Annotated in this window: 60 protein-coding genes and 1 tRNA gene (1 of these 61 only partly in view); 28 read left to right on the top strand and 33 right to left on the bottom strand. The window is 63.6% G+C overall.

Annotated elements, in window-relative coordinates; all coding sequences use genetic code 11:
• The 4 genes from LB568_RS24440 to LB568_RS24425 all read left to right on the top strand — a co-directional run.
• Positions 1-48 carry the 3' portion of a hypothetical protein gene (locus LB568_RS24440; protein ID WP_140576252.1) on the top strand. 243 nt of this gene lie to the left of the window's left edge, so 48 of the gene's 291 nt are visible here — the last part of the coding sequence; its start codon lies beyond the left edge, outside the window; the stop codon is at positions 46-48.
• Between the two features lie 36 nt (positions 49-84).
• Positions 85-158 (top strand) — tRNA-Gln (locus LB568_RS24435).
• A gap of 99 nt (positions 159-257) precedes the next feature.
• Complete coding sequence (locus LB568_RS24430) at positions 258-464, top strand: hypothetical protein (RefSeq protein WP_224731478.1); 207 nt, start codon at positions 258-260, stop codon at positions 462-464.
• 119 nt (positions 465-583) lie between these two features.
• Positions 584-829, top strand: coding sequence for a DUF982 domain-containing protein (locus LB568_RS24425; RefSeq protein WP_224731477.1), 246 nt, complete (start codon positions 584-586; stop codon positions 827-829).
• 19 nt (positions 830-848) lie between these two features.
• Here the strand turns inward: LB568_RS24425 and LB568_RS24420 are convergent, their stop codons facing one another.
• The 5 genes from LB568_RS24420 to LB568_RS24400 form a co-directional block, all read right to left on the bottom strand.
• Complete coding sequence (locus tag LB568_RS24420; RefSeq protein WP_224731476.1) at positions 849-1,922, bottom strand: sensor histidine kinase; 1,074 nt, start codon at positions 1,920-1,922, stop codon at positions 849-851.
• Positions 1,923-2,008: 86 nt separating this feature from the next.
• A complete protein-coding gene (locus LB568_RS24415) occupies positions 2,009-2,251 on the bottom strand; it encodes a hypothetical protein (RefSeq protein WP_013894480.1) in 243 nt (80 codons plus the stop codon).
• A gap of 314 nt (positions 2,252-2,565) precedes the next feature.
• Positions 2,566-2,802 (bottom strand): hypothetical protein, encoded by a 237-nt coding sequence (locus LB568_RS24410; RefSeq protein WP_224731475.1) that lies wholly within the window; start codon positions 2,800-2,802, stop codon positions 2,566-2,568.
• 58 nt (positions 2,803-2,860) lie between these two features.
• A complete protein-coding gene (locus LB568_RS24405) occupies positions 2,861-3,139 on the bottom strand; it encodes a GNAT family N-acetyltransferase (protein ID WP_224731474.1) in 279 nt (92 codons plus the stop codon).
• A complete protein-coding gene (locus LB568_RS24400; protein WP_224731473.1) occupies positions 3,136-3,360 on the bottom strand; it encodes a hypothetical protein in 225 nt (74 codons plus the stop codon). The genes LB568_RS24405 and LB568_RS24400 overlap by 4 nt, the downstream gene beginning before the upstream one ends.
• 263 nt (positions 3,361-3,623) lie before the next feature.
• Here LB568_RS24400 and LB568_RS24395 point away from each other — a divergent pair, with 263 nt between their 5' ends.
• The gene (locus tag LB568_RS24395; RefSeq protein WP_224731472.1) at positions 3,624-5,723 is read left to right on the top strand and encodes a hypothetical protein; all 2,100 of its coding nucleotides are present in this window, start codon (positions 3,624-3,626) and stop codon (positions 5,721-5,723) included.
• Positions 5,724-5,985: 262 nt separating this feature from the next.
• Here the strand turns inward: LB568_RS24395 and LB568_RS24390 are convergent, their stop codons facing one another.
• The 6 genes from LB568_RS24390 to LB568_RS24365 form a co-directional block, all read right to left on the bottom strand.
• A complete protein-coding gene (locus LB568_RS24390; protein ID WP_224731471.1) occupies positions 5,986-7,092 on the bottom strand; it encodes a D-alanine--D-alanine ligase family protein in 1,107 nt (368 codons plus the stop codon).
• A gap of 17 nt (positions 7,093-7,109) precedes the next feature.
• Positions 7,110-7,730 carry a C39 family peptidase gene (locus LB568_RS24385; RefSeq protein WP_224731470.1) on the bottom strand — a complete coding sequence of 207 codons (621 nt, stop codon included), beginning with the start codon at positions 7,728-7,730 and terminating at the stop codon, positions 7,110-7,112.
• Positions 7,731-7,831: 101 nt separating this feature from the next.
• A complete protein-coding gene (locus LB568_RS24380) occupies positions 7,832-8,347 on the bottom strand; it encodes a hypothetical protein (protein WP_224731519.1) in 516 nt (171 codons plus the stop codon).
• A gap of 213 nt (positions 8,348-8,560) precedes the next feature.
• On the bottom strand, positions 8,561-8,989 hold the full coding sequence (locus LB568_RS24375) for a VOC family protein (protein ID WP_224731469.1): 429 nt from the start codon (positions 8,987-8,989) through the stop codon (positions 8,561-8,563).
• 71 nt (positions 8,990-9,060) lie between these two features.
• Positions 9,061-10,260: a PLP-dependent aminotransferase family protein gene (locus LB568_RS24370; RefSeq protein WP_224731518.1), complete on the bottom strand. Its 1,200-nt coding sequence runs from the start codon at positions 10,258-10,260 to the stop codon at positions 9,061-9,063.
• Between the two features lie 131 nt (positions 10,261-10,391).
• The gene (locus LB568_RS24365) at positions 10,392-10,886 is read right to left on the bottom strand and encodes a hypothetical protein (protein WP_224731468.1); all 495 of its coding nucleotides are present in this window, start codon (positions 10,884-10,886) and stop codon (positions 10,392-10,394) included.
• A 146-nt stretch (positions 10,887-11,032) separates the two neighbouring features.
• On the opposite strand from LB568_RS24365, the gene LB568_RS24360 reads away from it, so the two are divergent.
• Positions 11,033-11,599 (top strand): DUF922 domain-containing Zn-dependent protease, encoded by a 567-nt coding sequence (locus tag LB568_RS24360; protein ID WP_224731467.1) that lies wholly within the window; start codon positions 11,033-11,035, stop codon positions 11,597-11,599.
• Between the two features lie 12 nt (positions 11,600-11,611).
• Here the strand turns inward: LB568_RS24360 and LB568_RS24355 are convergent, their stop codons facing one another.
• Complete coding sequence (locus LB568_RS24355; protein ID WP_224731466.1) at positions 11,612-12,145, bottom strand: RBBP9/YdeN family alpha/beta hydrolase; 534 nt, start codon at positions 12,143-12,145, stop codon at positions 11,612-11,614.
• 108 nt (positions 12,146-12,253) lie between these two features.
• On the opposite strand from LB568_RS24355, the gene LB568_RS24350 reads away from it, so the two are divergent.
• A complete protein-coding gene (locus LB568_RS24350) occupies positions 12,254-12,754 on the top strand; it encodes an Lrp/AsnC family transcriptional regulator (RefSeq protein WP_224731465.1) in 501 nt (166 codons plus the stop codon).
• Positions 12,755-12,885: 131 nt separating this feature from the next.
• Here LB568_RS24350 and LB568_RS24345 read toward each other — a convergent pair whose 3' ends face one another.
• Together LB568_RS24345 and LB568_RS24340 are read right to left on the bottom strand one after the other, a co-directional pair.
• Positions 12,886-13,944 carry a Gfo/Idh/MocA family protein gene (locus tag LB568_RS24345; protein WP_224731464.1) on the bottom strand — a complete coding sequence of 353 codons (1,059 nt, stop codon included), beginning with the start codon at positions 13,942-13,944 and terminating at the stop codon, positions 12,886-12,888.
• A gap of 150 nt (positions 13,945-14,094) precedes the next feature.
• On the bottom strand, positions 14,095-14,712 hold the full coding sequence (locus tag LB568_RS24340) for a helix-turn-helix domain-containing protein (protein WP_224731463.1): 618 nt from the start codon (positions 14,710-14,712) through the stop codon (positions 14,095-14,097).
• Positions 14,713-14,848: 136 nt separating this feature from the next.
• Here LB568_RS24340 and LB568_RS24335 point away from each other — a divergent pair, with 136 nt between their 5' ends.
• The 3 genes from LB568_RS24335 (at position 14,849) to LB568_RS24325 (ending at position 18,921) form a co-directional block, all read left to right on the top strand.
• On the top strand, positions 14,849-15,982 hold the full coding sequence (locus tag LB568_RS24335) for an NAD(P)/FAD-dependent oxidoreductase (RefSeq protein WP_224731462.1): 1,134 nt from the start codon (positions 14,849-14,851) through the stop codon (positions 15,980-15,982).
• A gap of 42 nt (positions 15,983-16,024) precedes the next feature.
• Entirely contained in the window at positions 16,025-17,641 is a 1,617-nt protein-coding gene (locus tag LB568_RS24330) for an ABC transporter substrate-binding protein (protein WP_224731461.1), read from the top strand.
• A gap of 179 nt (positions 17,642-17,820) precedes the next feature.
• On the top strand, positions 17,821-18,921 hold the full coding sequence (locus LB568_RS24325; RefSeq protein ID WP_224731460.1) for a serine hydrolase domain-containing protein: 1,101 nt from the start codon (positions 17,821-17,823) through the stop codon (positions 18,919-18,921).
• 2 nt (positions 18,922-18,923) lie between these two features.
• Here the strand turns inward: LB568_RS24325 and LB568_RS24320 are convergent, their stop codons facing one another.
• On the bottom strand, positions 18,924-19,652 hold the full coding sequence (locus LB568_RS24320) for a 3-keto-5-aminohexanoate cleavage protein (protein ID WP_224731459.1): 729 nt from the start codon (positions 19,650-19,652) through the stop codon (positions 18,924-18,926).
• 202 nt (positions 19,653-19,854) lie between these two features.
• Here LB568_RS24320 and LB568_RS24315 point away from each other — a divergent pair, with 202 nt between their 5' ends.
• A complete protein-coding gene (locus tag LB568_RS24315) occupies positions 19,855-20,049 on the top strand; it encodes a hypothetical protein (protein WP_181176884.1) in 195 nt (64 codons plus the stop codon).
• 130 nt (positions 20,050-20,179) lie between these two features.
• On the opposite strand, the gene LB568_RS24310 is transcribed toward LB568_RS24315, so the two are convergent.
• From LB568_RS24310 to LB568_RS24285, 6 genes are all read right to left on the bottom strand, one after another.
• Positions 20,180-22,273 (bottom strand): EAL domain-containing protein, encoded by a 2,094-nt coding sequence (locus LB568_RS24310; protein WP_224731458.1) that lies wholly within the window; start codon positions 22,271-22,273, stop codon positions 20,180-20,182.
• A gap of 121 nt (positions 22,274-22,394) precedes the next feature.
• A complete protein-coding gene (locus LB568_RS24305; protein WP_224731457.1) occupies positions 22,395-23,519 on the bottom strand; it encodes a S8 family serine peptidase in 1,125 nt (374 codons plus the stop codon).
• 150 nt (positions 23,520-23,669) lie between these two features.
• The gene (locus tag LB568_RS24300) at positions 23,670-24,719 is read right to left on the bottom strand and encodes a trypsin-like serine protease (RefSeq protein WP_224731456.1); all 1,050 of its coding nucleotides are present in this window, start codon (positions 24,717-24,719) and stop codon (positions 23,670-23,672) included.
• Positions 24,720-24,750: 31 nt separating this feature from the next.
• Positions 24,751-26,034 carry a hypothetical protein gene (locus LB568_RS24295; protein WP_224731455.1) on the bottom strand — a complete coding sequence of 428 codons (1,284 nt, stop codon included), beginning with the start codon at positions 26,032-26,034 and terminating at the stop codon, positions 24,751-24,753.
• Positions 26,035-26,054: 20 nt separating this feature from the next.
• Entirely contained in the window at positions 26,055-27,455 is a 1,401-nt protein-coding gene (locus LB568_RS24290; protein WP_224731454.1) for a hypothetical protein, read from the bottom strand.
• Positions 27,455-28,498, bottom strand: coding sequence for a hypothetical protein (locus tag LB568_RS24285; protein WP_224731453.1), 1,044 nt, complete (start codon positions 28,496-28,498; stop codon positions 27,455-27,457). The genes LB568_RS24290 and LB568_RS24285 overlap by 1 nt, the downstream gene beginning before the upstream one ends.
• Here LB568_RS24285 and LB568_RS24280 point away from each other — a divergent pair.
• Positions 28,454-28,828 carry a hypothetical protein gene (locus LB568_RS24280; protein ID WP_224731452.1) on the top strand — a complete coding sequence of 125 codons (375 nt, stop codon included), beginning with the start codon at positions 28,454-28,456 and terminating at the stop codon, positions 28,826-28,828. The genes LB568_RS24285 and LB568_RS24280 overlap by 45 nt on opposite strands.
• Positions 28,829-29,238: 410 nt before the next feature.
• Positions 29,239-29,688, top strand: a complete 450-nt coding sequence (locus LB568_RS24275; RefSeq protein ID WP_224731451.1) for an ester cyclase — start codon at positions 29,239-29,241, stop codon at positions 29,686-29,688.
• Between the two features lie 109 nt (positions 29,689-29,797).
• Here the strand turns inward: LB568_RS24275 and LB568_RS24270 are convergent, their stop codons facing one another.
• Together LB568_RS24270 and LB568_RS24265 are read right to left on the bottom strand one after the other, a co-directional pair.
• The gene (locus LB568_RS24270; RefSeq protein ID WP_412033928.1) at positions 29,798-30,298 is read right to left on the bottom strand and encodes a hypothetical protein; all 501 of its coding nucleotides are present in this window, start codon (positions 30,296-30,298) and stop codon (positions 29,798-29,800) included.
• A 151-nt stretch (positions 30,299-30,449) separates the two neighbouring features.
• Positions 30,450-30,776 carry a DUF1330 domain-containing protein gene (locus tag LB568_RS24265; RefSeq protein ID WP_013894455.1) on the bottom strand — a complete coding sequence of 109 codons (327 nt, stop codon included), beginning with the start codon at positions 30,774-30,776 and terminating at the stop codon, positions 30,450-30,452.
• Positions 30,777-30,954: 178 nt separating this feature from the next.
• On the opposite strand from LB568_RS24265, the gene LB568_RS24260 reads away from it, so the two are divergent.
• Positions 30,955-31,647 carry a winged helix-turn-helix transcriptional regulator gene (locus LB568_RS24260; RefSeq protein WP_140576283.1) on the top strand — a complete coding sequence of 231 codons (693 nt, stop codon included), beginning with the start codon at positions 30,955-30,957 and terminating at the stop codon, positions 31,645-31,647.
• Positions 31,648-31,704: 57 nt separating this feature from the next.
• On the opposite strand, the gene LB568_RS24255 is transcribed toward LB568_RS24260, so the two are convergent.
• Complete coding sequence (locus tag LB568_RS24255) at positions 31,705-31,926, bottom strand: helix-turn-helix domain-containing protein (RefSeq protein ID WP_140576285.1); 222 nt, start codon at positions 31,924-31,926, stop codon at positions 31,705-31,707.
• Between the two features lie 146 nt (positions 31,927-32,072).
• Here LB568_RS24255 and ada point away from each other — a divergent pair, with 146 nt between their 5' ends.
• From ada to LB568_RS24235, 4 genes are all read left to right on the top strand, one after another.
• Positions 32,073-33,197: a bifunctional DNA-binding transcriptional regulator/O6-methylguanine-DNA methyltransferase Ada gene (gene ada / locus LB568_RS24250; RefSeq protein WP_224731449.1), complete on the top strand. Its 1,125-nt coding sequence runs from the start codon at positions 32,073-32,075 to the stop codon at positions 33,195-33,197.
• Positions 33,198-33,208: 11 nt separating this feature from the next.
• Positions 33,209-33,433: a hypothetical protein gene (locus tag LB568_RS24245; RefSeq protein WP_224731448.1), complete on the top strand. Its 225-nt coding sequence runs from the start codon at positions 33,209-33,211 to the stop codon at positions 33,431-33,433.
• Positions 33,434-33,761: 328 nt separating this feature from the next.
• Positions 33,762-34,292 (top strand): methylated-DNA--[protein]-cysteine S-methyltransferase, encoded by a 531-nt coding sequence (locus tag LB568_RS24240; RefSeq protein WP_224731447.1) that lies wholly within the window; start codon positions 33,762-33,764, stop codon positions 34,290-34,292.
• Complete coding sequence (locus LB568_RS24235) at positions 34,289-35,032, top strand: 2OG-Fe(II) oxygenase (protein ID WP_224731446.1); 744 nt, start codon at positions 34,289-34,291, stop codon at positions 35,030-35,032. The genes LB568_RS24240 and LB568_RS24235 overlap by 4 nt, the downstream gene beginning before the upstream one ends.
• Here LB568_RS24235 and LB568_RS24230 read toward each other — a convergent pair.
• The 6 genes from LB568_RS24230 to LB568_RS24205 form a co-directional block, all read right to left on the bottom strand.
• The gene (locus tag LB568_RS24230) at positions 35,017-35,973 is read right to left on the bottom strand and encodes a sigma-70 family RNA polymerase sigma factor (protein ID WP_224731445.1); all 957 of its coding nucleotides are present in this window, start codon (positions 35,971-35,973) and stop codon (positions 35,017-35,019) included. The two genes, LB568_RS24235 and LB568_RS24230, sit on opposite strands and share 16 nt — an antisense overlap.
• Positions 35,970-36,500, bottom strand: a complete 531-nt coding sequence (locus tag LB568_RS24225) for a dihydrofolate reductase family protein (protein WP_224731444.1) — start codon at positions 36,498-36,500, stop codon at positions 35,970-35,972. The genes LB568_RS24230 and LB568_RS24225 overlap by 4 nt, the downstream gene beginning before the upstream one ends.
• 2 nt (positions 36,501-36,502) lie before the next feature.
• Positions 36,503-37,444: an alpha/beta hydrolase gene (locus LB568_RS24220; protein WP_224731443.1), complete on the bottom strand. Its 942-nt coding sequence runs from the start codon at positions 37,442-37,444 to the stop codon at positions 36,503-36,505.
• Positions 37,445-37,551: 107 nt separating this feature from the next.
• On the bottom strand, positions 37,552-38,433 hold the full coding sequence (locus LB568_RS24215; protein ID WP_224731442.1) for an SDR family oxidoreductase: 882 nt from the start codon (positions 38,431-38,433) through the stop codon (positions 37,552-37,554).
• Positions 38,434-38,543: 110 nt separating this feature from the next.
• Positions 38,544-39,131 (bottom strand): dihydrofolate reductase family protein, encoded by a 588-nt coding sequence (locus LB568_RS24210; RefSeq protein ID WP_224731441.1) that lies wholly within the window; start codon positions 39,129-39,131, stop codon positions 38,544-38,546.
• Between the two features lie 37 nt (positions 39,132-39,168).
• On the bottom strand, positions 39,169-40,044 hold the full coding sequence (locus LB568_RS24205; protein WP_224731440.1) for an NmrA family NAD(P)-binding protein: 876 nt from the start codon (positions 40,042-40,044) through the stop codon (positions 39,169-39,171).
• Positions 40,045-40,161: 117 nt separating this feature from the next.
• On the opposite strand from LB568_RS24205, the gene LB568_RS24200 reads away from it, so the two are divergent.
• Positions 40,162-40,578, top strand: coding sequence for a winged helix-turn-helix transcriptional regulator (locus tag LB568_RS24200; protein ID WP_224731439.1), 417 nt, complete (start codon positions 40,162-40,164; stop codon positions 40,576-40,578).
• A gap of 136 nt (positions 40,579-40,714) precedes the next feature.
• Positions 40,715-41,962, top strand: a complete 1,248-nt coding sequence (gene dinB / locus LB568_RS24195) for a DNA polymerase IV (protein ID WP_224731438.1) — start codon at positions 40,715-40,717, stop codon at positions 41,960-41,962.
• On the opposite strand, the gene LB568_RS24190 is transcribed toward dinB, so the two are convergent.
• Positions 41,934-42,296: an excalibur calcium-binding domain-containing protein gene (locus LB568_RS24190; RefSeq protein WP_013894440.1), complete on the bottom strand. Its 363-nt coding sequence runs from the start codon at positions 42,294-42,296 to the stop codon at positions 41,934-41,936. The two genes, dinB and LB568_RS24190, sit on opposite strands and share 29 nt — an antisense overlap.
• 117 nt (positions 42,297-42,413) lie before the next feature.
• A complete protein-coding gene (locus LB568_RS24185; protein WP_013894439.1) occupies positions 42,414-42,947 on the bottom strand; it encodes a sterol desaturase family protein in 534 nt (177 codons plus the stop codon).
• A 182-nt stretch (positions 42,948-43,129) separates the two neighbouring features.
• Here LB568_RS24185 and LB568_RS24180 point away from each other — a divergent pair, with 182 nt between their 5' ends.
• The gene (locus tag LB568_RS24180; protein ID WP_041164736.1) at positions 43,130-43,600 is read left to right on the top strand and encodes an NUDIX domain-containing protein; all 471 of its coding nucleotides are present in this window, start codon (positions 43,130-43,132) and stop codon (positions 43,598-43,600) included.
• 183 nt (positions 43,601-43,783) lie between these two features.
• Here the strand turns inward: LB568_RS24180 and LB568_RS24175 are convergent, their stop codons facing one another.
• A complete protein-coding gene (locus tag LB568_RS24175) occupies positions 43,784-44,971 on the bottom strand; it encodes a Gfo/Idh/MocA family protein (protein WP_013894437.1) in 1,188 nt (395 codons plus the stop codon).
• A 348-nt stretch (positions 44,972-45,319) separates the two neighbouring features.
• Here LB568_RS24175 and LB568_RS24170 point away from each other — a divergent pair, with 348 nt between their 5' ends.
• From LB568_RS24170 to LB568_RS24140, 7 genes are all read left to right on the top strand, one after another.
• Entirely contained in the window at positions 45,320-46,207 is an 888-nt protein-coding gene (locus LB568_RS24170) for a MurR/RpiR family transcriptional regulator (RefSeq protein ID WP_224731437.1), read from the top strand.
• A gap of 78 nt (positions 46,208-46,285) precedes the next feature.
• A complete protein-coding gene (locus tag LB568_RS24165) occupies positions 46,286-47,068 on the top strand; it encodes an SDR family oxidoreductase (protein ID WP_224731436.1) in 783 nt (260 codons plus the stop codon).
• Entirely contained in the window at positions 47,065-48,600 is a 1,536-nt protein-coding gene (locus LB568_RS24160; protein WP_224731435.1) for a mannitol dehydrogenase family protein, read from the top strand. Before LB568_RS24165 ends, LB568_RS24160 begins: the two co-directional genes overlap by 4 nt.
• A 15-nt stretch (positions 48,601-48,615) precedes the next feature.
• A complete protein-coding gene (locus tag LB568_RS24155) occupies positions 48,616-49,530 on the top strand; it encodes a sugar phosphate isomerase/epimerase family protein (RefSeq protein WP_224731434.1) in 915 nt (304 codons plus the stop codon).
• A gap of 88 nt (positions 49,531-49,618) precedes the next feature.
• Positions 49,619-50,653 (top strand): ABC transporter substrate-binding protein, encoded by a 1,035-nt coding sequence (locus LB568_RS24150; RefSeq protein ID WP_013894432.1) that lies wholly within the window; start codon positions 49,619-49,621, stop codon positions 50,651-50,653.
• 229 nt (positions 50,654-50,882) lie between these two features.
• Positions 50,883-52,433, top strand: a complete 1,551-nt coding sequence (locus LB568_RS24145) for a sugar ABC transporter ATP-binding protein (RefSeq protein ID WP_224731433.1) — start codon at positions 50,883-50,885, stop codon at positions 52,431-52,433.
• Positions 52,430-53,401, top strand: coding sequence for an ABC transporter permease (locus LB568_RS24140; protein ID WP_224731432.1), 972 nt, complete (start codon positions 52,430-52,432; stop codon positions 53,399-53,401). The genes LB568_RS24145 and LB568_RS24140 overlap by 4 nt, the downstream gene beginning before the upstream one ends.
• The last annotated feature ends 170 nt before the right edge of the window (positions 53,402-53,571 follow it).

Genomic DNA, 53,571 nt, shown 5'->3' with positions numbered 1-53,571 from the left:
TGCCCGGTCTATCGCTGCGAAGATCCGCCAGACGATATCCCGAATTGACGGCCCACCGTACCGGCGTCATAACGGTCCGACTTCTCCCGCTTCGTCTAATGGTAGGACAGCGCCCTTTGAAGGCGTGAATCGTGGTTCGAGCCCATGAGCGGGAACCAGCCCTTCAGCCAGGCAGCGTCATGTTTTCAAACCGTCCCTCCTGAAACCATTCGATCGACCCTGCGTTGACGCCATGGCCAGACACGAGGAGACATCTCATGACCGTCAACTGCCGCATATCCATCGACAACCGGCCGGAGGCCACGGACGTCGTTTTCCAAGCCGTGCCGCGGATCGGGGAGAGCGTTTCCCTGTCGGTTGACGGAAGCGCACAGGATCTGCGGGTCTCGCGCGTCGTGCATGTCCCGGATGGCACGTTGGAAGGCGCCGCGATCATCGTCGAGGTGACGACCAATATCCTCTAGCCCAACATGATCGGCTCACTGGCGATGGCGCCCCGCGGCCTCACGCGACAGTGATCGGCCGCGATGAAACCTCACGCCGCCGCCGGGCGTTTAGGGGCTGGAGAATTGTCGAGGTTTCAATGCAGACTGCGTGGTTTTCCAAGCCCGTGCTGGTTTCGGTCGGCGTCACAGGCGCCACCCGCAACCTGTCCAACACCCAGCAGGCCATCGAATTGCTGACGACACATTGGCGCGACGCCGGCAGCCTGAAACATCAGTCGGCGCTGCGCGCCTGTCGCCGGGCGGCCAGCGGCGACATGTCTTCCGATGTCGCCAGGGAGGCGTTTGTCGAGGCCGCGCGCGAGGCGCACATCCTGGTCGAATAAGCAGGCTGGCAAGCAGTGCCTAAGTTCCGAAGCCCGTATCGTTGTTGGCCTCGGTACCGGCCTGCGGCACGATGATCGATGCCAGCGGCGCGGACAACTTCCAGCTGAGATGCCCGGGCGACCGCTCCAGGGTAGCGGAACCGCCCAGCGACTGCGGTGCAACGCGCTGCAGGACGACCGTCCCGAACCCCTTGCGCGTCGTCTCCTCGCGCCTGTCGCCGGCATAGGGCGGCGATGTCTCGCTCCAGAGCAGCTGGAATTCTCGCTCGCCCAAGGCATCGCGGCCTGACGCGCCGGAATCTATCGTCCAGGTGATCTCGATCCGCCCGGCCTCGCTGGCCAGGGCGCCATATTTGGACGAGTTCGTGCCAAGCTCGTGGAACGCCATGCCGAGATTCTGCACCGCGTTCGACTGCAGCGTCAGAACCGGTCCGGAGAGCAGGATCTGCTCCTCGCGGCCGAAGGGCTTGAGATGCTCCTGGATCAGGTCGAACAGGCTCGCTCCCGCCCATTCCGAGATGACGAGCAGATCGTGCGAACGTGACAGCGCCATGATGCGGGCGCGGATCATCTCTTCGAACTCGTGCGGATCGCTCGAGCGCTTGCTGGTCTCCCGGACCATCGACAGGATGACCGCGAACTGGTTCTTGACGCGATGGTTGACCTCCCGCATCAGCAGCCTGATCCGACGCTCGCTCTCCTTGGCGGCGGAAATGTCGCGGGCGATCTTCGAGGCGCCGATGATCTCGCCATGGCTGTTCTTGATCGGCGACACGGTCAGCGACACGGCAATCAGCGTGCCGTCCTTGCGCCTTCGCGTCGTCTCGTAGCTTGCCACCCGCTCGCCGCTGCGCACCTTGGCGATGATCTCGGTCTCCTCGCTCTTGAGGTGATCGGGAATGAGCATGAGGATGGATTGGCCGATAGCCTCCTCGGCGCTGTAACCGAACATGCGTTCCGCCGCCTGGTTCCAGCTTTGGATGACGCTGCTCAGATCCTTGCTGATAATGGCGTCGAATGAGGAATCGACGATTGCCGCGAGGCGCGCATCGGCGGTTGCCCCATGTTTATCACCGCCTAGGACGTCGATCATCACCGCTCGCAATGCAGTTTCCCCCCATCAGATAAGGCGCAAGCGGACCAAGGCAATCGCCGGTGCGAGGATTACGGCACCGACTTTCACTCGGCTTGTTCAGGTGATTCCTTGGCGTCTCCGTTGGGTTTGATCACCCCGAACTCCTGCGATTTGGCCCCAAGTTCCGCCGTCAGGAAGCCGTCCGAGGCAAGACCGCGGCGCAACAGTTCCCGCACCGCGGCCGAGCGGCTGGGCATGCGCTTGTCGAAACGCCAGTTTTCCAGCGCCGCGAGTTCATCATGGGTGAGCATGATCTGCAGTCGTTCCGGACGTTCCAGTTCAGCCATGTCCGCCTCCTTGCGCAGGACCAAAATGCGCTGAGTTAGCATCTACCTCATTTGTCTCATAGTTAGGATTGCTCTTATAATGCGTCAAGATCCGCCAAGGCATGGACATCGCATCATGCATATGATGAGGAACAACCGCCGGCAGCGCATTTGTGTAACTATTCTAACTTGCTGATTTTATTTGATTATTTTTGAATTTTTACTTGCCATGGCGCGCCATCGGGCGCATGCTCCGGCGTGAACGGACAACAGATCCTCTTCGGGAGGTTTCGATGCGGTATGACTTTTCGGCGCGCCTGCGCGATGACGTGAATTCAGCAGTCCGTACGACCTTCAGGCAGGCAGGCATCGTCAATGTCCCAGCGGTGGCGGAGCGGGTCAGGGTTCGGAATCTGGCCGAGAACGTCGCACTCGAAGACATTGAACCGCTGGTCCTGCGGGCGGCTCAGATGCTTGGTGCGGCAATTGAATTCGACACCTTTGCCAATGGGCTGGCTTGGCCTGGATTTGGCCTTGTCGAGGACGGTGGCGCCGCGCTCGATCTTCATCATTCGGCCTCGCTGCAGTAACAGGGCTGAGCGCGCTTGGTAACGCCTCGGTTCGGTCCAGCTATCGAAAGCCGAGATGCTTTTGGTAGGCGTGGGTTTCCACGGTAAATCCGCCATTGACATTTTCCGGGACATTTTCCGGCGGCCACCGTGCATCTTGGAACGTGCGGCCCAGGCGCCACCCTTCGCGGGCATAGAATTTCTGCGCACGCAGATTTCCCGCCGTGCGGAAAAGCTCCGCCTTGGCCACGCCGTCTTCAAACAAAAGCCGCTCCGCATGTGCCAGCAGATCGTGGGCAATTCCGCGACCCCGTGCTTGCCGGCTTGCATAGAGCTTCACAGTTCCGCCCCGTTTATGGAAACGAAGCCGAGCGGTTCATCATCTGCCGCCACATGAAATGCGTCGCTGGACTGCTTCAGCCACAACGAAAAATGTGCGGGCGTCCGGTATGCCAGGATTTCGGTTGGAACCAGATGGGCATGGGCATCGTGCCAGCCTTCATGCCAGAGGCGCACGATAGCCGGCTGATCGGCCTCTCGCACCGGGCGAATTTCGAGCATTCTTCATCTCCTGCAAAGTCAGGAAGCGCAAGCCTAGTCGGAATGTTTGCCTGGTCGGAATGTTTGGCCACGCAGGCGCGTCCATTCAGCTTAAGCGCTCTGCTGTCATCATCTGAGCATTACGGGTCTACGAGAAGACGGAAAAAGATATTCAAGAGAGCTTCTCGGAATATCCGGCCGACTAGAGTTTTCTCCCTTGGTAATTCCAGCTTGTTGAAGGCGCATTTTGGATTATACTGGGAGCCCCTGCGAGGGCGGTTAAAATGAGGGAAATAATAGATATAATTTATATAAGGATAAGGCAATTTTTTGCATTTATCGGCTTTGCAGTCGTAATACTTATAGCCGTATTCTTATTGAAGTTGGACTATTTTGGGAGGGCAGTCGCGGATCGCCTGTTGGCCAATGCAGCCATTCCGACACGAGGAGAGATGCCGGTAACCAGTGGGCAAGTACCCTTTTCATCCGCGGATATTCAAATAGTCGGTGGTCGAGGCGAAGGTTTGAGCTGCAGCTTGCCACCCGACATTTCGAAACTCGCATTTCCAATCGCAGCTGGCCGTTCTGAAATCGGGCTTGAGATGCGCCAGGCGTGTGCGATGCATGATTTCTGTTACCGGCATGGCGCCGCGACATATGGATATACTCAAGCCGACTGTGACTTCACTCTGCAAGAGCAAGCCTTTCAACTGTGCTACTTCATTGAGCGAGCCAGAGACGAGGGAAGGATAAACGACAATAGGAGTAAATGCATACGCGATGCACGTCTCGTAACGCTGGGTGTTCGCATCGGCGGAAGCGACTCCTTCAGGTCAGTGAGCCAGAATGTCGAGGCCCTATCGGCGGGATTGGACGATGAAATCGGAGTAGACGGCCGGGCATCAACCTACTTTGAATATGATCCTTACCCTATTCGATCTCAGTCCTATACCGCCTACAGAATCGCCGACGCTCCCAATTCCGATGGAAAACTCGGGCAACGGAAGAGGGTCTACGAATTCTCAGTGCGCCCCTCGGGTGTGTTTGTCTCGGTGGCCCCGAACTCTGCCCAGCTATGGCAAAAGTCCATACTTCCAGGCAACCCGGCATACATCGTTGGCGCGCCCATTGTGGCTGAGGCGAGGCATAATGGGCAGACAGAAGATTGGTTCGTCTGGTGGCAGCGACGAAGCCTCGGCGAAACCGGCGGCCGCCTAATCGGCATTGCACCCGGACGCGCCACGACAGTCGATTGGAGGTGCCTGTATTTTTCCGGGATGTCCGGAAGCATGCGAGATGCGAGCACCTCCTGCCGATCCGCGGATATGGCTTTTTTTGCCGCGGAACTGGGCAATGGACGCAACTCCGGTGACGCCTACTTTTCTGAAATACTACCTTCGCATCTAGGTAGAATAACAGATGATATATTGTGGTTATCCGCACTTCAGACACACAATTGCAGAAGAGACGGATCAAACGGATTATGCTTCCTTGATATGGCTGTTAGCATTACAAGCGGCGAATCCATGCAACCGCAATGGCCGATACGTGTATTTGATGAAATTTCACCGATATATCTGGGCAAGCCGCAGTACGAAGACACACCATATCGCAACTTTGTCAGTCATCCACAAATCCTGAACCCTTCGTCGAAGAATGATCCTACCCTTGTCTGGTCGCGCAGGGACGAGCGCTTCGAGTCGATCTCTCTGGTTCGACGACTGGGCATTCGTCGCCACAAGGACAGGCCTGAATACAGTGCAGCCGTCCCGCGAGGATCTATGGTGCTTGATGACGATTATGAGACGGACGACCCAAGTTTCGTTATCGGCCGCAACAGCAAAAGCCCCCTTATGGTAGGCTTCCAACGCGTTGGTGGCTCCGAGAATCCAGATCAACTCCGCTTGGCCGAGTGGCATGTGCCCGTGATGGAGAATAAAGCCGAACGGTCACGCCTTGCCGAAATTCCCGTCGATTTTTCGAAATGCTCGGTCCATCTCGATAAGACTTGGTTGGCAAGACCACCGATCGTCTCTTCGATTTCTGAAGAAAACTCCGCTGTCATCCTGTCACGGGCAAATAGCATTCGGAAAGGAGATGCACCGCGCACCCTTGAAATAGGTCTTTTGATCATAGCAACCGACGGCTCTTGCTCTGACTTCAAGAGTCTAGCCGGCATTCCTTTGGATCACTTTATCCTGGCCGGCAGTCCCGAAAACCAAAACGAACAGCGTGTTGAAATTTTACGCAAGACGCCAATTCTTGCTGGGGATTTAGATGGTGATGGTCAGATTGAAATTTTATTTCCGGCAGTTGGCGGGAGCAACAATACTATTGATCTGGCCAGAATCAGTCATGACTTTCGCCTCCTGTCGCTGCTATGATTTCTTGGCGAGCGTTAGATCAGTCTAGAGCAATTCCAGGAAAAATGTGACACGGTTTTTCCGGGAAAAACGCGTAGCGTTTTCCCTTGGGAATTGCGTAAAAACAAAGAGATAGAGCAGTTCGCTGTTTCCGTGAAACGGTGAACTGCTCTAGTCGGAAGGCGTTGAAATGGCCTCCTGGCTGAGGGAGAAGATAGGTGGCACCGCTACTCACTTTGCGACATGGCTGTGGGCGAACGTTCTCCCCATGCGATACCGATGACTATGAAACCCGCCTGTCTGCAAAGCAGGAACCCCCGCCATGCCTGGCCAGCGCGTGCTCGATCAGCACGTCGATGACCTGACTATAGCCTATACCAATCGCGGCGAGCGCCTTGGCGTACATCGAGATGTTGGTGAAGCCGGGCAGCGTGTTGACCTCGTTGACCAGCAGCGAACCGTCGGCGCGCAGGAAGAAATCGACGCGCGCCATCGCCTCGCAGCCGAGCGCACGGAAAGCCTGAGCTGCCATCTCCTTCGCCTTGCCGGCGACACCTGCCGGGACATCGGCCGGTACTTTCACCACCGCGCCGTCGGCATCGAAATATTTGGCCTCATAGGTGTAGAAGCCATGCTTGCCGGCCGGGATGATTTCGCCGGGCAGCGACACCGTCAGCGAGCCGTCGGCCCGCTGCAGCACCGAGCACTCGATCTCGCGGCCTTCGACGAACTCCTCGATCAGCACCTTGTTGTCATAGCGCAAAGCCGTCTCGACGGCCTGCTCGAAGCCATCCCTGTCCTTCACCTTGCTCACCCCGAAGGACGAGCCCTGGCGCGCCGGCTTGGCGAAGAAAGGCAGCCCGAGCGCCCCGGCGATCTCCTGGAAGGAACCGACATCGCCTCCAAGCACGGTCACGGAACGGGCAACGGCAAGCCCGGCCTCGCGCAATAGCCGCTTGGCGACATCCTTGTCCATGGCAGCCGCCGAGGCGAGGATGCCGCAGCCGACATAGGCGACATCGGCGACTTCCGCATAGCCCTGCACCGAGCCGTCCTCGCCGAACGGCCCATGCAGCACGGGAAAGACGACATCGACTGGCGGCAAGTCAGGCTGCATGCCAGCTTGGGGTACGGCCACCAGCCGGCCCTTGCCGCCGGGCAGCAAGGCAACCTCCAGGCCGTCCCCGGACACCGGAGCCCCTGCCCCGTCGACGCCGGCTTCGGACGATGGCTGCAGCAGCCATCTGCCATCCCTGGAAATGGCGATCGGGACCACCTCGTAGCGCGCCCGGTCGATCGCCTTCAGCACATTGGCGGCCGACAGCCGCGACACGTCATGTTCGGCCGAGCGCCCGCCATAGAGGATGGCAACCCTGATCTTGTCCTTCATTGAAAATCCCCTGGAAATCAAAAGCTGACGGCAATGCCGCGATTGGCAAAGAAGCGGTCGAAATCGGACGGCGCCAACACTGCGTTTGACTGTGTGGCGCTGGTATGGCCGGAAGGATTGTGGAAGCGGAAAAGCTGATCCGACGCGGACGTGACCAGCACAAGATGCCCGCCCTTCGACGGCGGCTCGCGCTCGGGCCAGCGGATGGCACTGCTGACCGAAGCGATGAAGAAGCTCGACCGCGCCAGGATCGCCGGAACATCCACCGTCGCGACATTGGTCATCACCTGCGCCTCCAGGCCGAAAGCCTCCTTCACGAAGGTGACGAAGCGCGCGTAGATCAGTCCCTTGATCGATCCTTCGTTGACGACATAGCCGCCATATCCGGTGCAGCGTCTTGCCAGCTCGATCGTCGGCACGATCCGGCCGCGGGTCGCCAGGATCATCTTGAGACATGCCATGCCGCAGATGTTGGCGGCCCAGACCGCGTATTCGTCGAGTGTTGCCGCGCCCGAGCCCTGCCACAGCGGATCGCGCCTGAGCGCTGCCTCGGCGCCATCGGCGAGCACGGCCAGCGTCATGTCGGGCGTTTCCCATTGGCTGAAAAACGGCACGGTTTCAGGCAGCAGCGGACTCATGCGGACCCCTCGGGCAGCTGACCTATCTCGTATACGAGGATACGATATGGGTGAAAAGCTGCTTGGAGCCCGTCTCGAAAATCCAGCAGGTCCGGCGCCGCCTATTCAACCTTCGTCCAGCCGAAAACCAGCCAGGCGTATTTCGATTTTTCGTCGGGCTCGGCAGTGTAGGTCATCTGTATGTCGCCGTCCTTGGCGTAGATATCGAGCCTGGGCGCCGTGTCGAGCTTGAGCCACAGCGAACTCTTGCTGAAGGACCAGGTTCCGCACCAGACGCAAGGCCCCGATGTCGGGTCGCCGGGCTGATGAAAATTGTAGCGGCCGTCCGCCATGATCTCCAGATAGTCGAACGCGGTGTAAAAATTGGTCACCGTCTGCTGGAACTCATTGGCCGCCGCCTCCTGCTCCGGCGTGGGCGCATCCGTCATGTCGCGCGGCGGCCGGGTGGTTGCGCCGCTGAGTTTCCATTTGCCGACAAAGTCCTTCTGGGTCGGAAGATATTCCTCCTGGGCTTGCGCCGACGAAATATGAGCAACGAATAATGTACCGGCCAGACCCATGGTCGCGACTGCAAGTAGAAGTGCTGCGGAACAGATGAACTTGGTCGCGTTTTGCATAAAATTATTCCTCGATGGCGGGGTAAGGGATATCAGTTTGGGCGTTTTATTGAAAAATCCGCAGCGGGCGTTGCATCGATGCTGATTCCCGCCCCCCATCGGCACGGTTAGCATCGAGGCTGGCAATCTGGCAACGCGGGGGATGCCGTCAATGTGCACGACCTCGGGTCAGGGCACGGAAAACGCCGCCGGAGTAGGATCTCCCTGGATCTTCTAGAAGGTGATCCTCACCGAGGCCGCGCTACGCGTATGCGGTCCGTGATGTACGGCCTCGATGTTGTTGCCGTCCGGATCGAGCAGGAAGGCGGCGTAATAGCCGGGATGATAGGTCCGCTCGCCCGGCGCGCCATTGTCCTTGCCGCCCGCCGCCAGCCCGGCCTTGTAGAAGGCATCGACCATGGCGTGATCCCTGGCCTGGAAGGCCAGATGATGACGGCCGGTGAGCTTTCCCAGTGCCGCGCGGCTGTCGGCACTCGAGACGAACAGTTCATCGGCCCAGAAATAATCCTCGGCACTGCCGCCGATCGGCACGCCGAGCACGCCGAAGAGCGCCTCGTAGAAGCGCCGGCTGGCTGGGAGATCCCTGACCACCAGCTGGATATGGTCGATGAGCCGGCCGCGATGCAGTTCCTGGGTCTCCATGCAAAACTCCTCCTCGCAAGACCTCGAATTTAGGCCCGGCGGGAGCGCCGTCAATGCGCGCAGACCAGGCCTTACCCCTTGAGCAGGGCCGCCAGCCGGGGAATGCCTTCGCTCACCGCACGGCGGTCGGCCAGCGTGAAGGATAGCCGCAGCGTGTTGCGCCCGGTGCCGTCGGCATGGAACGCGTTGCCGGGCACGAAGGCGACGCGCGCCTCCTTCACCGACCGCGCTAACAATTCGGTGGCGTCGGAGCCTTCCGGCAGCGTCGCCCAGACGAACATGCCGCCTTCCGGGCGGCTCCAGGTCACGCCCTTTGGCATGTTGGCCTCGAGTGCCGCGAGCAAGCCGTCGCGGCGCTCGCGATAGGCGCCGATCAGCTTTTCCACCTGGGCGTCGAAGACGGCTTCGGCGACGCGGTGCATGACGAGCTGGTTGATCGACGGGCTGTGCAGGTCGGAAGCCTGCTTCATCAGCACCAGTTTCTCCACCACGTGGCGCGGCGCGCACACCCAACCGACGCGCATGCCCGGCGACAGGATTTTCGAGAACGAGCCGCAATAGAGCGTGCGAGCCTTGTCGATGCCGCCGGAGCGCGCGCAGTCCAAAGCCAGGATCGGCGGCACGCCCTCGCCGTCATAGCGCAGCGCCCGGTAGGCGGCGTCCTCGATGACGGCGATGTCGAGCTCGCCGGCAAGATCGAGCACCGCTTCGCGCTGCTTTTGGTCCAGCGTGTTGCCGGTCGGGTTGGCGAAGTCCGGCACCAGATAGGCGAATTTCACCCGGCCGCCATTCGCTGCGGCGGCGGTGTGATAGGCCGCCGGCGTCATGTTGCCGCCTTCCGGCCGCAGCCGGTCGTAGCGCGGCTCGTACGCGTTGAAGGCCTGCAGCGCGCCGAGATAGGTCGGCCATGTCACCAGCGCGGTATCGCCGGGCGACAGGAACAGCTTGCCCAGGTAATCCAGCGCCTGCTGCGAGCCGGAGGTGATGAAGACGTTGCCCTCGTCGCAGGCGATGCCGAGCTTGCCCATCTGGCCGGCGATCCAGCGCCGCAGCGGCAGGTAGCCTTCCGAGACCTGGTACTGTAGTGCTGCCCCCGCCTCCGCACCGCCGAGCACGTCGGCATAGGCGTCGCGGATCGCCTCGGCCGGGAACAGCGACGGATCGGGAATGCCGCCGGCGAACGAGATGATGTCCGGCTGGTCGAGCAGCTTCAATAGCTCGCGGATTTCGGAGGCCTTCATGCGCGACGAGCGCGAAGCCAAGAGGTTCATAAGGGTCAAGTCACGCCTCCCCGGACGTTTCGAATATAGGTCAACTTGACTGACCTATATCCGCTTTGTCAGGCAATTTGAATAGTGCCTGAACGCCTTCCGCTATACGCCAGGGAGCGAAGTGATGCGGTTCAATCCCCGTCCGCGGGCTTGGCCTTGCCGCATTGCGCCAGCACTTTGCCGATGGCTCCGCTGGAGCCCTTCAGCGGAAAACTAGTCGCGCCATATCTGGTTGAACCGACCGATACCTCGCCCTTGGAGCGCAGCAGGTCCAGCAGCGGATCGGCCTTGGTCAGGTCGACCACGAAATAATTGTACATCTCCTCCAGTTGCAGCGTCTTGGTCACTGTCTTGCCGTCGGCCTTGAAATCGAACGAGCCGCTGATGCCCGGTTCAAGCTGCTGGCCGGAGGCGCCGAGGTCCAAGCTCAGCACCGGCTTTTCAAAACAGGTCAGCATCAGCTGCGCGTCGCCCTTCGGCCCGCCGCAGACCGAGGCGGTCAGCACGCTGCCGCCCTCGTCTTCCTCCATCTTCGCACTCCAGTTCCCGCACGACGCGGCAAAAGCCGGCTGCGCGGCCTGCAGCGCGGCCAAGGCACCAGCGACGACGAGATATCCAGCTCTCATGACTTTCCCCCAATTGGCTCCTCTGGAGCATTTGCAGCACCCGCCGGCAGCATATAGGAAAAGCCATCCGGTGGCATTGGCTGTTCAGCGCCGGCCTGGTTTTGCGGAGAGCGGTGTTGAGAGCCTGTGTTCGTCTGTGCCTTTTCATGGCCGCCCCGGTGGCCATGCCGCTCACCGCCCATGCGCAGTGGAAGCCGGTCGAGAAGGTCGAGACCTATGCCATCTCGGGCCAGTCCGGACCGGAACTCTATCGCTCGATCGGCGAGAACGGGCCGAATGTCGGCGTTGCCCGGGCCATCGCCCACACCAATTTCAAGCTGACCTGGACCCGGGACTATCAGGCGCGGGCCGGTGCCTGCGTGCTGGCCTCGGCCAAGCCGAAGCTCATCATCACCTACACCTTGCCCAGCCCCTCCTCGCCGCTGCCGTCAGCCGTCCAGAAGAACTGGGAGGTTTTCCTCGCCGGCGTCAGCGCCCACGAAAAGGTCCATGGCGCGACCATCGTTGACATGGTGCGCAAGATCGAGACGGCGACCGTTGGCCTGATGGTCGCCGATGATCCCAAATGCAGCAAGATCCGAACCGAGATGACCAAGCGCCTGTCGGCACTCTCGCTGGCGCAGCGCCAGGCTAGCCGCGATTTCGACCGCATCGAACTCGGCCAGGGCGGCAATCTGCAGAAGCTGATCCTCGCCCTGGTCACTGGCGGCTGAGCGCTCTCACCTTCAAGCCTCGGACATGAGGCTGTCGAGCAGTTCGAGGCCCTCGGGCCAGTCGCCCAGGCCGCTGTCGGCATTGATGTGGCCGAACGGCCCGATGACGGTGATGCGGCTGCCCCATTGCTTCGCCCGCGCCTGGGCATATTCCTGCGAGCCATAGGAATCGTTGGTGCTGGCCACCACCAGCGAGGGGAAACGCAGCCGGCCCTCGGGAATTTTGGCGAAAGCCATGCCATATTCGGGAAAGACCGCCGACGCCGGGTCGGGAACGCCGACCAGCAACGCCGCCTCGACCGGCCTTAGCGAAATTTTCTGCCAATGCGCGACCAGCAGGCAGGATAGGCTGTGCGCGACCAGGACCGGCGGCCCGGGCGCCGCGACCACCGCAGCCTCCAGCGCCGCCAGCCAGTCGGTGAAATCAGGCAGGTCCCAGCTTGACGGCTGGAAGCGCTGCATCGCGTGATTGGCGCTTTCCCAGCGCGATTGCCAGTGCTCCGGGCCGGAACCGCCACTTCCCGGCAGGATGATGAAATACGTCATGTCGCCTTGCTCCAATCGATCACTGGGGCATGATGGCGTCTTGCGGTGGCGTCGGGAATGGGAAACCATCGGGCAAACCGTTCTCTCGCCGATGGATTCAAGGTGACCATGAAGATCAGTGATGAGCGCGCACCGCTCGACCCGACCGACATCGCCATTGTCGAGGCCATGCAGGAGAACGGCCGCATCGGCATATCGGAGCTCGGCCGCCGGGTCGGCCTGTCGCAGCCGGCCACCTCCGAGCGGGTCAAGCGGCTAGAAGAGCGCGGCGTCATCGCCGGCTACACCGCTGTGATAAATCCGGCCGCCCTCGGTCTCGGCATGATGGCGATCATCCGCGTGCGCACCACGCATGAGCACATCCGGCCCTGCCTGAAGCAGTTCGCCGAAATGCCCGAGATCACCGAGGTGCACCGGCTGACCGGCGAGGATTGCTTCATCCTGAAAGTGATCGTGCCCTCGCCCGCCCACCTTGAAACCATCGTCGACGCCGTGGCGCGCCACGGTGCGGTCACCACGGCATTGGTGCTGCGCAGCGAGACGCCGAAGCCGATCGGCCGCGAGCTGATCCGGAGGTCGGCGGATAAAGCAATTCCAGGAAAAATGTGAGCGGTTTTCCGTATGGAATTGCTTCGATCTGTCGGGCCAGCCCTATCGGCTGAGATCAAGCGCGGCGCTCAAATCTCCATCGGCGGCTGATCGTTGTTGCCCCACAGAAGGGAAGACCTTGCCAACCACTCTCACCGCGTGTCCGCGTGTGCCGTCAACTCTGCCCGCCTCTCGTCCGACACCACCGCCAGATCCAGCACCTTCTGCAATTCGGCGGCGTGGCTGAACGATGGTTCGCTCTGCACGCCGCTTTGCACCGCATCGGCGAAACGCTGGTAGTTGGTTGGTACGGTGCCGGCGTCGAGCTCTTCCCATTTGCCATCGTCGACATTGTCGCCGACGCAGGCCCTCAGCACCGAGCCGTCGAGATTGTGCACCACCTCGATGCCGCCTCTGTCGCCATAGATGCGCAGCCGAAGCTCGTTGAGATGGCCGGTCGCCCAGCGGCTGGCATGCACCACGCCGAAGGCGCCGTTGGAAAAATCCAGCGTCATGGCGAAGCTGTCATTGGCGTCGAGCCCATAGTCGCCGATGCGGTTGCCGGGCGCCCTGTCGAAGGTGCGCAGCCGGCAGAACACATGGTCGATGTCGAGCGCAGCACCATAGCTGGCGAAATCGAGGATGTGGATGCCGACATCGCCGAGCACGCCGTTCGAGCCGTGGCCGCGCGACAGGCGCCACAGCCATTTCGGATCGGTGCGCCAGTCGCCCCAGAATTTCGATACCAGCCAGCTTTGCAGATAGGACGCCTCGACATGCCGGACGGTGCCGATCTCGCCTGCCTGCACCATCTGGCGCGCCTTCTGGAGTGCCGCGACATTGCGGTAGGTGAGGTTCACCATATTGATGATGCCGGCGGCTTCCGCGGCGTCGGCCATCTCGGTCGCCTTGCCGAAATTTTCGGCCAGCGGCTTCTCGCACAGCACCGGCTTGCCGGCGGCGATCAGCGCCATGGTGGTCGGATGATGGATGCGGTCCGGCGTGACATTGGCGACCGCGTCGAAGGCCCCCCATTGCAGCGCTTCCTCCAGCGAGGTGAAGCGGTTTGGGATATTGAAGCCGTCGGCGAATTCGCCGACGCGCGCCGGATCGACATCGGCGGCGCCGACGATGTCGACACCCTCGACGGCGCTGAAGCGCCTTGCATGTTCCTGCGCCATCCAGCCGGTGCCGAGTATCAAAAGCCGCATTTTTTCTCCCGTCGTCTCAGGGTGCTGCCGGCGACTGTGGAGATACCCCTCTCCTCCCGGCCCTCTCTCGTCCCAGCCAGCGCCTCAGATAGCGCGGAAAATGCCGCCGTCGACACGAATGTTCTGTCCGTAGCCGGCGAGGCGCCGCCCTTACCCCTCCACCGTCTCCAGCACGCTCAGCAGCGTGCCTTCCATGTCGGGCTCCTCGCCGGAGCAGACGCACAGTACCTCGGCGTCGCCCTCGCCCACCGACAAATAGGCGTGACCCATGGTGGAATCGATGTAGACGCTTTCGCCCTCTTTAAGCCGCACCGGCGCGTATTGGTCGGTGTGCAGTTCGATCTCGCCCTTGAGCACGATCAGGAATTCCTCGCCGGCATGTTTCGTCAGCGGGCCGAATTCCTCCGGCGTACGGGCGCGAGCATAGGCATGGATCGGCACCATGCGCTTGCGCACCAGATCGGTGGCGAGATAGCGGTAGTCGTAGTTGCGGGTCAGTTGGCGCAGCGTGTTGGACTGCGAGGTCACCGAGCGGCGGGTACGCGCCGAAGGCTGCTTGTGGTCGCCGCTGAGCAGCTCCGTCACATGGATGCCGAGCCCCTCGCAGATCTGCAAGAGCTTGTCGTAGCTCAGCGACATCTGGTCGTTCTCGACCTTGGACAGCGTCGACACCGCGACGCCGGTAAGCGTGCTGACCTCCTGCAGGGTCCAGCCATGCGTTTTTCTCAGGGCGCGAAGACAGTCACCGAGGTTCGGTTGCTCCGACATTGTCAGCTCCGTTGCGCGGCCATCGAGCCACTTCCCTACCCTAGGTAGTCGAACTCCCCGTCATCATCAACAACATCAACAATTTTCTTATACGCTAAATATTGACTGGATACGAAATTATTTTTACGAATGGCGGATGCAGTCGAACTCCTCCCAGAAAATCGTTGTCATCGGTGGTGGCATTGCCGGCCTGTCACTGGCCGCCGCCGTGCGGGATTGGGCCGAGGTCACTGTCATCGAGCGCGAGCCGCATCTCGGCTACCATGCCAGCGGCCGCTCCGCCGCTTTGTTCACCGAGACCTATGGCAACCGGCTAGTGCGAGCGCTGACGCTGGCGAGCCGCCAGGCCATCGTCGAGGGCGGCTACGTCGCGCATCGGCGCGGCGCGCTGCATGTCGGCTGGAAAGGCGACGACGCGGCGATCGACAGGCTGGCCGGTGAATTGCAGGCGCTGGTGCCCAGCGTGCGCCGCCTGTCGGCCGCCGAACTCCACGCGCTGGTTCCGGTCATTGCCGTTGGCGCCACCTGCGGCGGCGTCTATGAGCCGGACGCGGTGGATGTCGACACCGGCAAGATGCTGGCAGCCTGCGCCTCGGCGCTGAAGGCCAGTGGCGGCACCATCCGCACCGGCGAGGAGGTTCGCGCCATCTCGGCCCTCGGCGACGGCCTGCGGGTGGAAACCAGCGCCGGCGCCTATACGGCCGACATCGTCGTCAACGCCGCCGGCGCCTGGGCCGATGTTGTCGCCGGCATGGCGGGGCTCCCCGGCCTCGGCTTCCAGCCGAAACGGCGCACTGCCTTCCTGTTCGATCCGCCCGCCGGCGCCGATATTGCCGGCTGGCCCCTGGTCGTCGACCTGCACGAACAATTCTACTTCAAGCCCGATGCCGGCAGGCTGATCGGCTCGCTCGCCGACGAAACCGATTCCGAGCCGTGCGACGCGTATCCGGAAGACATCGACGTCGCCATCGCCGTCGACCGCATCGAGCAGGCGACGTCGATGCGCATCGGCCGTCCGTCGACGCCGTGGGCGGGCCTGCGCACCTTCGCGCCGGACCGCACGCCGGTCGCCGGCTTAGATCCGCGCCTGCCCGGCTTCTTCTGGCTCGGCGGCCAGGGCGGTTACGGCTTCCAGGTGTCGCTGACTTTGGCCAGGCTGAGCTCGGCGCTGATGCGCGGCCAGCCCGTGCCCGAAGATGTCGCCGCACTCGGCGTCACCGCTGCGGCGCTGGCGCCAGATCGTTTCCTCACCCAGGCGGCGACGCCATGAGTTTCATACCCACCCCGTAAAGTGTCATCAGGAGCGTTTGCGATGAAATCCACCGTTCTGCGCGCAGTCCTAACCAGATCCCTTCTGGCCTCGTCCGTCATGGCCGCATCGATGCTTGTCGGCCAGGCCAATGCCAAAACCCTGGTCTATTGTTCGGAAGCCAATCCCGAGACCTTCAACCCGGCGATCGGCATTGCCGATTCGACCATGGACGCCGCCGCCAAGACGATCTTCAACCGGCTGGTCGAGTTCAAGCCGGGCACGACCGAGGTCGGACCGGCGCTGGCCGAAAGCTGGGAGGTCTCTCCGGATGGCAAGACCTATACCTTCCACCTCAGGCACGGCGTGAAATTCCAGTCGAACGAGCATTTTGCGCCGACGCGCGACTTCGACGCCGACGACGTGCTCTACACCTTCGACCGCCAGCGCGACGCCAACAATCCCTATCACAAGCTCGGCGGCGGCGCTTACGAGTATTTCAATGCGCTCGGCATGGGCACGCTGATCGACAAGATAGAAAAGGTCGACGATTACACCGTGCGCTTCACGCTCACCGCTGCCAACGTCACCTTCCTCGCCGGGCTCGCGCTCGACTATCTCTCGATCCTGTCGCTGGAGCAGACCGAGAAGATGGTGGCCGCCGGCACCCCGGAGCTGATCGACAGCCAGCCGGTCGGCACTGGGCCGTTCGTGCTTCAAGCCTATGTGCCCGACAGCCAGGTCCGCTACGCCGCCAACAAGGATTACTGGCGCGGCGCGCCGAAGATCGACACGCTGGTCTTCGCCATCACGCCCGAGCCGACCACCCGCGTCGAGCGTATCAAGGCCAATGAGTGCCAGGTCGCCGCCCCGCCGCCGCCCAGTGCCGTCGCCGAATTGCGCTCCGATCCCGACATCACGGTGCTCGACCTCAAGGGCCAGAACATCGGCATCCTTGGCTTCAATGTCGAACACCAGCCGCTGGGCGATGTGCGCGTGCGCACCGCACTGGCCAAGGCGATCGACCGCAAGGCGATCGTCGAGGCGGTCTATGCGGGTGCGGGCACGGTCGCCGGCAGCGTCGTGCCGCCGGCGCAGCTCGGCGCCGTCACCGATGCCGGCATCGACTACGATCCCGACGGCGCCAAGAAACTGCTGAAAGAAGCCGGCCACGAAAGCGGCCTCAAGATCAGCCTGTGGGCTATGCCGGTGTCGCGCCCCTACAACCCCAACGCCAAGCGTATGGCCGAGATGATCCAAGCCGACTGGGCCAAGGTCGGCGTCCACACAGAAATCGTCAGCTTCGAATGGGGCGAATATCTCAAGCGCACCGCCGCGGGCGAACAGGATGCCTTCCTGCTCGGCGGCAGCAGCGACAATGGCGATCCCGACAACATGCTGAGCTACCTCTTGTCTTGCGATGGCGTGAAGGGCGGCTCCAACCGCTCGCGCTGGTGCGACAAGGATTTCGAGAAGCTGCTGGACGAAGGCCGGGTCGCCGCCGACCAGAAAGAGCGCGCCGCCATCTACGGCAAGGCGCAGGCCATCCTGAAGGCCGAAGTGCCGGTGGCGCCGATCGCCCATTCGATGGTGGCGATCCCGATCCGCAAGAGCGTTCTCAACTACGTGCTCGACCCCTTCGGCCGGCAGAATTTCGCCGCCGTCGATATGGCGGAGTGAGGGCTGGCGCCTTCCCTTCTCCCCTTGCGGGAGAAGGTGTCGCCGAAGGCGACGGATGAGGGGGGCTCCAGGGAACGCCAACGTCTCACTCCGCTGGAACACCCCTCATCCGTCTCGGCGCTAGCGCGCCGATCCACCTTCTCCCGCAAGGGGAGAAGGGAAAAGAAAGCGAGACATCCATGCCAAAAGACCTGACCGCCCTCCTCGACACCTACCTCGCCGATGGCGCGGTAGGCGCCTCGCTCGCCTATTCGACAGGCGTCACACCAACCGCCCTCACCGCTGGCCTCTCCGACCGGCGGCACGTCACTCCTGTCACTCCGGACCAGCCGTTCAAGATCGGCAGTTGCACCAAGACCTTCGTTGCCGCGGCCCTGGTCAAGCTCGCCGAGACAGGCAAGCTCGATCTCGGTGCGCCGATCTCCCTCTGGTTTCCCGACCTGCCGGGTGCCAAAGACATTTCGGTGCGCCAGCTGATCAACCACCGCAGCGGCCTGCCGGAATTCGAATATTACATTCCGATGGACCCGAGCCGGCAGTGGACGCCCCGGCAGCTGGTCGATATCGCCTTCGCCTCCGACAAGCAGAAGGCGCCGGGCGGTCCCGCCGTCTACAACAACACTGGCTATGTGCTGGCCGGCTTGGTGATCGAGGCCGTCACCGGCCAGTCGCTGGGCGGCTACGTCAGAAGCGCGATCCTCGAGCCGCTTGGCCTGGAAAACACCTGGTCGCCGGCGACCGAAGCCTTTCCGGAAAAGGCGATGGTGCGCGGCTATTACCACCGGCCGCCGCCGGCGCCGAATGCGCCCACCGACATCGCCTCGGGCGGCGAGATGTGGCGCATGGACGGCGTGCTGCCCTACGCCGACGACCTGCAGGATTCTTCCGATTCCTTCCCGTTCGGTGCCGCCTATGGCTGCGGCGACATGGTATCGACGCCGTCCGACATGGTGGGTTTCATGCGCGGCCTGTTCTCCGGCAAGCTGCTGTCGCCGCCCTTCTTCGCCGAGATGTTCGAACACCGTGTGCCGGCGAGTTTTCCAGGCACCCGCATGCGCGAGACCGGTGCCGGCATGTTCCAAAGCGCCTACGCCGACCGCGCCTTCTACGGCCATCAGGGCAGCATTCCGGGCTACGTCGCCGTCATGCTGCACGATCCACAGTCGAACCTGACCATAGCCATGACCAGCAATGTCGGTTCCGGCAACCGCCTGTCCTTCCAGGCCAGCGGCTTGCATCCGGTGGTCGACCAGGCGATCCGGATTATCCTGGGAGACTGACTTTATCCACCCAAGGGCGCTGGCCGGAAGATAGCGACGGCCGCCGCGACAATCTCGGCATTGTCTTTTGCCGTCCTGCCATCGGCGAGCGTCCTGCCATCCTCCAGCCCGACCCGCGTCGACCAGCGCTTCCGATGCGCAAGCTCCACGAACGGCCACACCGTGGCGTCGACGCCATGCAGCAGGATCGGTCGCCGCAGTCCGGCGCGTTCGAGCACGGCGGCGATGCCGTGCGCCTCGTCAAGCGCTGCATTCAGGTCCTGGATGTCGATCTCGATCAGGATGCGGAGCACCCGGTCGCGATCGGCAAACGTCACGAGGCGCTCGGCATCTTCCGTCGTGGCAAGCCCGGCCTCGATACCGACGCCGCGCCGGCGCAACAGATCCATCACGGCGGGCGCGTCGGCCTCCGACAGGTTGACCGAGGCATAGTCGGGCAACTCGCGCCAGCCGGCGATCGCCGCGCGCGTCCGCTCGACATCGTTCTCGATCCAGGCGCCGGTCGACACGCCGACGAATGTGCCCGGACAGGCCTTGCGTACCGCAAACACCGTTTCATCGACGGCGGCCAGGCTCTCGCGCCCGTCCGCGCCGCGCGGATGGATATGCAGTTCGGCCGCACCCGCTGCGACGCAGGCCGCCGCGTCGCTTGCCATCGCCTGCGCCGTCAGCGGCAATCCCGGGTGGAAATCGCGCGGCCGCGCGCCATTGATGCACGCCTGTACGATCATGATCTCGCCTCGGACAAGGGAGATACCACTTTAGTCGCTCGGCCGCGAAGTTGCCAATCTCCCCGGTGGAGATTGGCAGTCTCAAGGGTCGCGCCTTCTCTGGCCCATCTGGCGGCATTTGAATAAAAAGCGCCTGTGGATATTTACCTCGCGTTCCGCCAGGCCGGCCAAGATAAATTAGGGCGGGATCATGGAGGGACCATTGACCAGCGATTTTTCAGCCGCCCGCGTCCACCTCGAACGTGCCTATCACTATCTGCGTGGCAATGACGAGACGAGCCGTGCGGCGTGTGACGCCCTCGATCTGTTGATCGAAACGGTGGCGGAAGCACAACACAGGCGACCCGAAATTGGGGTAGTGGAATTTCCACGATCGACGGCGCGGCAAAACCGTTAGAGAGCAATTCCAGGAAAAGTGTGAAACGGTTTTCCGGGGAAAAGCGCGTAGCGCCTTCCCTTGGGATTGCGTCAAAACCTGGTGTCGAGTTTCAGGTAAGGTCATCCTCACCTGAAACTCGACACCCGGTTCACGATGCCTTGCGGGCCGGCACCTCGCTCGCACGTGCGACGATCTGCTCCAGCGGTTCCGGCCGGTGCAGCAGGAAGCCCTGGCCGAAGGCGACACCCATATCGCCGAGCATGGCCAGCGTGTCCTGGCGCTCGATCTTCTCGCCCACCACGTCGCAGCCGAGGCTGCGGGCAATGCTGGTGATGGCCAGTACGATCTCGCGGTCGAAGCGGCTTTCCGTGATGTGTTCAATGAAGGAACCGTCGATCTTGATCGTGTCGACGGGGAAACGCCTGAGATATTCGAACGAACTCATGCCGGCGCCGAAATCGTCGAGGCTGACCCGGCAGCGCCGCTCGCGCGCCTTGCGCACGAACTGTTCGGCGGCGTCGAAATTGGTGACGGCTGCGGTCTCGGTGATCTCGAAACCGATGCCCGAATGCGGCACTCCGGTCTCGTCGATGACACTGTCGACGAACGCCCACAGTTGCGGATCGCTCAGCGTCTGTGCCGACAGGTTGAAGCCGAGCGTCAGCGAGCCCGAGCGCAAGGCGGCGCCGTGCCGCGACAGCGTAGTGCGGATGATCCAGCGGTCGAGCCTTGAAGCGATGCCGAACCGCTCGGCCACCGGAATGAACTCGCCCGGCGGCACCAGCCGGCCGTTGCGCCCGGCGAGCCTCGCCAGCACTTCGACATGACGGCTTTCCTGCCAGGGCTTGCCGAGCAGGTGGATTTCCTGGCCGAACAGTTTCAGCCGTCCGTCTTCCATGGCGTCGACCGTATCGGCGGCGACGCGCGCGGCATTGAGCCCGGCCGACCCCGATTCGACCATCGTGGAGAACACCGCGAAACGATTGCGCCCGGCAGCCTTGGCCGCGTAGCATGCGTCGTCGGCGCAAGCCAGCGCATCGGCCACCGTGGTGCTGGCGTCGTCGATGAAGGCGATGCCGATCGAGGCCGCCAGTTTGCGTGACGCCGCGGCCGTGCCGAGATCGGCCTCGCGCACCGCGCCGAGCACGGCAGTGGCGATCCGCTCGGCCTGTGAGGCATTGCAATGCGGCACCAGCAGCGCGAATTCGTCACCACCCAGCCGCGCCGCGTGCGCCGCCTGCGGCAGGCAGCCACGGATGCCGGCGGAAACGCTCTTCAGCGCCAGGTCGCCGGCAGCGTGGCCGGCAAAGTCGTTGAGCGCCTTGAAGTAGTCGAGATCGACATAGAACACCGCCAGCGGCACACCCGCGGCGATGTGGTCGGCGAGCAGCCTGTCGAAGGCGGCGCGGTTGCACAGGCCGGTCAGCGCGTCGTGGCGGGCCGCGTAGGCAAGCTCCTGCTGGCGCAGCTTTTCCTCGGTGATGTCGCGCACCGTGCCGAGGATCTGGCCGGCAGCGCCCGCCGCGGCGACGAAGCGCACCAGCGACTCGACATGGCGGATCCCGCCGTCGCGCCTGATGATGCGGTATTGCGAGGCGGTGACGCCGTCAGAGCCGGGTGGCGGCAGATGCGCCCGCTCGGTGGCTTCCTTGTCGTCGGGGTGCAGATAGCTGTGCCAGAGGTCGGCTGTCACCTCGTCGGTGTCGGCGACCAAGCCGAATATGTCCCTGGTGCGAGCATCCCAATAGCTCTTGTTCGTGGCGATGTCGTAGTGCCAGATGCCGGTGCCGCTGGCCGCGAGCGCCAGGCGAAAGCGCACATTGACCTGTTCAAGCTCGGCCTCGGCGGCCTTCTGCTTGGAAATGTCGGTTTGCACGCCCATCAGCCTGGTGGGCTTTCCGGACGTGTCGCGCTCGACGATGCCGCCGCGATCCAGCACCCACACCCAATGGCCCAGCTTGTGCTTGAGCCTGAGTTCGGTCTCGATGGCATCGGTCAACCCGGCAATATGGCGGTCGCCGCTGGCCAGCGCATGCTCGCGGTCGTCGGGATGGGTGAGTTGCAGCCACAGGTCGCTGGTGGCGGCAAGCTCATCCTCGTCATAGCCCAGCATATGCGCCCAGGTCGCCGAGTAGAAGCAGTCGCCGGTCCGAATATCCCAGTCCCAGACGCCAAGATGGGCGCGTTCCAGCGCTTTCGCCCAGAACGTTCTATCGCGACTTTTTTTGTCCTGACGCGCCATCGTCTGTTTCGCCTGCCCCACCCGCGGGCAATCTGCGACAGAACCAGAGAAGAAAGCGTTACCTGGCCACGAGAACAGAGCGCAATCACGATGGCCGCGGGATCCCGTTCCTGACTGCCGGTCAGTGCTGGCCCAGTCGCCGGGCGAGTTCCTGTACCGCGGCAAAGGCATCCACCCGCAGGAAGGTCTTGTTGGTGACCTTGACGTTGGTCACCAGTGAATCGTCGGAGACGACGATTGCCGTATCGCTCATGATCTTCTTCAATGTCGCGATGGGCGGCCGCTTTTCACCGGTGTGCTTGAAGTGCAGTGACTGCAGCAGCGCGATGACACCGGCAACGATCGGCGCGGCTTGACTGGTGCCCTGCTTGACGATCGACGAACCGTTATCGCCGTCGGTGCCGGTGGAAAGCACCCATGAGCCGGGCGCGAAGATGTCGGTACCACATTGACCCTCATCCGCTTTGGCCATGCGCTGCGTATAGATCGTCAACTGGTCAGGTTCGGAACTCTGCGTGGACGGGCTGCCATATTCCGGACCGAGCTTGCACGGCCGGCCCGCCGCATTGTCACATGGCTGGTCGTAGACGGCGCCGACGCTGACCGTTTGCCGCAGGATGGCGGGAAAACACATTCCTTCGACCGGCTCGGTTTTCGAAAACTTGCCGTAGAAATTGCCGGCGGCCGCGACGACCGGAATGTTGCGCTCCGCCAGCGCCAGGACGGCTTCGGTGACCGCGTCGCCGCCGAAGTCCTGGTCATCCGCGTAGTTGCCGGCGTCGCCGACCGACAGGCACACGACCGTGATGTCTTGCGCCTCGGCATTGTCCAGCACCCAGTTCAAGCCGCGGGCGATCGCGGCGCGTATCTGCGCGCTTTTGTCGTCGTCGGTGCCCAGAAGTATTTTCACCGGCACGATGCGACAGGCCGGCGCCACGCCGACATGGGGTCCGTTTGCCGCCAGCGCCCCGGTGACATGGGTGCCGTGGCCCGAGACATCGCTGACGTCCTCGCTGGTCTGGTCCGTCATGCAGTTCGCCCTCGCGGCAATACGCTCATCGCTCGGACTGAAGTCGAGATGTTCGGTGAAACAGCCGGTGTCGAGGACCGCCGCGGTGACGCCCACCCCGGTGGCGATGCCATGCGCCCTTTCGAAGCGCACCAGGCTGTCGACCTCGACCAGGCCCATGACGCCTGGCGGCGGCGGCTTGACCTGCACCGGCTTCGGCGGCACCACGAACCGCATCCTGCGTTTCCGCGGACGCTGAACGCGCGCGGTTTTCGGCTGCCGGGCGGCTTTTCCTGTTCGCGGATTTGGCATGACTGTCTCCCTTGTTGGAAACTCCGACGGAACGCCGGTCTGTTCTGTGGCGGATCGGTCAAAGGTCTGTCGTGATTAGTGTCCACCGGTCCCTGTGAGATCGATGCTCAAGTCGATGGTGCGCACCAGGACCCCTGACGACAACATCCAGTTCAACACGTCGGAATGGCCGACGGCGGTGTATACCCCTCCCCCGCCACACAGCATACCGGGCAGGTGGTCTGCAAAAACCAAGGCGCGAGACGTGACGCCAACCAGTGCCGGTGGCGGAAAGAAAACCTTGCCGGTCAACGCATCTGTCTGTGCCGGCGGATACCAGTATACTGGGCCGCCGCTGTCTCCGTTGCAGGTATCGACTGGTGACGCCACGCTGCCGGCGCCCAGCGTGCCGAGCACGAATTCACGGAAGCCGGCGCAAGGGGTTCCGCCAAAATCGCCCTGGCTGCAGAAATACGAGCCGACGTCGATGCGCCCGCGCTCCAGCGTATCCGGGAAGGTTCCGTTCTGGGTAATGCCGTAGCCGGAAGCGGTGAGCTGCCTGGCACCGGCGGCATAGACCGAGTGCATGCTGGCGACACGCGTCAACGGTCCCGCCTTCGACGGCGGTGGCTCGTTTTTTTCCTCGTTGAGGTTTCGCACAAAGAACAGCGCAAGGTCCCGCCCTGCATTGTCGGCGCCCTCCGTGCAGTCGAAGCCCGGGAAACGAACCGCTTCGCGGATGGCACGAAGCGTAAAGCTCGCCAATTGCTTGGTATCCAGATGATCGTCGAATGTTTCCTTGGTGACAAATCGATAACTGTCCGCAACGCCGCAGGAACAATGGCCCGCGGTCAACACGGCGTGCTGGCCATGCACCATCGTGCCCGTGCAGACGGCCTGGGCGTTGCTGAGCGCCGAAGGCCGGAAGGTGATGCGAACGACGTCCTGGTAAACGCCCTCCGGCACCGGCACCGAATTGACCATTTTGGTGCCGAATTCGCCGCCATGGTCGTCCGGAGTGTCGGTGCCGGACTTGGCCTGCAGCGCCTGGTAGGACCCGGCCTGATAGGTATCGACGGCCTGATCCGCGGCCCGGGCCTCCGAGACCTGGCAAACCGGCAGCAGCACCGCAAGCAGAACGGTCACAAGACCGCTGACCGCCGAGCTCCCGGTCACTTCATTCTCCCGATTTCATGGCATCGAAGCATTGCGCGCGCCCCTCGGGCGTGGCGTTTATGGTTTCGTCGTCGAGGCAGCTGCTGAGCCGCTGCAAGGCCGGCGACTCGCCCGACCTGGCGGCGAGCGGCTGCGCCCCGGCCGCGATAATGCCGTCGCCCGCGGCAACGCCGCCGGCGACCGCAATGCGCTGTCCCGGCGTTATCGTTCCTTGGGCCAAGGCCTGGTCGGCCATCGTGTCCTGCCGCATCTTGCGCAGCGTGCTGACCAGCTCCGCATTGGTCTGCCACAGTTCCTTGCGGTTGGCCGCTTCGTTCTGGAAGATGTTGAGCGTCGCGGCCGGAATGGAAAGCGCAACCTGCGCCGCATAGAGCGGGATATCGACGAAGGCGTTCAGCTCACTCGGCTTGATCACGGTCACATTCTTCAAGAGACCGTTGTCGAACAGGACATCGGTTTCAGCGGTGACGAAGAAGGCGCGGTTCACCCCCAGCGCGAAGATGGGCGCGCGGTTGGGCATCTCGAGATATTCCGTCCCCGCGAGATGCCAGGCTTCGCTGGGGCTATCCGGATCGTTCTTGCGCAGGATCACCAGGCGATGCGAAAGTTCGGGCCGGTACAGCACACCGTGCTGCATCAGCTTGTGCGCGGCCACCTTTTCCTTGCTGTAATAGCTCGGGTCGGTATCGTGGTATTCGCTCTGCTGGCCGCAAAGGCGGGGCGACCATTCCGGCACATAAGGGTCGTTGCGATCATCGAGGTAGACGCAGTAGCCGAACGGCTTCAGCGCATCCCTGGTGTCTGTTGCTGCCTGTTCGTCAAAAGGATCATAATCGATCGTCGAGTAGACGGGGGTGTTGTCGGCACTCACCTGCTTCTGTGCAAGACGATCCAGACCGCCGGCTTTCGAACTGGCCACAAGATCACCTGTCGCCTGAATGACGGCGTTGGCGATGCTTTTCGATTTGTCGTCGGCGTGGGTGAAGATTCGCTGCAGAAGCCCGGTACCGCTTCGCTTGATGCCGACGCGATCGTCGGAGAAGACCGAGAGAAGAAAGTCGAGGCAGAAGGTTTCGTCGTCGCTGACAAGTCCCTTCCGGACCATGGAAAGGCTGTAGCTGGTGGGCTCGCCACTGACCGTGACGTGGATCAGACGCTTCGGCAGATGGTATGTGCCGGCATTGGCATGACATGTGCCATCGGCCGCGTCGGCTACGGAGGCCGTGGACATCATCGAGCGCGCGCACGCCGAGACAAGAAGCACGAGGCAAAGCGGCAACAGCAAGGAAAGCAGCTTCCGGGGCATCAGAATTTCCCCGTACTTCTGGCAAGAAGGGGGCCACTGTTTGCCGCCACCAGTTCCGGGCATACGTCCTTCAAGACCGTGTCGTCGGCGATTGACGAGCTGTCGCCCGAGAGCCCACGGCCGGGAAGGTCTGCTGCAACCTGGCCTGGAACACCAAGCGGCTTGCTTCCGGTGCCAAGCTGCAAGGCCTGCGCATCGGTTGCGTCTGGCACTTTGGGCGCCTGGCTGTTTCCGGAGTCCTGGAGATAGTCGATATAGACCTTTTGTGCCTGGACAAGCTGATTCTGGGCGTCGAGCAGTTGCTTGCGCGTGGCGCTGCTGTTGACCGATGCCTGAATGGTTTGCGTCGGCAGCGCGATGATGCCGTAGACGACGTCGAGCGGAATGTTGACAAAGCCGGCTACCTCGCTGCCCTTGGCAAGGCAGACATCGGTGAGCACGCCGTCGTCGAAGACGAGGCCCGTGCGGCGCGTGGCAAACAGTGTCCTGTCGACGCCGACCGAGATGACCGGCGAGATGTTCTCGAAGCCGAAATACTGTTTTTGCCCAAGCCGCCAGTGGTCGGAGCTGCCGGGATCGGCTTTGACGTAGACGGACACCGGATAATCGGCGCGCGGGCGATAGAAAATCCCGTTTGTCGGTTTGGGAATGAGATAGCGCTGGTGCGCCGCGATCTCGGCCTTGCGCGAAGGATGGCGTTTCACCGTGCTTTCAGGCGCCGCACAGTAGGCATCGATGGTCATGGCGTCGACATCGTAGGAATAGTCGCCGAGGACGACGCAGAAGCCGAGCGGCACGATAGACTGATTGATCTCGGCCATCTCGCCCTGGTCGAACGGGTCAAAGCGCAAATCCCGCACGACGGTGGTCGCGCCGGCGCTTTCGATACCGGCGCGCGCGCCGGCAAAGCCAGGATTGCCCGAAAGCAGGATGAATGCCGTGCGGATGATCTTGCGCACGATGTCGGTTGTCCGATCGACGGCATTGGAGGCAACGAGTTGCAGGAACGGCGTCGCTTCGGTGGCCGGGCTGATAGGTGTGCCGGACAGTTTCTCCTTGAAGACGCGCACTGTATCGTCGGCGAACGCGCTCGAGAGATGGTCGAGACAATAGGTCTGCCTGTTGTCGGCGACCCTTTTGTCGCCCTCGATCTTTATCGTGTGGTAGGGCGCATCGGTGGTCGCCGGCTTCATGACGGTGACGCGCAACAGGCTTTTGGGCAGCGAATAGGAACCCAGCCCGCTCGTGCAGCGTATGACGTCGAGCGCTGGCGGCTGAGTGCCGGGAAGCTGTGCGTATTGCACCACCGGCACCGATCCGGCCACCGAGCAGGACGTAAGCACGGCCGCTGCCCACATGGCCGCCAGCGTGGATACGAGGGACAGGTACCGGTTTGCCATCACTTGACCATTGTCGCGGTCTTCGTATCGAAGGGGCAGCGCAACTCCATGACCGTGCCACGCAGGATGGTGACGCTGGTCGCCGGATTGTCGAGATTGCTGATATCCGAGAAATTGGTCGGGTCTTCGAGCGGGTGGCTGGCAAGCTGGTCCCAAATGTCGTCGCCGCCGGTGAAGCACGAATACTGTACCGCGACGGCTCGCGTTCGTTCGTCCGCCGCCGGTATCGGGTCGTAACCGCAGAGTCCTGTTTTGTAGCTCGGATCCAGCGTGCAACTGCCATTGCGTTCGCATCGGGCCATCATGCCGCGCGTCGCATTACAGACGCGCTTGCTGTGGCGGCCTGTCGGGAGATCGCCGTAGAGCGCATCGATTATGTGGATCTGGGGCCGGTAGCCGCCCTGCAACAGGACGATGGAATCCTTAGCCTCACCCGCGGCCTTCATGGCCGCGGCGTTGTTCTGGAGCAAGGTGCGCATTGGCAGGCTGGCAGCGTCAGCGTCGCCGATCAAATTCTTGATCGCCGTTGCCTGGCTGGTGAACCATGCGACCGGATCGACAGCCCTTACCTGGCTATCGAGAGGTGTCCAGGCCTCTTTCATTTGCAGGGTATACGCGCTCCTTTCCAGTGGCGGCCGGAAAGGCGTGGGTTTGGTGTCGTCTGTTGCGGTCATGGCGGCCGCCATGCTCTTGAAGGACATGGCGGCGTCATCCGGATCGAAGAGACGCGCCTTCTGGATGATCGTTTCCGACAGTTCCAGCATCGCTGACGCATCATCGCCGGCGAGCCAGGTGGTCTTGCCGATCCAGGTTGACAGCTCGGTGGATGCCTTGGTGATGAAACCCGGATCGCCAATGCCGCGATAGATCGCGATGCTCGTCACCAACTTGTTAACCGCAGTGTCGACGACACCGCCTGCCGTGCCCTTGTAGGCGGCCAGCCATGCCGAGAGATCGTCGGTTCTGGTCACGAGCTCCGCCTCCGAGGGTGCCGCCCGGTGGACGGCGATCTGGTGCGCGAGATCGCTGAGCGCGTCCACCATGTCCTGGTCGGCTTGGCCTCTGTATTTGCTGAGCTGGTCGACGAGGTCTTTGCTCCTGGTGACGATCTCGTCCTTTGTCGGTTCGCCATCATAGGCGGCCAGGGCATCCCTTACCTGTCGGGCCGCGATTTCGGCGTCGGCCAGATTGTTACCCTGCACCGCCTTGGCCAGCGCTTCCTGGGCAGCCTTGACGGCCGCGAAAAATTGATCCTTGCGATCGGCGACGGCAGATGGGGCGGTGGTCGGCGGCTCCGCCGCAAACGTCGCGGGCGGCCCGAAAAAGGTCATGAAACAGATGGCCCCAAAAGCCGCGAAAGCAGCCGCCCATGAATTCCGCATGAGAATCACCCCTGCGAAGAAGGGTGCCAAAAAAAACCGGAAGATGGGGACGCATTATTCTTCGTCCACAGATATTCTGATCTTCGCAAGGCAGCACGGGATAATCCAAATCGGTACCGGGCAAAGCCTCGCGTCCCCGCCTTCTGTATAGGCGGGGGACGCCCTTTCTTCGATACTTCAACGGGTTCCCACCAAGTTCATAAGTATTGCCTTCAGCCGAATACCGTTGAACGTGCAGCGGCTCGGATATCGGCTTCGAGGCGCCGCCTCGAACAGACAAGAAGCCGCCCGTCTTTCGATTGGCCGGCAAGAACCGGAGTTTTGCGCTCCCAATATCCGCCTAGTGTTTGCCCCAGGTCATCGGCGACGTCGATGCCCCCCAACACAAGAGGATCCTCCCAATGACCAAGCAAGAAGACAACAAGGCTGTCGTCGTCAGATGGTTCACCGATTTCTGGGGTGAGACCTGCGACCTGTCGGTGGTCGACGAGATCGCGGCGCCCGACATGCTGCTGAAATATTCGCTGCATGAGCCGCGTCGCGGCCGCGACGATATCAAGGCTTTCATGACCGATTTCCGAACCGCATTCCCGGATCTCAACTTCTGGGCCACCGCCGACCTCATTGCCGAGGGCGACTATGTCGTCGGCCAGTGGGAAGGTGGCGGCACGCATACCGGCCCGGCCTTCGGCGATTTTCTGGTCGGTTCACTGCCCGCCGCCACCGGCCGCACGATGCGCTTCACCGGCACCACGGTGCTCAAGGTGATCGACGGCAGGATCGTCGAGGAGATCGGTCTCGACGACGGCGTTACCGCCCTCACCCAACTCGGCCTGATGAAAGCCGCTTGAGGCAGCACACGGGAACCATCGTATGAGGCCAGGCGGCGTCGATGCCGCCTGGCCTCATCGATTACTGGCTCCTTTGCTTACTGACCCCGTTGCTTACTGGCTCCGTTGCTTATTGACTTGGCGCCATCGCATGCTCGCACGACACTTTCGGATTCATGTCGGCGAAAGTGCCGGTCGGATTGCCCTTCCAGGCCCAGACATGCAACTCGTAGAACTCACCCAGGCCGTAGCGGTTGGGAGCGCCGTTGAAGTTGAACAATTGGCCGTCCAGTGATGCCGGCCCCTTCGAGGTGATATATTCGACCGCCACCAGCTTCAGCGTGCCGTCGGCCATCGGCTCGTACATCACCGCTTCGGGACGGGCGATGTCGATCTTGTCGTCCTTCAGATACTGGCCGTTGACGTAGTGGATGCCCATGGCGCCGCCGGTGATGCCGCTGGCACAGGGAATGGGCGCATAGCCCTCGGCCGTCGCTGCCTTGACGTCGAGAAAGCGGCTGTTCGCGGCCCGCACCTTGTCGGCCAGCGGATTGGGACCGGACGCGGCGTCGGACGCCTCCTGATGCGCCTGTGCGAGGGTGGCGCCGACGGCAAGCATGGCCCCCGCCATGACGAGCCTGTTGCGAAGATTTGACTTCATATCCATTCCATTCTTCTTGAAAAAGCACAGCTCGCCGGCCGCCGGAAATACGGAGGCCCGGCAGGCAAGCACCGTGGCTGTTGTTGCTTGGCGATCCCGAATTCGATGTATCGTGGAAGGATCATCCCTTCGGCAGATACGGTATCGTTCCAGCGAGATCGGTGTCGTCGATGAGCTGGAAACGGCTGTCGCTGCCGCCCTGACGCGCCGAGACGAAAGGCGCGTAGGCCGGATCGTTGGTGAAGGCGCGCGCCGCGGCTTCCGACGGGAATGCCATCAGAGCGATCAGCGTGGTGTCGAGCGGCTTGCCCTCGAGCGTCTTCACATTGCCGCTGCGCGACAGATATTTGCCGCCATGCTTGTGGACGAGGTCGTGCACCGAGGCGGCATAGTCCGGCACCCATTTCGGGTCCTTCATCTTGATGTCCGCGATAAGGTAAGCAGTCATGGTCGTATCCTTGGTTGCGGCGCACAGGGATATCCCGTGCAACCGGCCAAAGGGCTCGCATGGCAAGGCCTCTGCCAACCAGTCCGCGATCTGTACCGGCCCGGTACAGTTTCTGTACTCGCCGCTTCAATCATGAAGGGCTAATGTTCGGCTCAGGTTCGAGGGAGAGGCACCGATCATGGCCCAGCACGGATACAAGCAGTTCTGCCCGCTATCGATGGCCGCCGAGGTGCTGTGCACCCGCTGGACGATGGTGCTGATGCGCGAACTGGTGGCAGGTTCGACCCGCTTCAACGACCTGCGCCGCGGCGTCCCCAAAATGTCGCCGACCCTTTTGTCGCAACGGCTTAAGGAGCTCGAACTGGCCGGCATCGTCGAGCGCAAGGCGGTCCAGGGCGAGAAGGGGATTTTCGACTATCAACTGACCGAGGCAGGCCGGGATCTGCGCCCCGTCGTCGAGGCGATGGGGTTCTGGGGGCAGAAGTGGGTCGAGTCCCGGCTGTCGCTCAAGAACCTCGATCCGTCGCTGTTGATGTGGGACATGCGGCGCAATCTGAACCCCTCGCCGCTGCCCGACGGGCGCACCGTGATACAATTCCTGTACCAGGAACTTCCGGTCTCCAAACGTTCGTGGTGGCTGATCGTCGAGAAGCACGGCGAGGTCGACCTGTGCTGGTATGATCCGGGTTTCGAGGTCGACCTCTACGTCTCGACCGACCTGCATACGATGACGGCGATCTGGATGGGGCTGCTCACCGTCGAGAAGGCCGGCACCAAGGTCGCCCTGACCGGCGACCAGGCCATCGGCAGGAAGATGCAGACCTGGCTCGGCCTCAGCCCGTTCGCGGTGGAGCCCAAGCGTGCGGCGTAGGAGAGCCTACCGCCAAACGCTTATCAACCCTGGGCTACATGCAACGAGAACAATGACTTACATGGAACTTTTGAATCCGATTGGATGCGACCCGTCAATGGGATCGGGTGATTCAATCGGGTAGTACTTGTCTTCATAAGCCTCGATCAGGCACGCAAGAGCGTCGAAGCGGTCGCCGTCAGGAGAGCCGACTTCCGGCTCATTCTCGAAATATCTGCCGATTTCGGCGATCGCCCAATCGTAGTCAGCTTCGGTCCTAATGGGTCGAATGTTTTCCATCACACCTTCTCCAGATCAACCTTGTCATAATCTTGCCCGATGGAAAATTGTAGAGCCCAGTTCTCGAACATCGATCAGGCCCGCCCCTCCTGACAGTTGTCAGGAAACGGGTGGCGAGGCCGGCGTTTGGCGGCTTCAATGCGGCCATGTTCATCACCCTGGCCAAAGATCTGAAATCCGTCCCGCTGCCGGTCGCCGACGATCCGCGCTGGGCGCGCATCGTCGCGCGCGACAAATCGGCGGACGGCGAATTCTGGTATTCGGTGGCGACGACCGGCGTCTACTGCCGCCCCTCCTGTCCGTCGCGGCGCGCCAACCCTAGGAACGTGCAGTTGCACGATACGCTGGATCAGGCCAGGGCGACCGGCTTTCGTCCCTGCCGGCGCTGCAATCCGGATGGTCCCTCGCTTGAAGCCGGCAACGCCGCGATGGTCGCCGATGCCTGCCGCAGGATAGAGCATAGCGAGGAGGAACCCTCGCTCGCCGAACTGGCTGGTGTAGCCGGCCGCAGCGCCGGCTATTTCCATCGTGTCTTCAAGGCCATCACCGGGTTGACACCGAAGGACTACGCCACCGCACGCCGGGCCGCCCGGGTCCGCCAGGGCCTCGAAGACGGCGCCAGCGTGACGGCCGCGATCTATGACGCCGGCTTCAATTCGAGCGGGCGTTTCTACGAAAAATCGACCGGCATGCTCGGCATGACGCCGACCCGCTACCGTGCCGGCGGCGCCAACGAGGACATCCGCTTCGCCGTCGGCGAGGCCTCGCTCGGCAGCATTCTGGTCGCGTCGAGCCAGAAGGGCGTCGCCTCGATCCTGCTCGGCGACGATCCCGACGCGCTGGTGCGCGACCTGCAAGACCGTTTTCCCAAGGCGCGGCTGATCGGCGGCGACCGCGATTACGAGGCGCTGGTCGCCCGCGTCGTCGGTTTCGTCGAGGCGCCGGCGCTCGGTCTCGACCTGCCGCTCGACGTGCGCGGCACGGCGTTCCAGCAGCGCGTCTGGCAGGCATTGCAGGAGATCCCTGTCGGCAAGACGGTGTCCTATGCCGAGATGGCGCGGCGCATCGGTACGCCGAACGCCACGCGCGCCGTCGCCGCCGCCTGCGCGGCCAACGCGCATGCGGTGGCCATCCCCTGCCACCGCGTGATCCGCAAGGACGGCGCGCTGTCCGGCTATGCCTGGGGCGCCGAGCGCAAGCGCGCGCTGCTCGACCGCGAGGCGGGTGGATCGAATGCATCCGACAGCGCTTACCGATCTGCACGGAGCTGACGGGCACCAGCATGCGCGCGATGGCAAGGTCTTCCACCTCCGGCGCGAACGTCCCGTCATCAGGCAGCGTTGCGCAGCAGGAGGACGCGAAGTCACAGGTGTTGGCCGCCATTGGCGAACTGGTCGATGAAGGTAAAGCTGAGTGGAGTCGCGGCGAGAGCGGCGAGATCGAGCTGCGGCTGGTGTCAGGCGAAGTGTTCGTGCTGGGCGAGGTCGCCGTCACCCGTGTTGGGTGAGCATGTTTGGGCAGTGTGGTCCAAGTCAGCACTCTACGGCGCCCCCCTCTGTCCTGCCGGACATCTCCCCCACAGGTGGGGAGATTGGCTGTCATCACGGCCTTCGCCAATCTCCGATGTTGCAGGAACGAGTGGGGCGACGAAGCCGCTAATCTCCCCACCTGTGGGGGAGATGTCCGGCAGGACAGAGGGGGGCGCCGTAGGGCGCTTTCCCCGCCTCTTCAGGGGATTTGGATTTGAAAGCAAGCATCGGAGTGAGGGGCCGAACGCAGGGAACTAGGGTTCAGGCACAGAAGGAGTGAAGGCAATGAACCTTATGCAAACTCAAATGATCGCATCCACCGCGTACACCGCCCTCGAAACAATAACCTACGCCATCGGCCAATCCGCGATCGGCAACATCCTGGCGGCGCGCAGCCGGATCGGCGTCTGCGCCATCCTGATCGGCTCCAATGCCGAAACACTGGAGCAGGATCTCGCCAGCCGCTTCCCTGGCAAGATTCTGATTGAAGACGAGCCCGGACTGAGCGACGACCTTGCCGCGATCGCGCGCTTCGTCGAAACGCCCTCCGCCGGCCTCGACCTGCCGCTCGACGTCAGCCACGGCACGCCTTTCCAGCAGCGTGTATGGGACGTGCTGCGCACCATCCCCCGCGGCGCCACCATCACCTACACCGCGCTTGCCCAACGCCTTGGCCAGTCCAACGGCGCCCGCGCCGTGGCGACGGCCTGTGCGGCCAACGCCATCGCGCTCGGCATTCCCTGCCACCGCGTTGTCCGTGCCGACGGCACGTTGTCGGGCTACCGCTGGGGCATCGAGCGCAAGCGCGCCTTGCTCGACAAGGAGGCCCGGATATGAACGCCCACGCCAAGGTAGCCGCATCCGCGGTGGAAGCCGCAGAGACACGCGTCGGATCCTACGACTGGCCGGCATTGACCGCCGAACTCGACGGCTTCGGCTGCGCGGTGCTCGAAAAGCTGCTCTCGCGTGAGGAGTGCCGGCAGATCGCCGGCCTCTATCCTCAGGAGCAGCATTTCCGCAGCCACATCCACATGGCCAGGCACGGTTTCGGCAAGGGCGAATACCGCTATTTCCGCTATCCGTTGCCCGATCTCATCGGCGGAATGCGCAGCGGGCTCTATCCCCGACTGGCCGAGGTCGCCAACCGTTGGAACGAGCGCATGGGACAGGCGATGCGCTATCCCGCGACGCATGCCGAGTTTCTCGACCAGTGCCATGACGCCGGCCAGACGCGGCCGACGCCGCTGTTGCTGCAATATGTGCCTGGCGACTTCAACTGCCTGCACCAGGACCTCTACGGCGACCTCGCCTTCCCGCTGCAGGTTGCGATCCTGCTTTCCGAACCGGGCAAGGATTTCACCGGCGGTGAATTCGCGTTGACCGAGCAGCGGCCGCGCATGCAGAGCCGGGTCGAGGTGGTGCCGCTGCGCCAGGGCGACGCCGTGGTTTTCGCCGTCCACAACCGGCCGGTGCAGGGAACGAAAGGCAATTACCGCGTCAACCTGCGCCACGGCGTCAGCCGCCTGCGCTCAGGCATGCGCCACACCGTCGGCATCATCTTTCATGATGCGAAGTGAGGGCGCGGGTCCGCATCAGCCGACACCATCTCCAGGATCCAGGGACACGCATAGTAATCGGCGATGCGGTCGATCACTCCGCCGGCGGCATGGATCCGCACCAGATGGGCAGGCCGCCAGACATCGCCATACAGCCTGTCGACGACCAGCACGATCTCGGCGCCGATCGCACCCTGCCGCATGCGCCAGGGAAGTTCCGCGCGCTCATACTCGACGAAATAGGGCGAGTCGGAGAGCAGGCCGTTGTAGCAATCCGAGACGCGCAGGCGCGCATCGGCGCTGGTCAGCGCGCGTACCCCGTCCCAGTCCCTGACATTGAAGAGTTCGACGTAGCGGCCGAGCAGCCGCGCCAGTTCGGGATCATATGCGGGCGCCGCGACCGGTTGCGCCGGCAAGGCAGCGAGCTTGGCGCGGCCGCGGTTGAGCGCCGACTTGACGCCGCCTGTCGTCGAGCCGACGAGCTCGGCGATCTCCTCCAGCGAATGGTCGAAGACATCCTTGAGCAGCACGCAGGCGCGCTCCTTCGGCGGCAGGTGCATCACCAGCCGCTCGATAGCGCGGCCGGCACCCCGCCCGGCAGGCTCGACCGGCAGCACGATATCGTCGCCGGCGTAGCCGGCCTCGGCCAGCATTCGCGTGCGGCGGCCCCTGATGAAATCGATGCACCTGTTATGGGCGATGCGGAACAGCCAGGGCCGCAACGCCAGCGTGTCGTCGAGCAACTCGATCTTGCGGTAGGCCTCGAACAGAGCCTCCTGCATGATGTCCTCGCCATCGAGCGCCGAGCCGGTCATGCGGGCGCAGTAGCGATGCAGTTGGACGCGCAGATGCGAGACGGTCTCGAGGAACGCGGCATAGCGCAGGTCGAACAGGCCTTCGGGATCGAGCCTTGGCCTCATCCCCTGCGCGGTATCACGAGATCTGCGGATCTGCTGGTTCATCGCGGCACATAGGTTAGCGTCACCACGCCATTGTCGAAACTGTGCGTGCCGACGAGATCGAGGTCGATGGAACCGACATCGTCGAAGGCGCGCTTGCCGTGCCCGACGCGGGTCGGCACGATCGACAGATGATACTCATCGACCAGCCCGGCGGAGACCAGCGTTTTGTCGAGCTGCGACACCCCATATTTCAGGATGTCGCCGCCCGGTTGCCGCTTGAGCGCGGCGAGCGCCTGCGCGACGTCGCCCTCAAGCAGCGTGGCATTCCATCCCACCGTCTTGAGCGTCTTCGAGGCGACCAGCTTCTTCATGCCGTTGATGCGGTCCATATACGGACCCTTGAGGTCAGGCCAGCGCGCCGAGAACATCTCGTAGGTGACGCGGCCGAGCAGGAAGAACTCGACGCCGGACAACGCCTGCAAGGCATGCGCCTGGTTCTGCTCATCGAAGAAGGGCGACGCCCACCCCATCGGCCCTTCGATGACACCGTCCAGCGAGACGAAGCTGGACACGATCAGCCGGCGCATGATCAGGCCGCCTTCGCGCCGGCGGCAACATCAACGGCATCCGGCAGCCCAAGCTTCGGCCGCACCCAGGCGGCGAGGCGGGCGATCGCGTCATCGGCTTCGGGCGCCCGGCCGGCCATCATCTGGAAGGAGTGCAGCATGCCATCGAAGACATCGAGCCGCGTCTCGACGCAGGCCTGCCTCGCACGCTCGGCGAACATGCGGCTTTCGTCGACCAGCGTCTCGTCGGCGCCAGCCTGCAGGAAGACGGGCGGAAAGCCGGAGAGGTCGGCATAGAGCGGGCTGACCTCAGGATCGCGCCGGTCGGCATCGCCGATGAAATTGGCCACCAGCCAGTCGACGCCGGCCTTGGCGAAGGCGGGGTCCTTGTCGCGGTTGGTCTCGTAGCTGGCGGCGGTCAGCGCCATGTCGAACCAGCCGGAGATGATCAGGGTGGCGACGGGCAGCGGCCTCCCCTGCGCACGCAGCCGCTGCAGGAGCCCATAGGTCAGCACCGCGCCGCAGGAATCGCCGGCGATGACGATCCGTCCGGGGTCGAAGCCCTCGTCGGTGAGCCAGTTCCAGGCAGTCATCGCTGCTTCGAGCTGAGCCGGATGCTTCGCCTGGTGTGCCAACGGATAATCATAGAGCAGCGCGCGGCAGCCGATGGCCTTGGCGAGATGCCCGGCCAATTTACGGTGCGTATAGATCGAGCCGCCGACGAAGCCGCCGCCATGCGCGTAAAACAGCGCCCGCTCCGCGTCGGCGCCCTTCGGGACGATCCATAGCGCCGGCACGCCGCCGGCATCCACCTCGATATAGTCGACGCCGCCCGGTTCGCCGGTCAGCGCCGGCCAGTGAGTGTCGTTGAAATCGATGATCGCCTGCGGGCTGGTCAGCTTGCCGGCATTGGCGACGAACGCCGCATAATGGTTCCTGTTTGCCTCACTCTCAGTGCTCGCCATAATAGCCTCCGGGGTTATGGATCGCGGGTCCCGCGACCCTCCAAAGCCAAGGACGGACGAGCGGGCAAAAAGGATACGTCACAGCGCTCGCTTTTTCGGGAGAGCGCTCAGGCCGCGCCGCCAAACGCCGCCGCATGGCGCCGGGCGAACTCGACGAACGGCGTCGGCTGGACGCCGAACATCTCATGCGTCGCCAGGTGCACCCGCGATTTCGGCCGCCGCCGTCGCTCGGCCAGTTGCTCGTCCAGCGCATCGGCGAAACCGGCCGGAATGCCGGCGGCCAGCAGGTTGCGCCGCCGCTGTTCCGGGCTCACATCGACATAGCGGACCGGCTTGCCGATCGCCTGCGATATCCGCGCGGCGATGTCGGTCATCGTCAGCGCCTCGGGGCCGGTCATGTCGAGGCTCTCGCCTGCATGGCCGCCATCGCGCAGCAGCCGGAAGGCCACTTTGGCGATGTCCTCGACATCGACCGGCGACAGCTCGGTGTCGCCGAGCGCGAGATAGAAGGCGCCCTCGGCGGCGATCGTCGGTGCGTCGCGCAGATAGACCTGCATGAATTGGCTGGGGCGCAGATGCGTCCACGCCATCCCCGCCGCTTCCAGATAGCGCTCGACCTCTTCATGCATGCGCGTGAAGCGAAACTTCGTCGCGTCGTAGCCGATGTTGGACTCCCTGCCGGAGAACTTCACCACATGCCCGACGCCGGCCGTTCTGCAGGCATCGATGAAACGGCACTGCGTCTCGGTCATGTCGTCGCCCGCGGTCGAAATCATCAGCACGCGATCGGCGCCGTCGAGCGCAGCGCCAAGCGTTTCCGCCCGGCGCATGTCGCCCTCTATCAGGTCGACGCCGGCCAGTTCGCCCAGTCCTGCAGCCAATGCCCGGTTCCGATCGCGAACCAGTGCCCGCACTGCATGCTTCTGCCGCGCGAACTCGCGCACGATCGCTTTTCCGTTCAGGCCCGTAGCACCCGTCACCAGGATCATCAGCTTTTCTCCGTCTTGATTGCCGCGGCGCCATCCCGGCAACCGCAGCTTGAAGACGAAGAGACCCGGGCAAAGGATTCTGCCCAAACGTCTTTTTATCGATGCGAGGCTCAGCCGCCCGGCGCGTAGCGGTTGACCACCATTCCGCAGGCATAGGCCTTCGAGCCGAGCAGCCGAAGTTTCTGGAAACCGCCCTGGTCGAAAATCCGGCGGCCGGCGCCCAGTGCCGCGGGGTTGACGAACAGCTGGAACTCGTCGACCAGCCCGGCAGCGATCAGCGCGGAGGCGAAGCCGGCGCCGCCGAAGACGGCGATGTCGCCGCCCTCCCCCGCCTTCAGCGCCTTGACTTCGCGCGGCAGGTCGCCGCTCACCACCGTCGTGCGCTCCCACCGCGAGGTCTTCAGCCTGTCGGTAGGCACAACCGTGCGTGCCTCGACGATACGCTGGGCGAAGGCGTAGAACGGATCGGCCGGATATTTCTTCGCCGCATTGCCCCAGTGGGTCAGGTACCCCTCCTCGGCCATCTTGCGGCTGAGCAGGATTGTGTCGATACCGGCAAAGACGGTGTTGAAATCGCGCTTCAGCTCCTCGTCCCAGCCATTGTCCTCGCCCCACTCCCAAAGCTGCCAGCGATGATCCTCATTGGCGCCGACATAGCCGTCGACCGACATCTGCATCTGAAGGATCAGCTTTTTCATGGCGTTCGCCTCGTTTCCGGATTCTGGATGGGAAGGATCAGGCAGCGCTTTGCGAGCGGGCGAAAGCGTGCGCCCAGCTCTCGAAAGTGGTCGGCGTGGTGTTGCTGACCGACGGTGCCTCCAGCGCCCAGCGATCGCCCTTGTTGAAGCTCGCCGCCGTTTCGCCGAGCGCATCGGCAAAGCTCGCCGACAGGCCGTTGGCGACCATGCCTTCGCGGGCATCGGCGAAGGGCACGGCATGATAGGTGACTTGCCTGCCGATCGCCTTGCCGAGGATCGCGGTGGCTTGTTCAAAGGCATAGTAACCGCCGCCATGCAGTTCGACGACCCGCTCGGCCGGGAACCGGCCAGCGCCCAGCAAGGCGGCGGCGCGCTGCCCGACATCGCAGGCGGTAATGAGCGGCATTGGCAGGTCGCCGCGGAACGGCGTGGCGAAGACACCGGAAGCGGCTTGCTGGACAAAGCCCAGGCCCTTGGCAAAATTCTCCATGAAGAACGAGGCGCGCAGGAACACCAGCTCGTCGAGGCTAAGCGCTTCGAGCCGCTCCTCCATCATCGCGGCGCCCAGCGAAGTACCCTTTTTGAGATGAGCATTGAGGCCGCTGAGCAGCACGACACGGCGCATGCCTGAATGCGTGATCGCCGCTGCCAGCCGCTCGCCGACCTCATCCTCGAAGCGATGCAGATCCGGCGCGGTGACGTCGAAGGGGATCATCACATAGGCGCTGTCGGCACCGGAGAAGGCGGATGCCAGAGCGTCGGCGTCGTCAAGCGCAACGCCCAGGCTGCGCGCCACGCCGCGCACTTTGTGCCCCTGGCCGGCCAGCACGGAAGCGACCTCCTTGCCGACCTCACTGGTGGCGCCGACAACCACGACGGTCTTTGGTGCGACGTTGCTCTCGATTGCTTGCATGTCGTCCTCCTCTGCGAAAACGAGCCACTATGGCAACAGAATGATTTACTTTTGGAACCATTTGACGCATGCACAGAATGATGTCAATAGTAAAGTGATTTAAAAACGGAACCATAGATGTCGACCCGTGAAAAATCCGGCTGCCCGATCAACCTGTCGCTGGAACTGCTCGGCGACCGCTGGACCCTGCTCATCGTCCGCGATCTGATCTTCGCTGGGAAAAAGCACTTTCGCGAGTTCCTGCAATCCGACGAAGGCATCTCCTCACGCACGCTGGCCGAGCGGCTGCAGACGCTCCAGGAAGAAGGCATCCTCACCCGCAGCGATGACCCGACCCACGGGCTGAAGGCGATCTACCGGCTGACCGAGGCCGGCGTCGACCTGTTGCCGGTGCTGGCAACGCTCGGCGCCTGGGGCAGCAAGCATCGCAAGGCCGACGATCATCTCGCCCGCATCGCCGACGAGCTTGCGGCCGGTGGCGAGCCGGCGCTGGAACGGCTGAAAGCGGCGCTGCGGGCGGAGCATATTGTCTAGGCGGCTACGCTGTCTTGCCCAAGAGGACTTTCCAGGCCCCGGCGGCGGCAAGGGATATGGGGTCACGGCTTGACGGTGATCACTTTTTGTTCTCTATATGTTCGCATCTATCAGCAACTGTGGATGAGCGGTCGGGATGGAAACGACAGCCACCATCCTGCATGCCGATCTCGATGCGTTCTATGCCTCGGTCGAACAGTTGCTCGACCCGTCGCTGCGCGGCAAGCCGATCGCGGTCGGCGGCGGCGTCGTGCTCGCCGCCTCCTATGAGGCGCGTGCCTTCGGCGTGCGCGGCGGCATGCCGGGGCGCAAGGCGCGCGAGCTCTGCCCGCAGCTGATCTTCGTCGGCGGCAATTTCAGCCACTACCAGCGGCTTGGCGACGCGGCGATCAAGGTGCTCGACGATTTTACGCCGCTCGTCGAGCGCATCTCCATCGACGAGGCCTTCGCCGATGTCGCCGGCTGCACGCACCTGTTCGGGCAACCGCAAGAGATCGCCGCAACCATCCGCCGCCGTGTGCGGGCCGAACTCGGTCTGCCGATCTCGATCGGCGTCGCGCGCACCAAGCATCTGGCCAAGATCGCCTCGCAGGTCGCCAAGCCCGACGGGCTGGTGGTGGTCGATCCCGGCACCGAGCTTGCCTTCCTGCACGATTTGCCGGTCGGCCTGATGTGGGGTGTTGGCCCGGCGACCATGGCGCGGCTGGCCGAAATCGGCGTCGAGACCATAGGCCAGCTGGCCAGGACGCACAGCGGCGCGCTGACGCGGCTACTCGGTCCCGCCGCCGGCGAAAAGCTCTCGGCTTTGTCGTGGAACCGCGACCCGAGGAAACTGGAGACGAAGCGCCGCGCGCACTCGGCCGGCGCGCAGTCGGCGCTCGGTCAGAAGCCAGCCGTGGCGCGCGTCATCGTGCCCACTTTGCTGCATCTGGCCGACCGCGTCGCCAGCCGGCTGCGCGCCAAGGCGCGGCCCGGCCGCACGGTGACCGTGCGTGTGCGCTTTGCCGATCTCAGCGCCGTGACCCGTTCGATCACGCTCGACCAGCCGATCTCGGCGACCACGACGCTGGCCGAAATCGCAGGCGATCTGGTACGCGGCGTGCTCGCCGACAATCCGCACGAAAGAACGATCTCGCTGCTGGCGATCTCGGTCTCGCACCTCTGGGAAAGTGCCGAGCTGCAGCTCGAACTGCCGCTCGGCCTTGCCGACGAAAAGCACCGGCCGGGCACTGCGAAAGGCCTGGCGCGCTTCGGCGCCGACCGCGCCATCGACAAGATCCGCGAGCGCTTCGGCAAACAGGCCGTCGGCTACGGCACGGTGGCGCTCGAAGCGGCGCGCTCGGTGCCCGACGAATTCAGGGAGCTGGCGGAAAAGGAACTGTGAGAACTACCTGCCGCTGCCAATAGCGATGCACCTTGACGCCGCTGGCGCTTTCCCCGTGCCAAGGCTCGCAAGCGATGCCGTCTTTGTCGGCATCGTGCGTCGGCCAATAGCCGGGCTGCCCCTTGCGCGCGGGGGCAAGACCGACGGCGCGAGCCGCTGCACAGTTCGGGAACGCGGCAAAGTGCCTGAGGGCGGTGAGCGGTGAGTCGAGCTGGATGCCGACAAAGCCATAGGCGATGTAGCCGGACAACAGGATGAACGGCGCGAAAAGAGCAACCCATTTCAGCCTGCCAAGGCGATGATATGCAGGCCAATACAAGAATGGCAGAAGCATTCCCGGCACGCCCCCGGTCCCAGCACATCAATGCAGGCTATCTCGGGGCAGGCTATCTCGGGCCGGCCGCCATGACAATGACGCCGGACCTGCCGGGATCGAGATACGCCCCGGCCCTCAGAGCTGCGCCGTACCGAAAACCCGATCCCAGAATATCGACGTCACGCCGAAATTGGCGGTATCGTCGATGTGATGATGCACTGCGTGGCGGCGCTTGAGCGTGTAGAGATAACTGGGATGTCTGGGATGCCAGTGATGGATCATGTGGTGGATGCTGATGTACCAGAGATAGCCCAGCATCAGGCCGCAACTGACCGCGCTCGCGGTCGCGAAACCGAAGGCCATCCACACCGGCAGGAAGGCGACCAGCGCATGCACACCCAGACTGAGCCAGGTTGGCGTACCCACCGAACTGCGCTCCTCGACATGATGACGGTCGTGCAGGTCCCTGATGTAGGGGATGTGATGAAGGACAAAGCGGTGCAGGACGTATTCGACCAGCGTCCACAGGCCGAGACAGAAGATGACCGTACCGATCCACTCCGGCGCACTCTCCTCGCCGGCCTCGATCAACCCGGCTATTCCCAATATGGCGATCACCAGCGGATAGACCACGAAGTCGCTGTAGTAGCCGATCAGACCCAGTTGCATTCGGACGCCTTACCTGACCTTCGACGCCGCCCCAAAGTGATACTTCAGATTGCCGGACTCGCACATGAGGTGCAATGCGGGCGTGTTTGACATAGCGTCGCAATTTGCCGATGCAAGGGTCGGCACCCATGATCGGCTGGCAATTGGCCACCTCGTACCGGCGCCACGAATGGACACGCAAAATGGCAAAACGCAGTGCCGGCCTGCTGATCTATCGTCGAAGCGATGGCGATGTCCGCGTGCTGCTGGTTCATCCCGGCGGCCCGTTCTGGGCGAAGAAGGACGATGGCGCCTGGTCGATCCCGAAAGGCCTTGTCGACGAGAATGAGGACGAGCTTGTGGCGGCACAACGCGAAACCGAGGAAGAAATCGGCATCAAGGTCGACGGCCTTTTCACGCGCCTCGGCGATTACAAGCAACCGGGCGGCAAGATCGTCAGCGCCTGGTCGGTGGAGGCCAGGGCGGAGATCGACGTGGCGGCGATCAAGAGCAACAGCTTCACCATGGAATGGCCGCCGCGGTCGGGATCGATGAAGGAATTCCCGGAGGTCGACAGAGCGGGCTGGTTCAGCCTGCCTGAGGCCGAGGTAAAGATGCTTGTCGGGCAGCGTCCGATGCTATCGGATCTGGCGAAGCAGCTGCGAATCCAGTGATCTCCCCCCTCGAGGGGGAGATGGCCGGCAGGCCAGAGGGGGCGCTGTCCCGCCAACCTCTCGGCCAAATCAGCCGTGTTCGTTGAGATTGGCGTAAAAGCGGACCATGCGGAAGGGCTGGCGTTCCTTCGCGCCCCCCTCTGCCCTGCCGGGCATCTCCCCCTCAAGGGGGGAGATCGACTGTCATTCCTCGAACCGCGCCGCCGTCCACGCTCCACCCGCCGCGTTCGATTCCACCGCCGCGGCGACGAATTTCACCCCGCGCGCGCCATCGACCACGTCAGGCACCTGCGCCGCGCGTGCCGCATCGACCACCCCACCCGAGCGGTGGGCGCGGATGATGTCGGCTGCATCGCGGTAGAAATTGGCGAAGGCCTCGATATAGCCTTCCGGATGCGCCGCCGGCATGCGCGACACGCGCCGGCTTTCCTCGGTCGAGCCATGGCCGCCGCGCACCAGCGTGCGGGTTTCCTCGCCATATCTGGAGAAGCGCAATTCCTCCGGCCGGCTTCCAGACCATTCGAGCCCGGCTCTGTCGCCATAGATGCGCACGGAGAGGTCATTGTAGTGGCCGGGTGACGTCTGGCTGGCCAGGATCGTGCCGCGCGCCCCGCCGGTCCAGCGCACCAGCACATGCGCATTGTCGTCGAGCCGGCGCCCCGGCACGGCGGTGAACAGATCGGCCGACACCGTCTCGGCCTCGCAACCCGAGGTATAGCTCGCCAGATTGAAGGCATGCACGCCGATGTCCGCCAGCACCGCCGACTGCCCTGCCCGCGCCGGATCGGTGCGCCATTCCGCCTGCTTCTGGCCCTCGGCGTCGATCGGCTTCGTCAGCCAGTCCTGGATATAGGCGCCGTGCACCGACACGATCCGGCCAAGCTCGCCCGCCGCCACCATCTCGCGCGCCTGGCGCACCATGGCGTAGCCGGTGTTGTTCAGCGTGACGACGAAGCGGCGCTTCTTCGCCTTCGCCAAGGCCACCAGCGCCTCGGCGTCATCTAGCGTCGTCGATAGCGGCTTGTCGCAGATCACGTCGATGCCGGCTTCGAGGAAGGCAGCGGCGATCGGCGCGTGCAGATGGTTGGGCGTGACGATGACGACGGCCTCTATGCCATCCGGCCGCGCCGCCTCGGCCTTGGCCATGGCATGGTAGTCCGCATAGCTGCGCTCCGGCGCGATGCCGATCTCGGCGGCAGAGGCGGCGGCGTTCTCCGGATCGGACGACAGCGCGCCGGCGACCAGCGCGATCTGGTCGTCAAGGCGCATGGCGAGCCGGTGCACCGCGCCGATGAAGGCATTGCGGCCGCCGCCGACCATGCCAACCCGCAGGCGCTTGCCCGCCGACCCGTCAGATGTTGCGTAGACCATGTTTGTCTCCTCCGAGCAGACTGATTTAAGGGCTGAGGCCCGATATCAAGCCAGCACCCACCGTCGAGTTCTATGGCGCCCCCCTCTGTCCTGCCGGACATCTCCCCCTCCAGGGGGGAGATTGGCAGCGTCGACTGCGGCGCCTTTCTTGCAACGCTGGCGATTGGCGAAAGCAGAGATGACGTCCAATCTCCCCACTTGAGGGGGAGATGTCCGGCAGGACAGAGGGGGGCCTCGTAGAGCGCCACCTTTGACCGTCGGCATCACTCGTCAAAACCACAACTCACCGTCGAACGCCATTTCCAATTTCCATATTGTAAAACGATCGTATCGCGCTAGCCTGAAAACATGAGCGGGGCGCGCAAATCATCGGGACGGTCCATTGCCGACGAGGCGGCGACGCGCAAGCGCGGGCGCTCGCTGGCAGCACTGGGCTACATCCAGCCGCGGACCTATGAGGAACTGCGCGCGGTACTGTCGTCGGGCACGGTGCATTTTCCCAAACGGCTGCGCCAGGTGGCGATCTTCCTGTGGCAGCATCCGAGCGACGTCGCGCTCGGCACCATCGCGCAGGTGGCCGCCCAGGCAGGCGTGCAGCCCTCGACGCTGGTGCGCTTTGCCCAGATCTTCGGTTACTCCGGTTTTTCCGATTTCCAGGGCCTGTTCAAGGACCACGTCAAGGGATCATGGCCGGAAGGGCGTGGCCAGGAAAAGACAGAGGCCAATGCCAATCTGCATTTCCTGCATGGCATGGTTGGCGCCTCGCAGGCCTCGCTTGGCCGCATCGAGGCCGGCTTCGACGTCGAGAGTTTCGAGAAGATGGTGGCGCTGCTGGCTGGCGCCGACCTCATCTACGTCATCGGCTCCAAGCGCGCCTTCCCTGTCACCAGCTATCTGTCGCTGACCTTGTCTCAACAGGGCGTGCGCAATGTGCTGGTCGACAATGTCGGCTCCTCGGCACTCGACCAGGTCGGCTGCATCGGCGCGCGCGACGCGGTGCTGGCCGTCTCGTTCAGCCCCTACAATTCGATCACCCCGGACCTCGTCGCGGTGGCGCATGAGCGCAAGGCCCGCATCGTCACCATCACCGACAGCACCTTCAGCCCATTGATCCGGCTGTCGGACAGCTGGCTGGAAGTGGTGGAATCCGACTTCGCCGGCTTTCGCTCGCTGGCGGCCTCATTGGCGGTCGGCATGGCACTGGTCCAAGGGGTCGCCGCGCGGCGCGGCACGTGAGGCCCCGCTGGCACAATTGACTATCGGGAATTGCCGTTCCATATTTCAAAAAATAGAAACTTTGTTCCGGGAGGAGGAATGGAGCTTCATCTTCAAGGCAAGGTCGTGCTGGTCACCGGCGCGACGCAAGGCATCGGCCGCGCGATCGCGCAGACGCTGGCGCGCGCCGGCGCCGGCGGGTTGCTGATCACCGGGCGCGATGGCAAACGCGGCGACGCCGTGGCGGCGGAACTGTCGGCCACCGGCACGCCGACCATCTTCGTCGCCGCCGACCTCGGAGACCCGGCAACCCCCGCCCTTCTGGCGCAAGCCTGCATCGACCGCTTCGGCCGCATCGACGGCCTGGTCAACGCCGCCGGCCTGACCGACCGTGCCTCCTTCCTCGATGCCAGTCTCGACGACTGGGCCTCGCTGTTCGCCGTCAACGCGCGGGCACCATTCTTCCTGATGCAGGCTGCCATCGCCGACATGAAGAAGCGCGGCCAGGGCGGCTCGATCGTCAACATCCTGTCGATCAACGCCCATTGCGGCTCGCCCGAGCTCGCGGTCTATTCAGCCACCAAGGGCGCGCTGGCGACGCTGACCAAGAATGCAGCCAACGCCCACCGTTTCGACCGCATCCGCGTCAACGGCATCAATGTCGGCTGGACCGACACGCCGGCCGAACGCGTCATGCAATCCGAAATTTTGGGCAACGGCCCGGGCTGGCTCGACGCCGCCAACGCCGCTCAGCCTTTCGGCAGGCTGTTGACGCCGAACGACATCGCCAACCTCGCCGTCTTCCTGCTGTCCGACGCGGCCGGACCGATGACCGGCGCCGTGATCGACCAGGAACAGTCCGTGATCGGGGCGAACCGGTGAACGCTTCACCCGAAACATTGGGGCCGGCGCTGCTCGATCGCTTGCCTGTGTCGGTCCAGACACCGGCCTATGACCGCGCGGCCCTCGCCCCGGGCATGGCGCATCTCGGTGTCGGTGCGTTCCACCGCTGCCACCAGGCCGAATACACCGATGACCTGCTGTCGCTGCAGTTCGACCGCTGGGGCGTGGTCGGCATCAACATCCGCCCGCCCAGCCTTGCCGGCACGCTCGGCCGGCAGAGCGGCCTCTACACAAGGCTGATCCGCGAGAATAGCCATGTCGAGGCGCGCGTCATCGGCAGCATCGTCAAGGTGGTCGACAGCCAGGAAAGCGCCAAACCGGCGCTCGACGTGCTCGCCTCGCCCGACATCGATCTGGTAACGATGACGGTGACCGAAAAAGGCTATTGCCACATTCCGTCGAGCGGCGAACTCGATCTCGGCCATCCCGACATCGTCCATGACCTCACCAATTCCCAGGCACCGCGCAGTGTGCCGGGCATCCTCGCGCAAGCGCTGGAGCAGCGCAGGGCCACGCATGGCCAACCGATGACGCTGCTCTCCTGCGACAACATCCCGACCAACGGCGTCATCCTCGAAAAGGTCGTGCGGACTTTCGCCGAGCGGCGCGACAAAGGGCTGGCCGACTGGATAGCGGCCAACGCCGCCTTCCCCTGCGCCATGGTCGACCGCATCGCGCCGGCGGTGACGCGCGATGACCTCGACAGCGTCGAGCAATGGTTCGGCTACCGCGATGATGCGGTCGCAGTCGGCGAGCCATTTCGGCAATGGGTGATCGAACAGAAATTCGCCGGCCGCGTGCCGCGCTGGGATCTGGTCGGCGCCACCTTCGTCGACGACGTCACCCCCTTCGAGCATCTCAAGATGCGGGTGCTGAACGGCGCCCAGACGACGCTCGCCACGCTGGGCGTGCTGGCCGGGCTGGAACACACTTTCGATGCCGTCGCCGACCCGCTGCTGTTGGCCTTTGTACGACGCATGCTGGTGCAAGAAACGCTGCCGACGTTGACGCCGGTGCCCGGCGTCCTGCCCCTCGCCTATGTCGAGCAAAGTCTCGGCCGGCTGCAGAACACCGCGATCCGCCACCGCAACCACCAGATCGCCACCGATGGCTCGCAGAAGATCGTCCAGCGCCTGCTCAACCCGATCCGCGACCGCTTGCGCCAGGGCGCCGGCATCGGCCTGCTGTCGGTGCCGGTCGCCGGCTGGATGGCTTATCTAATCCAGGCCTCAACCCGGTTCGGCAAACGCTGGCCGGTGTCGGACCCCTATGCCGGCAAGGTCGCTGGGATCGCCGACACGGCCGGCCGAGATGCACCAGCGCTGGCTTCAGGCATTCTCGCCATCGACGGGATATTCGACCCCGGCCTTGCCGCGAACGAGACGCTTCGCGCGGCCGTTACGTCAGCGCTTGATGATCTGCTTTCGGACGATCCGATGGCCGCTATCAGGCACAGTCTTGAACAAGATGAGGTCGCGAGGTTGAAGCGATCCAAACAATCGGCATTATAAGGGTTGGGAGGCACTATGAAACTTGGACTGCTCACCGCACCGTTTGCGGAGACGCCGCTCGGCGAGGTCGCCGACTGGGCAAATCAGGCCGGCTTCGAGGCGCTGGAAATCGCCTGCTGGCCGAAAACGTCCGGCGCGACCCGCCGCTATGCCGGCACCAGCCACATCGACGCGGCTTCCACCTCGCCCGCGCAGGCCAAGGAGATCGTCGCCTCGCTGGCGGAAAAGAACCTCATCGTCTCCGGCCTCGGCTACTATCCGAACCCGCTGGATCCGGATGCCGCCCACCGCGAGGCGGTCATTGGCCATCTCAAGAAGGTGATCGTGCTGGCCGCCAATATGGGCGTTCCCGTGGTCAACACCTTCTGCGGCGGCGATGCCTCGAAGACCGTCGACGTCAACTGGCAGGACGCGCTGAAAGTCTGGCCCGAAATCGTCGCTTTTGCACGCGGGCACGGTGTAAAACTCGCCTTCGAGAACTGCCCGATGATCTTCAGCTATGACGAGTGGCCGGGCGGGCACAACATCGCCTATTCGCCACAGGTCTGGCGCCGCATCCTGGAAGCCTGGGGCGGCGAGGTGGGCATGAATTTCGACCCCTCGCATCTGGTCTGGCAGATGATCGACCAGGCCCGCTTCATCAGGGAATTCGGCCCCTACATGCTGCATGTCCACGCCAAGGACCTGATGATTGATCGTGATGGTTTGTACGAGCGCGGAATTCTCTCCGCTGGCATAGGCTGGCAGGTGCCGCGCATGCCGGGGCTGGGCGATGTCGACTGGAATGGCTTCTTCTCCGGCCTCTACCGCGCCGGCTATGACGGATCCGTCATCATCGAACATGAGGACAGGCGATTTGAAGGCAGCGACGATCAGGTGAAGCGGGGCTTTCTGCTCGCCCGCGACGTGCTGCGTCCTTTCGTCAAGTAAATTGGAGCACACCGTCTGACTCACTTTGTCAGCGGCGTGCTTCAACGGGTTGAACTGGAACTGAAAAACAATGTGGAGGAAGTCTGAAATGAAAAAAATCCTGACCATGGTCCCGCTCCTTGCGGGTGCCGCCTTGCTGGCCTCGGTAGGCGTCTCTGCCGCCGCCGGCAAATACACGATCGGCATCTCCAACACCGTGCAGGGCAATGGCTGGCGCGAGGAGATGGTCTGCGCCATGAAGGCGCAGGCGCTGGCATCCGGCGAGGTCGCCAAGCTCAACATCGCCCACCGCAACACCGATGCCGCCGGCCAGTTGGAAGACATCCGCAACCTGATCAGCGCCAAGGTCGACGCCATCGTCGTCAACCCCGCCGATCCGGCCGGCATCAAGGCGGGCCTCGAGGAAGCCACCAAGGCCGGCATCGTCGTCGTCGCCGTCGACCAGGCGGTCACCGAACCGTCGGCCTACATCATCTCCAACAACCAGGAACAATACGCCTATCTCGGCGCCAAGTGGCTGTTCCAGCAGATGGGCGGCAAGGGCGAGGTGTTCTACATGCGCGGCGCCGCCGGCGCTTCGGCCGATTCCGATCGCGACAAGGGCTTCAAGAAGGCGCTGGCCGAATTCCCCGACGTGAAGGTCGCACAGGAGGTCTTCACCGGCTGGCAGCAGGACCAGGCCAAGCAGCAGATGCTGTCGTTCCTGGCCACCGGCACCCCGTTCAACGGCGTGTGGACGTCCGGCATCGACAATGTCATCGTCGACGCGCTGGTTGAATCGCAGGCCCCGCTGGTGCCGGTGGTCGGTGCCGACAATGCCGGCTTCGTCGGCCAGTTGAGCTCGGTCAAGGGCCTCGTCGGCGCTGCCGTCACCAACCCCGGCTCGATCGGCGGTGCTGGCGTCACGCTGGCGCTGCAGATCCTCGACGGCAAGAAGCCGGCACAGCAGACCGTGCTGGTCGACCCACAACTGTGGGACAACGCGACCGACGAAGGCAAGGCCAAGCTCAAGGCCGCCGCCGACCCATCGCTCAGCCCCGAATGGCCAGTCTCGATCTCGATCCCGGACTGGACGACGTACACGAAGGAGCAGATCGTGGCCTGCAAGGGCCCGGGAGAGTAAGCACCCGCGCTTCTGCCTTCTCCCCTTGCGGGAGAAGGTGGATCGGCGCGCAGCGCCGAGACGGATGAGGGGTGTTCCAGCGAAGTGAGACGTTGGCGTTCCCTGGAACACCCCTCATCCGACCTCGCTTCGCGAGGCCACCTTCTCCCACAAGGGGAGAAGGGAAGGTCACCGTTGCGGCCAGTCGGTTCCAGAAATACCTGAACAGCTTGACCCGAGACCCAACAATTTGACCACCAGCCCTCTCCTCGACGCCACCGGCGTCGCCAAGAATTACGGCGCGGTTGCCGCCCTTCGCAACGCGTCCCTGTCCGTGCTGCCGGGCGAGGTGCATGCGTTGATGGGCGCCAATGGCGCCGGCAAGTCGACGCTGGTGAAGATCCTGACGGGAGCGATCCAAGCCAATGCCGGCCGCATCCTGATCCGGGGCGAAGCGCGCGACATCCGTTCGCCGGCCGCCGGACGCCGCGCCGGCCTGTTGCCGGTCTACCAGGAACCGTCGCTGATCCCCGATCTCGACGTGCTTTCCAACCTGCGGCTGACCGGCACGCCGGTCGAGCCGTTCCGCGCCTGGGTGCGCGAACTCGGCATTCCCGACCTCGACCTGCGCGACACCGCGCGCGACATCCCGCTGGCCGTGCTGCGCGTGCTCGACCTGGCGCGGGCACTTGCCGTCGAGCCCGACGTGCTGCTGCTCGACGAAATGACGGCGGCGCTGCCCGCCAACCTCGCCGAGAAAGTGCTGGAAGTGGTGCGCCGCCAAGGCGACAGCGGCCGCGCCGTGATCTTCATCTCGCATCGCTTCGTCGAAATCTCCGCGCTCTGCGATCGCGCCACCGTGCTGCGCGATGGCGAGACCGTCGGCGTTGTCGACATCGTGCCGGGCGTCGAGGAAAAGATCGTCGAGCTGATGCTCGGCACCCGCATCGTCAAGACCCACGTTGCCGCCCGCAGCGCTGCCGAAAAGGAGGCGCCCATCGCCTCCCGGCCGCGCATAAGCGTGCGCAACCTGCGCGTCGGCACCAAGCTCAGCGATGTCTCCTTCGATCTCGGAGATGGCGAAGTCGCCGGCGTCGTCGCGCTCGAAGGCCAGGGCCAGGACGAGTTGTTTTCCGCCCTGGCCGGCTCGATCCGCCCATCCGGCGGCACCATCGAGGTCGACGGCCAGCCGGCAAAGTTCTCGCACCCGATCGACGCCATCCGTGCCGGCATCGCCTATGTGCCGGGCGACCGCGCCGAGGCGCTCGCCATGCAGCGCTCGGTGCGCGAGAACATCGCGCTACCCTTCAGTGCTGCGTTCCGCCACTGGGGACCGATCAAAATGCGCCGGGAGCGCGCGAAGGTGGCCAGCGCCATCGAGCGGCTGCAGATCGACACCCGCGCGCAGGGCGAGGTGCAACGCCTGTCCGGCGGCAACCAGCAGAAGGTGACCATCGCCCGCTGGATCGCTGCCGATGCCCGAACCATCCTGTGCTTCGACCCGACGCGCGGCATCGATGTCGGCACCAAGCAGGAGATCTACAAATTGCTGCGCGAACTTGCCGGCAACGGCAAGTCGGTGCTGTTCTACACCTCGGAACTCGAAGAGGTGCAGCGCGTCTGCGACCGCGTCATCGTCATCTTCGGCGGCCGCTTGGTCGACATCTTCCCGGTCGAGGAAGCCGACGAGCCGGCGCTGATGCGCGCAGCCTACGGCCTGCCGCGCGGCGTCAAAGCCGATGTCGGCATTTTGGCCGACCCCACCGCGAACGCTTCCGATGCGCCGGAGGCGGCGCCATGAGCCATTTCCTGCGCCGCCAAGGCTGGGTCACCGGCCTGTTCGCTCTCCTCGTCGTGCTGTTCGTCGTCACCAAGCTGATCCAGCCGGGCTATGGCAGCGGCGACTTCGGCTCGCTGGCGCGGGCCGTTCTGCCCTATGCCTTCGCTGTCGCCGCGCAGACGGTGGTCGTCATCGCCGGCGGCATCGACCTGTCGGTCGCTGCCATGATGGCGTTGACCAGCGTCACCGCCGCCTCGATGATGGCTGGCGCGAGCGAGGAATACGCGCTGTTCGTGGTGCCCTTCGTGCTCGCCATGGGCCTCGTGCTCGGCGCGCTGAACGGACTGCTGATCGTCGTCACCCGCGTGCCCGACATCGTCGTGACGCTGGCCATGCTGTTCGTGCTGCAGGGGGCCGCCCTTCTGGTGCTCGGCGCGCCGGGCGGAAGCGCCGCCGAATGGCTGAAGGCGCTGATCTCGGGCACCGTGCCGATACCGGGCTTGCCCGACGCCATCGACGCCTGGCTGCCCAAGGCGCTGCTGGTGCTCATCGTCTGCCTCTGCATCGTCTGGATACCGCTCAGGCGCTCGCGCCTCGGCCTCTCCATCTACGCCATCGGCTCGAGCGAACTGGCGGCGTTCCGCTCAGGCGTGCCGGTCGCCCCTACCCGCATTGTCGCCTATGCGCTGTCGGGCCTGTTCGCAGCCATGGGCGGGCTGGCGCTGACCATGAGCACCGGCATCGGCGCGCCCATTCCCGGCCCCTATCTCTTGGCCAGCGTCGCCGCCGTGGTGCTGGGTGGCGTGGCGCTCGGCGGCGGCAAAGGCGGCCTGCTCGGCCCCATCGTCGCCGTCTTCGTGCTGCGCCTGGTGCGCACGGATCTCACCCTGCTCGCCATCGACCCCAACGTCACCGCCATCATCGAAGGCGCCATCATGGTCGCCGTGGTTATGTTCGGCGCGTTTATTACCATGCGGGGGCGGCAATGATGAGGGTGCATCGGCATGCGCTTCTTCCTTCCCCCCTTGTGGAGGAAGGTGGATTGCCGCGCAGCGGCAAGACGGATGAGGGGTGTTCCAGGGAACGCCAACGTCTCACTCCGCTGGAGCACCCCTCATCCGTCTCGGCGCTATCGCGCCGATCCACCTTCTCCCACAAG

This window comes from Mesorhizobium sp. B263B2A (genome assembly GCF_020165775.1).
GTDB lineage: Bacteria > Pseudomonadota > Alphaproteobacteria > Rhizobiales > Rhizobiaceae > Mesorhizobium > Mesorhizobium opportunistum.
This window is presented reverse-complemented; position numbering and strand designations above follow the sequence as displayed.

Excerpts from the sequence above, each read along its gene's own strand:
- LB568_RS24430 (WP_224731478.1), top strand. The coding sequence starts at position 258 with ATGACCGTCAACTGCCGCATATCCATCGACAACCGGCCGGAGGCCACG.
- LB568_RS24425 (WP_224731477.1), top strand. The coding sequence starts at position 584 with ATGCAGACTGCGTGGTTTTCCAAGCCCGTGCTGGTTTCGGTCGGCGTC.
- LB568_RS24420 (WP_224731476.1), bottom strand. The coding sequence starts at position 1,922 with ATGATCGACGTCCTAGGCGGTGATAAACATGGGGCAACCGCCGATGCG.
- LB568_RS24415 (WP_013894480.1), bottom strand. The coding sequence starts at position 2,251 with ATGGCTGAACTGGAACGTCCGGAACGACTGCAGATCATGCTCACCCAT.
- LB568_RS24410 (WP_224731475.1), bottom strand. The coding sequence starts at position 2,802 with ATGATGAAGATCGAGCGCGGCGCCACCGTCCTCGACAAGGCCAAATCC.
- LB568_RS24400 (WP_224731473.1), bottom strand. The coding sequence starts at position 3,360 with ATGCTCGAAATTCGCCCGGTGCGAGAGGCCGATCAGCCGGCTATCGTG.
- LB568_RS24395 (WP_224731472.1), top strand. The coding sequence starts at position 3,624 with ATGAGGGAAATAATAGATATAATTTATATAAGGATAAGGCAATTTTTT.
- LB568_RS24390 (WP_224731471.1), bottom strand. The coding sequence starts at position 7,092 with ATGAAGGACAAGATCAGGGTTGCCATCCTCTATGGCGGGCGCTCGGCC.
- LB568_RS24385 (WP_224731470.1), bottom strand. The coding sequence starts at position 7,730 with ATGAGTCCGCTGCTGCCTGAAACCGTGCCGTTTTTCAGCCAATGGGAA.
- LB568_RS24380 (WP_224731519.1), bottom strand. The coding sequence starts at position 8,347 with ATGCAAAACGCGACCAAGTTCATCTGTTCCGCAGCACTTCTACTTGCA.
- LB568_RS24375 (WP_224731469.1), bottom strand. The coding sequence starts at position 8,989 with ATGGAGACCCAGGAACTGCATCGCGGCCGGCTCATCGACCATATCCAG.
- LB568_RS24370 (WP_224731518.1), bottom strand. The coding sequence starts at position 10,260 with ATGAACCTCTTGGCTTCGCGCTCGTCGCGCATGAAGGCCTCCGAAATC.
- LB568_RS24365 (WP_224731468.1), bottom strand. The coding sequence starts at position 10,886 with ATGAGAGCTGGATATCTCGTCGTCGCTGGTGCCTTGGCCGCGCTGCAG.
- LB568_RS24360 (WP_224731467.1), top strand. The coding sequence starts at position 11,033 with ATGGCCGCCCCGGTGGCCATGCCGCTCACCGCCCATGCGCAGTGGAAG.
- LB568_RS24355 (WP_224731466.1), bottom strand. The coding sequence starts at position 12,145 with ATGACGTATTTCATCATCCTGCCGGGAAGTGGCGGTTCCGGCCCGGAG.
- LB568_RS24350 (WP_224731465.1), top strand. The coding sequence starts at position 12,254 with ATGAAGATCAGTGATGAGCGCGCACCGCTCGACCCGACCGACATCGCC.
- LB568_RS24345 (WP_224731464.1), bottom strand. The coding sequence starts at position 13,944 with ATGCGGCTTTTGATACTCGGCACCGGCTGGATGGCGCAGGAACATGCA.
- LB568_RS24340 (WP_224731463.1), bottom strand. The coding sequence starts at position 14,712 with ATGTCGGAGCAACCGAACCTCGGTGACTGTCTTCGCGCCCTGAGAAAA.
- LB568_RS24335 (WP_224731462.1), top strand. The coding sequence starts at position 14,849 with ATGCAGTCGAACTCCTCCCAGAAAATCGTTGTCATCGGTGGTGGCATT.
- LB568_RS24330 (WP_224731461.1), top strand. The coding sequence starts at position 16,025 with ATGAAATCCACCGTTCTGCGCGCAGTCCTAACCAGATCCCTTCTGGCC.
- LB568_RS24325 (WP_224731460.1), top strand. The coding sequence starts at position 17,821 with ATGCCAAAAGACCTGACCGCCCTCCTCGACACCTACCTCGCCGATGGC.
- LB568_RS24320 (WP_224731459.1), bottom strand. The coding sequence starts at position 19,652 with ATGATCGTACAGGCGTGCATCAATGGCGCGCGGCCGCGCGATTTCCAC.
- LB568_RS24310 (WP_224731458.1), bottom strand. The coding sequence starts at position 22,273 with ATGGCGCGTCAGGACAAAAAAAGTCGCGATAGAACGTTCTGGGCGAAA.
- LB568_RS24305 (WP_224731457.1), bottom strand. The coding sequence starts at position 23,519 with ATGCGGTTCGTGGTGCCGCCGAAGCCGGTGCAGGTCAAGCCGCCGCCG.
- LB568_RS24290 (WP_224731454.1), bottom strand. The coding sequence starts at position 27,455 with ATGGCAAACCGGTACCTGTCCCTCGTATCCACGCTGGCGGCCATGTGG.
- LB568_RS24285 (WP_224731453.1), bottom strand. The coding sequence starts at position 28,498 with ATGGTGGACGCGCTCAGCGATCTCGCGCACCAGATCGCCGTCCACCGG.
- LB568_RS24275 (WP_224731451.1), top strand. The coding sequence starts at position 29,239 with ATGACCAAGCAAGAAGACAACAAGGCTGTCGTCGTCAGATGGTTCACC.
- LB568_RS24270 (WP_412033928.1), bottom strand. The coding sequence starts at position 30,298 with ATGGCGGGGGCCATGCTTGCCGTCGGCGCCACCCTCGCACAGGCGCAT.
- LB568_RS24265 (WP_013894455.1), bottom strand. The coding sequence starts at position 30,776 with ATGACTGCTTACCTTATCGCGGACATCAAGATGAAGGACCCGAAATGG.
- LB568_RS24260 (WP_140576283.1), top strand. The coding sequence starts at position 30,955 with ATGGCCCAGCACGGATACAAGCAGTTCTGCCCGCTATCGATGGCCGCC.
- LB568_RS24255 (WP_140576285.1), bottom strand. The coding sequence starts at position 31,926 with ATGGAAAACATTCGACCCATTAGGACCGAAGCTGACTACGATTGGGCG.
- ada (WP_224731449.1), top strand. The coding sequence starts at position 32,073 with ATGTTCATCACCCTGGCCAAAGATCTGAAATCCGTCCCGCTGCCGGTC.
- LB568_RS24245 (WP_224731448.1), top strand. The coding sequence starts at position 33,209 with ATGCGCGCGATGGCAAGGTCTTCCACCTCCGGCGCGAACGTCCCGTCA.
- LB568_RS24240 (WP_224731447.1), top strand. The coding sequence starts at position 33,762 with ATGATCGCATCCACCGCGTACACCGCCCTCGAAACAATAACCTACGCC.
- LB568_RS24235 (WP_224731446.1), top strand. The coding sequence starts at position 34,289 with ATGAACGCCCACGCCAAGGTAGCCGCATCCGCGGTGGAAGCCGCAGAG.
- LB568_RS24230 (WP_224731445.1), bottom strand. The coding sequence starts at position 35,973 with ATGAACCAGCAGATCCGCAGATCTCGTGATACCGCGCAGGGGATGAGG.
- LB568_RS24225 (WP_224731444.1), bottom strand. The coding sequence starts at position 36,500 with ATGCGCCGGCTGATCGTGTCCAGCTTCGTCTCGCTGGACGGTGTCATC.
- LB568_RS24220 (WP_224731443.1), bottom strand. The coding sequence starts at position 37,444 with ATGGCGAGCACTGAGAGTGAGGCAAACAGGAACCATTATGCGGCGTTC.
- LB568_RS24215 (WP_224731442.1), bottom strand. The coding sequence starts at position 38,433 with ATGATCCTGGTGACGGGTGCTACGGGCCTGAACGGAAAAGCGATCGTG.
- LB568_RS24210 (WP_224731441.1), bottom strand. The coding sequence starts at position 39,131 with ATGAAAAAGCTGATCCTTCAGATGCAGATGTCGGTCGACGGCTATGTC.
- LB568_RS24205 (WP_224731440.1), bottom strand. The coding sequence starts at position 40,044 with ATGCAAGCAATCGAGAGCAACGTCGCACCAAAGACCGTCGTGGTTGTC.
- LB568_RS24200 (WP_224731439.1), top strand. The coding sequence starts at position 40,162 with ATGTCGACCCGTGAAAAATCCGGCTGCCCGATCAACCTGTCGCTGGAA.
- dinB (WP_224731438.1), top strand. The coding sequence starts at position 40,715 with ATGGAAACGACAGCCACCATCCTGCATGCCGATCTCGATGCGTTCTAT.
- LB568_RS24190 (WP_013894440.1), bottom strand. The coding sequence starts at position 42,296 with ATGCTTCTGCCATTCTTGTATTGGCCTGCATATCATCGCCTTGGCAGG.
- LB568_RS24185 (WP_013894439.1), bottom strand. The coding sequence starts at position 42,947 with ATGCAACTGGGTCTGATCGGCTACTACAGCGACTTCGTGGTCTATCCG.
- LB568_RS24180 (WP_041164736.1), top strand. The coding sequence starts at position 43,130 with ATGGCAAAACGCAGTGCCGGCCTGCTGATCTATCGTCGAAGCGATGGC.
- LB568_RS24175 (WP_013894437.1), bottom strand. The coding sequence starts at position 44,971 with ATGGTCTACGCAACATCTGACGGGTCGGCGGGCAAGCGCCTGCGGGTT.
- LB568_RS24170 (WP_224731437.1), top strand. The coding sequence starts at position 45,320 with ATGAGCGGGGCGCGCAAATCATCGGGACGGTCCATTGCCGACGAGGCG.
- LB568_RS24165 (WP_224731436.1), top strand. The coding sequence starts at position 46,286 with ATGGAGCTTCATCTTCAAGGCAAGGTCGTGCTGGTCACCGGCGCGACG.
- LB568_RS24155 (WP_224731434.1), top strand. The coding sequence starts at position 48,616 with ATGAAACTTGGACTGCTCACCGCACCGTTTGCGGAGACGCCGCTCGGC.
- LB568_RS24150 (WP_013894432.1), top strand. The coding sequence starts at position 49,619 with ATGAAAAAAATCCTGACCATGGTCCCGCTCCTTGCGGGTGCCGCCTTG.
- LB568_RS24140 (WP_224731432.1), top strand. The coding sequence starts at position 52,430 with ATGAGCCATTTCCTGCGCCGCCAAGGCTGGGTCACCGGCCTGTTCGCT.